Origin of the sequence: Serratia sp. Ag1, from assembly GCF_000743355.1 — a bacterium.
Taxonomy (GTDB): domain Bacteria; phylum Pseudomonadota; class Gammaproteobacteria; order Enterobacterales; family Enterobacteriaceae; genus Chania.
Map to the genome: position 1 here is coordinate 346,029 of NZ_JQEI01000003.1, position 57,671 is coordinate 403,699.

Genomic DNA, 57,671 nt, shown 5'->3' on the forward strand with positions numbered 1-57,671 from the left:
GTTCCCCGGCTACGTCGCCGGATCGTTTACGCACACCGGGTCAAGGTAGCGCATTAAATGATAGTTCAGATTAAGGGCCAGCATAAACCGAGCCCGCATCAACACCAGCCTGCAACCGCTCACGCCACCAGGCTGCCGCCAAACCGGTCGCGCTTTCGCGCCAGCCGAAATACACGGTATCACTATAACGTTCTGTCTCAACGCTTTTCGCGATCAACTGGCCCGTTTTCAGGTAAGGTTGCGCCAGATAATCGGGCAGATAACCACAGCCCAACCCGGCCAATTGTGCCTGCAGTTTGGCTGCAAAGTTAAACACCGTCAGTTGATCCTGCTCATCAAGCACGTGCAGGTTTTGCGGCTTATTAACGCGCGAAGTGTCATGTACCACCACCGCACGATGCTGGCGGATCGTCGTTTTCGAGAGCGGTTCCGGCATCGTCGCCAGTGGATGATGCGGGGCAACGGCAAAAATGTACTCCAGTTGCCCCAGTGTGCCGAAAGAAAAACCTGCGCGGGAAGGCGGTTCACAGATCGCACCAATCACGATGTCAGCGCAGTCGTGAACCAAAGCCTCCCAAGAACCGGCCAGTACCTCGTGGCTAAAACGCAGCCGGGTGTGATGGTTATGGCGATAAAATTCGTCAATCAGCGGCAACAGACATTCAAAAGGAAAAGACGCATCCACGGCCAGCGTGAGATCGCTCTCCCAACCGCTTTCCACATAGCGCGCCTGTTGCTCCAGATCTTGTGCCGCACGCAGCAATATCCGCCCCTTGTCCAACATCAGTTTGCCGGTATCGGTGAATTTTGCCCGGTGCCCAGAGCGATCGAGCAAGGTGATATCCAGGTCACTCTCCAGTTTCTGCACCATGTAACTCAGCGCCGACGGCGTTTTAAACAACGCAGCCGCCGCCGCTGCAAATGAACCGTGGCGCTCTAAAGCGTCCAGGATCAGCAAAGCCTCCAGGTTTATTCTCACTTCGCACCCTCTATATAAAAAAACTTAACAAGAAGACAAAATTTCTGCGCTATCTTTGGAAACGGCATCTACCTACCATGCAATTCACTGATACAGCCTGTCTGTTTTATGAACACGAATTCTAATTGGAAGGTAAATTATGTCTAAACTTCAGCTGCTTGACCCGAAAAACTCCGCTCTGATCTTTATCGATCATCAGCCTCAAATGGCTTTTGGCGTTGCCAATATTGATCGCCAACAACTGAAAAACAACGTAGTCGCGCTGGCCAAAGCGGGCAAGATTTTTAATGTGCCTACAATTTTCACCTCTGTCGAAACCGAAAGTTTCAGCGGCTATATCTGGCCGGAACTCCTGGCGACTCACCCTGAAAGCACGCCGATCGAACGCTCCTCAATGAACTCTTGGGAAGACGCTGCGTTCGTGAAAGCGGTTGAAGCGACTGGCCGTAAAAAACTGGTGCTATCTGCACTGTGGACCGAAGTCTGTCTGACCTTCCCGGCCTTAATGGCGCTGGAAGCCGGTTATGAAGTGTATGTGGTCACCGACACGTCTGGCGGTACTTCCGTCGATGCCCATGAACGTGCGATCGATCGCATGGTGCAGGCGGGTGCGATCCCGGTCACCTGGCAGCAGGTTCTGCTCGAGTATCAACGCGACTGGGCACGCAAAGAAACCTACGACGCCGTGATAGATCTGGTACGCGAACATAGCGGTGCCTACGGCATGGGCGTTGACTATGCCTACACCATGGTGCATCACGCCCCAGCGCGCAATGTGAAATAACATCGTTATCCCGGCCCAAATGGCCGGGATTGTTCAGGAGCCGGTTCCATGTCCCATCAGCAACACGTTACGCTGGTTATTACCCACCATCTGGTGCCTGGTCAGGAGCAGGCTTATGAAGCCTGGTTAAAACGCATCATGCCCGATGCAGCCAGCTTTACCGGCCACCTGGGTGTCAATGTCATCCGCCCTTCCAGCAGTGAGCAGGCTTATACCATCCTGGTGCGTTTCGATAATCTGGATAACTTGTACCAGTGGATCCACTCGCCACAGCGCTTGCAGTACATCGAGCAAGTCACGCCGTTGCTGTTGGGTAGCGATCATCTCGAAATCCGCCCCGGTGCCGAGTTCTGGTTCACACCAGCCAGCGCCCGCGTGCAACCGCCTGCCAAATGGAAACAGTTTCTCATCACCCTGCTGGTGATTTTCCCTTCGACCAATCTGGTGCCCTGGTTTTGGCACCAGCTCTTACCGGGCTTAAGCGGTACCCTGGCCGGTCATGTGCTGAATGATGCCAGCGTGGTTGCCCTGGTCGTATTTTTGTGGATGCCACTCGTCACCCGCCTGTTTCATCAATGGCTCACACGCCATTAAAGGAAAACGTTATGAGCCATACCGCTTCATTGATCATCATCAACGGTAAATTTCATACCGTCGATCGCGAGAACCCCACCGCTCAGGCCGTAGCGATCAAAAACGGTAAATTTATTGCCGTCGGCAGCGAAAACCAAGTGATGCAATATGCCGGGCCAGAAACCCAGGTGATCGACTTGCACGGCCACACGGCGGTGCCTGGCCTGAACGACTCTCACCTGCATCTGATCCGTGGTGGATTGAATTACAATCTGGAGTTGCGCTGGGAAGGGGTGCCCTCTCTGGCCGACGCCCTGCGGATGCTGAAAGAGCAGGCGTTGCGCACGCCAAGCCCGCAGTGGGTGCGGGTAGTCGGTGGCTGGAGTGAGTTCCAGTTCGCCGAACGCCGCATGCCGACGCTGGATGAAATCAACGCCGCCGTCCCAGACACGCCGGTATTTATTCTGCATCTGTACGATCGCGCGCTGCTGAATCGCGCCGCGCTGAAAGTGGTTGGCTACACCAAAGACACGCCAAACCCACCAGGGGGAGAAATTCAGCGTGACAGCCACGGTAACCCAACTGGCATGCTGATCGCCAAACCCAACGCCATGTTGCTCTATGCCACCTTGGCCAAAGGGCCCACCTTGCCGCTGGAGCAACAGGTCAATTCGACTCGCCAGTTTATGCGCGAACTGAACCGGCTGGGCCTGACCAGTGCGATCGACGCAGGCGGAGGCTTCCAGAACTATCCTGAAGATTATCAGGTCATTGCCGAACTGCACGAGAAAAAGCAACTGACCATCCGCATCGCCTATAACCTGTTTACCCAGCGCCCTAAGCAGGAGTTGGCCGATTTCCAGCTCTGGACCGATCTGCTCAAACCCGGCCAAGGCACGGATTTCTACCGCCATAACGGCGCGGGGGAAATGCTGGTGTTTTCAGCCGCTGATTTCGAAGATTTCCTGCAACCACGGCCCGATTTGCCAGCCGGTACAGAAGATGAGTTGGAGCGGGTAGTACGCCATCTGGTGGAACACCGCTGGCCATTCCGCCTGCACGCCACGTACGACGAATCCATCAGCCGTATGTTGAATGTGTTCGAGAAGGTTAACCGCGAGATCCCCTTTGCCGGTTTGCATTGGATTTTTGACCATGCGGAAACCATTTCTGAACCCAATATCGAACGGGTGAAAGCCCTCGGCGGCGGTATTGCAGTTCAGCACCGCATGGCGTTTCAAGGTGAATACTTTGCCGAGCGCTACGGCGTTGAAGCCACCAAGCAAACTCCGCCAGTAGCCAAAATGCTGGCGGCAGAACTGCCGGTGGGATTAGGCACCGATGCCACCCGCGTCGCCAGCTACAATCCGTGGACGGCCCTGTACTGGCTGGTTTCTGGCCGCACGGTTGGCGGTATGGCGATGTACGACGACAGCGCACGCCTGGATCGTGAAACCGCGCTCATGCTGTGGACACAAGGCAGCGCCTGGTTCTCTACCGAGCAGGGTAAAAAAGGCCAGATCAAAGTAGGCCAACTGGCCGATATGGCAGTGCTGTCACAAGATTACTTCAGCGTGCCGGAAGAGCAGATCAAAGGGATTGAATCGGTGATGACGCTAGTCGACGGTAAAATTGTCTATGCTGCGGGCAGTTTTTCCCCCTTCTCCCCACCACCGTTACCGGTGCTGCCGGAGTGGTCACCGGTCGTTAACGTACCGGGGCATTATCGCTCGGCACCACCGGCAGCTACTCACAAAGTGGGGATCTTAAGCCAGGCACATCAATGCTGTGGCCCTTGCGGTGTTCATGCCCATCAGCATGATATTGCCCGCCGCTCCAGCATTCCCATTTCTGATGAGAATGCATTTTGGGGCGCGTTTGGCTGTTCTTGTTTTGCGTTTTGATTGAAGTGGCGGGCTCAGCACCTTGGGCCCGCCCTCATCAACCGTGATTAAGCTCCAGCCAGCGACGCTGTTCGGCAGAAGCGGCGATCGCATCCAGCACGCTGGAAACCCTCCAACCCTCTTCAAAGTCTGGCCACATCCGATCTCCGGCGGCGATGCCGTTGACCAGATCGCGAATTTCGACCGTTTTCTGATCGTTAAAACCGATACCGTGCCCGGCGCTGATGCAGAATGCCGCGTAATCCGGGTGTTGTGGCCCCACCAGAATGGTTTTGAACCCTTGGCGTTCCGCTGGCTCATCGTGCCGATACAGTTGCAGCTCTGCCATCCGTTCCTGGGTAAAACTCAGCGTGCCTTTGGTGCCGGTGACCACATAGCCCAAGCCCATTTTACGCCCGCAGGCAATGCGTGACGTCTCGATCGTCCCCATCGCGCCATTGGCAAAACGCAGCAACGCACTGGCCTGATCTTCGTTCTCCACTTCGCACAGCACAGCCGGATTTTTAGGGTCGGGCCGCTGTTTAATGAAGGTTTGCAGATCGCCTGCAACCGCCACAATATCCCCCACCAGATAATGCGCCATGTTAACGATATGCGCCGCCAGATCGCCCAATGCCCCCAACCCGGCGCTGGCTTTGCGGCAGTGCCAGTCGATCGGCGTGCGCGGATCAGCCAGGTAATCTTCATTATGAGTCCCGTAGAAATGCACTACTTCGCCGATCTCACCGTTAGCGATGATCTGGCGTGCCAACTGGCTGGTCGGGTTTTTCATATAGTTGAACCCCACCAGGGTTTTTACCCCTTGGGCCCGCGCAGCCTGCGCCATTTCAGCGGCGTCCTGCACATTCAGCGCCAGCGGTTTTTCGCAGTACACATGTTTGCCGTGGCGAATGGCCGCCAGCGCCATTTCTTTATGCAGGAAGTTCGGCGCGCAAATATCTACGACATCAATAGCAGGATCGGCCACCAGTTCGCGCCAGTCGGCGGTTGAGCGAGCAAAACCAAACTCCGCCGCCCGCTGTGCTGCCAGTTCCGCTGTAACCTCTGCCAGCATGTCCAGCACCAGTGCTCCTTTCAAGGGAAACACCGTGCCCGCCTGGGCATAGGCAATAGCATGGCATCGGCCAATATAGCCGGTGCCAATCAATCCAACACGCACCTGTTTCATCGCTTGCTCCTTGGCCCATTCTCGCAGATATGATTACCATGAAAATTAATTTCAATAACAAACTTATATGAAATTTAAATTTCAATAACAAGCCCGTGAAAAAATAAACCTCATATCCGTGATTACCTTCATGTAAAGCTGAAAGACTCGATGAAATAGTAGGTTGTGACTTGAGCGGAGCGATATAAAGCCTGACACTAATTGAATTTTTATTTCAAATTTTTAAAATACCCTGGTGTTGGTCACAACGGCATTCATCGCCCCCCTTCACTCCCGCCAAAAAGGCTTGCCTCCTTCGTGCCTTGCCTGCTCCCGGCTTAAGCCGATATCAGCCAATTGCTCATCACTGAGTTGCAGCAATGCACGGCGTGTCTGGTGACGTTGCAGACAAGCGTGTAACCAATAGCGTAACGTCCGGGGTTGAACTGCCTGCTGTTCGACGAATAGCGTCATCTGCATAATCTCCCTGTATTTATGGTCTGGAGTGATCATGCGACACCAACCGAAAAGAATACAGATTCAACAAAGTGGTATTTTTTCCATACAAATACTGTTTTCAGGCCGCTGAATGGTCTAATTTAAAGCCATCTGTACCGGTTTTTTTCTGATCAACCTCATTTTTGGTATCTGTATGACACGCTATGCCACCCTGGCTACCATCCTCAGACAACGCATTGAACAAGGGCTGTATGTGGCAGGCGAACGCTTGCCTTCGGTACGCGCACTCAGCCTGGAGCACGGCGTCAGTATCAGCACCGTGCAGCAGGCTTACCGCCTGCTTGAAGAGAGCCAGTTGGTGGAGCCACGGGCGAAATCAGGCTATTTCGTGCACAGACCACAACCGATCGCAGAACTGCCTGCGGTCAGCCGCCCGGTGCAGCGGCCGGTGGATATTTCGCAATGGGAGCACGTGTTGGAGCTGACCCGCAGCAAACCGCGCAACGATCTGGTGCAACTGGGGCGTGGGATGCCAGACGTTAGCGAACCCACGATCAAACCGCTGCTCAAGGCACTGAGCAACAACGCACGCCATGGCGATTTGCGCAGTTTGTATTACGACAACATTCAAGGCATCGCCAGCCTGCGCGAGCAGATCGCTCGCCTGCTGCTGGATTCCGGCTGCCAGCTTGATGCCGAACAACTGGTGATCACCACCGGTTGCCAAGAAGCGCTCTCCGCCGGGCTGCGTGCAATTTGCCAGGCCGGGGATATCGTCGCGGTCGATTCCCCCTGTTACCACGGCACCATGCAAACGTTGAAAGGCCTGGGCATGAAGGCGCTGGAAATCCCGACCGATCCGCTAAACGGCATCAGCCTTGAAGCCTTGGAGATGGCGTTGGAACAATGGCCAGTGAAAGTGATCCTGCTGACCCCGAACTGCAACAATCCGCTGGGCTATATCATGCCCGATGCCCGTAAAAAACGGCTGCTGATGCTGGCACAGCGTTACGATGTCGCCATTATCGAAGATGATGTCTACGGTGATATTGCCTACAGCTATCCCCGGCCACGCACCATCAAATCTTTCGACGATGACGGGCGGGTGCTGTTGTGCAGTTCATTTTCCAAAACGCTGGCCCCCGGCTTGCGCATCGGTTGGATCGCTCCTGGTCGCTATCTTGAACGCGTGCTGCACATGAAATATATCGGTACTGGCGCAACGGCCACTCAGCCGCAGCTTGCGATTGCAGAATTCATCCGCCACGGCCATTACATGCAGCACTTGCGCCGCATGCGTATTCGTTATCAGCAAAACCGCGATCTGATGACCAGTTGGATCACCCAGTACTTCCCCGCAGGCACCCGCGTCAGCCAACCACGGGGCGGGTTTATGCTGTGGATCGAACTGCATGAAGAGTTTGATACCCTACGCCTGAACCGCCATCTGGAAGATAAGGGGGTACAAATTGCCGTCGGCAGCATTTTTTCCGCCTCGGGCAAATACCGTCACTGCCTGCGTATCAACTACGCACAAAAGCTGACCGCTGACGTTGAACGTGCGGTAAAACAGGTAGGTATGACTATCGCCCAGATTATGCAGAGCCAGTCCGAGCCTGCAAAACAAATGGACTTCAGCGCGCCAGAATGAAAAATTATCACCAGGTTCTTTGCGAGATATCACCATGCTACCCAAGATCTTAATCAGTGCCTGCCTGGCAGGCTTCAAGGTGCGTTATAACGCCTCCAATAAAACGCTGGTTAATTCCACGTTGGAGCGCTGGCAACAGGAAGGGAGATTTGTGGTCTGCTGCCCTGAGCTGGCGGCGGGTTTTTCTACGCCACGCCCACCCGCTGAAATTGCCGCCGCAGCCAATGGAACAGAAGTGATCGCACGTAAGGCCCGAGTCATCGATGCTGACGGCAACGATGTCACCGAGCCTTATCTACTCGGCGCACATCTGGCACTGGATACCGCGCGCCTGCACGGTTGCCGCTTCGCCCTGCTCAGCGATCGCAGCCCTTCTTGCGGTAGCCAGACAATTTATGACGGCTCATTCGGTGGCCAGACCCAGCCCGGCAGCGGTGTTACCGCCGAATTATTGCGCCAGAACGGTATTGACGTTTTTTCCGAGCATCAGATTGAAATGTTGATCGCCTGCGTTGAGGCCGCTGAGTAAGCCTCTTCATCTTGCAGCTGTCGCCTTGCCGCTGGTGTATAGTAAAACCCCAATTCAGAAACAGGCGGATAACAACAATGAACTCTCCATTTTTGGTGACTGCGCAGTGGCTTGAACAACATATTAACGATGAGAATCTGGTAGTGGTCGACGTCCGTATGTCTCCGGTCGGCCTGGTTCCCAAAAAAGACATGCTGGCCGAATTTGAGCGTGGACATATCCCAGGTGCAGTCTATTTCGATATCGATAACGTAGCAGATAAAAATACCTCGCTGCCACATATGCTGCCAACGCCGGAGGAGTTCAGCGCCGTAGCCGGTCAGTTGGGTATCAGCGAACAACATACGATCGTATTCTATGATGAAGGCAACCTGTTCTCTGCACCGCGCGGCTGGTGGACATTCCGCAACTTTGGGGCACGCAACGTTTACGTTCTGGACGAAGGTTTAAATGGTTGGATCGCGCGTGGCAATGCACTGGCAACGGGGGCTGCTCAGCCGAAACCTGCCACCTTCAACGCCCGCTTTAATACCGATGCGGTGGTCAATATGCAGCAGGTTGAACAGGCTATGCATAATAAACAGCAGATCCTTGATGCCCGCGCAGCACCACGCTTTTATGCTCAAGCCCCAGAACCCCGCCCCGGTTTACACCGTGGTCATATTCCTGGCAGCATCAATATCCCGTATGGCAATCTGCTGGAAGCTGGCCGTTTCAAATCATTGGCGGCGCTGAAAAAAACCTTCCTCGATAAAGGGGTGGACCTCACCGCACCCACCATCGTCAGTTGCGGTTCTGGCGTGACCGCCGCCGTGCTGGCATTAGGTTTGCTGTCGCTCGATGCGCATCAAGTGAAGCTGTATGACGGAGCCTGGAGCGAGTGGGGTCTGCTGAGTGGCAACCAGCCGATTGCTCAAGATTAAATGATATGCACATTATTCGCGTAACCGCTCAATAATAATCTGCGCTAACAACCGGATGGCGTCATCCGGTTGTTCCTCTGCCCGATGTAACTTCACACCAATCTGCTGCAGTGTCGGCAATGCTGCCGGATCCTGCCGCACCAGCCCCGGTGGCAACCCACTCTCGGTGCGTACCGTTACACCTAACCCAGCACTGACCGCAGCCCAGATGCCATTAAGGCTACGGCTGGTAAAAGCGATACGCCACGGGATCCCGGCGCGATCCAATGCGGCGGTTGCCGCGCTGCGCATCAGGCAAGGTGCATCGAATACCACCAGCGGCAACGCTTCACCGCTGGCACGCCACTGTGCCAAATCAAAACCCGGCGCGGCGATCCAGTGCATCCAACGCAGCCCTAAATCCTGCTGAAACGGAGTATTCACGCCGCCATCCCAGGCCAACGAAAGATCCAGTTGCCCTTTCAGTACCCAGTCGATCAGCTCAGCATTGCGGGCAATACGCGCTTCAATGCACACCTTCGGGTGCGCCCGGGCAAAACTGCCCAACACCTGCGGTAAAAAAGTTTCGCCAAAATCTTCCTGCAGGCCTAAACGCACTCGGCCCTGTAAATCCAACCCGCGCACCGCAGTTACCGCTTCATCATTCAGTTCCAGCAAACGGCGAGCATAGCCCAGCAATGTTTCACCTGCTTCGGTCATCACCATGCCACGCCCGGATTTGCGCAGAATGGGCACCCCCACCTGCTGTTCGAGTTTTTTCAAATGCGCACTGACCGCCGAAGTCGAACGCCCCAAGCGCTCCGCCGCTTTGGCAAAGCTGCCCAGCTCAATACCGGCCACGTAACTGCGCAAATCGTCGAGATCAAAGGTCACTCGCCCCATGCTGACCATCCTGATTTTTCGAATTGTTTATCTTAATAATACCGATTTTATCGATAAAGATGCCGTGTCACTCTTTGCGGGTCAATTATTTTCAGGAGCACTGCCATGATCGCCATGCAATACGCTTTCTCCCTGCCCGCCGACTACGACATGGGTATTATCCGCCAGCGCATCGCTGACTTTGGCCATTTGCTGGATCACTGTCCACAGTTAATCATTAAAGCTTATCTTTATGCGCTGAAAGGCGAGCATGGTAATGACAATCGCTATGCGCCGTTTTATCTGTGGCACAGCAGCAGCGGGATGAGTGATTTTCTGACCAGCAATGGCTTCAAAGGCGTCAGCCAGGCGTTCGGTTGGCCGCAGGTCAACCATTGGCTGCCTTGGCTGGTAAAGATCGCACCAGAAAATCTCGCCGAGGCCCGTTATGCTACGCTGGAATGCCTGCCGATTGCCGCTTATAGCGATCTCGCACTGTTGCGTTCGCAGCAACAGGCCAACCCATTGGCCTTAGCCAGCATCGTCGCGTTCGATCCGGCACGCTGGCAGTTGGTCAATTTTCACCTGTGGCGCCAACTGCCACAACAGAGCAATGCGCAGACACAGCGCTATGCGGTGGGGCATATTTCTGCGCCATTGGAATTCGGCTGAACAAGGTTTCTCACAACCACTTCGGATCCTGAGTAAAAGAGATCGTCAGCCAGCGGTGCGGGCCTTCTTCACCGATGGCCTCGGCAATTTTGTCGCGGATCTGATCAAACTTGTATATCCCGCTGTGTTCCATGCTTTCGGGGATCACAATCTGGATCTCAATAAACAACCCACGCCCCATGCGCGTGGCATAGTTAGAATAATCCAGAAAACCGTATTCCAGCGTCAATTGCGCCATAATGGCTTCGATCTTGCAATCGAGGCTATCGGGGGTCATTTGTAACACTTCACGGAACGCAGCTCTTACCGTTTGTATCGGTATCGGGATCAATACCAAGGTCAATACCGCCAGGGCAAAGGGATCGGTATACACGTTCAGGTATTCGTAGCGGGTTCCTTCCATCAACCAGGTGAGAATAAATGCCACCAGCAGTGCAGAGCTGATACACGCCGACATCAGCCAGCTTTTGGTATCCAGTGCAATCAGTTCTGACTGCACCCTTTTATTCAACCGACGCTGTTTGAAATAGAGAGTAAAACAGAAAATACTGACGGTGATGGCATACACCATCGCCCACCCCAATTCGAGTTCACGCCCACCATCGGCAATCCCTTTGATTGCATTGACGAAAGCATATAGACACAGCAAAGCCAGCAGGCTGCCGTTAAACGCCAGCACCAACGGTTCAACGTGCCAGAACCCGTACTGAAAACGGCGGCTGTAAGGTTGCCCAAGCAGGCGTGAAACCAGCAGTGATAGCGAACACATCCCGGCATCTAACGCAGAAAACATGCCGTCAAAAACGATCGACATGGAGCCACAGATAATGCCAAACACAATCCCTGAACTGGCAATAAAGAGCGTGCAGTAGATTGAACGTTTGAGGATTTTTTGTTCTATTTCAGTACTGTGTAGTTTTTGTTGAATATCCACTGGCGCAGTAGTCATCTTATTATCTTAATTCCACAGTCATCAGACGAGATACCAAACAGTATGATCCACAAAACCACGGTGTGCAAAAGACAAGGCAGGCAGTAAATATAACAGACAAAAAGCGCCCTTGATTAAGGACGCCGGAGATAACCTGCTTAGAAAATTATGCGCCACGTATGCGCTGAGTCAGCCCTTTCAGGAAGTAACGCAGCATCTGATCGCCGCACGGGCGATAATTTTTAGTGCCCTCTTTGCGGAACAGCGCACTCAGCTCCGGCTTGGAAATACGGAACTCCACCGCAGTGAAAATCTGGTGCAGGTCGATATCTTTCAGCTCAAACGCCACGCGCAGTTTTTTCAGCACCAGATTGTTGGTGATCGGCAGTTCGATGGCAGGCGCAGGGAATTTGTCATCTTTACCGCGTTTGAAGAACACCAGGCCATTCAGGAAATGTGCCATCACTTCGTCCGGGCAGGGGGCAAAACCCGGTTCACCCTCTTTAACAAGGTAGCTTCCCATCGCTGCAACATCGACGTCAAAACCGTCCAGTTTGACGATCTCAACCATCTTTGCGTCGTTAATCTTCAGCATGAAACGCACGCTGCGCAGCACATCATTATTGATCATGGAATTGCCTTTAGCTTATCAACCGGGGAGATGTGAATGTTGCCACACCTTGCATGTGCGGCAGTATAGGGATCCGGCAGAGGATTCTCAATCGGATTTCCGCAAGCAGGAAATGGCGTTAAACGCCACTTCCTGTTGCCAGCAGAATCAATCAAGGTTTATTAAGTTCGTTCAGCGCAGTGCGCATCCCGTCTTCCAGAATCACCCGCAGGTCGGCAGTGACGGCAGCGGTAAGGCCAGGCACCGCGTTGAGGTTTTGCCCCCAGTGGTTTTCATCACCCAGTACGGTTTCCACCAAGGTAACAAGCTCGATATCACGGTGCGTTACCCCCGCCCACAGCGTGGCGTAGCGCTCCAGCCAATGGGCATCATCCTGCAGCGGATAGTTGCCCAGTTGCCGTTCACCACGGTAAAACGCCATCAGCGCTGCCAGAGCAAAGGTCAGGCGCTGCGGTAAAACGCCGTTTTTCTGCTGCCCAGCCAGTAATTGCGGCAGGATGCGCGTCCGGAACTTGGTCATGCCGTTCAGCGCAATTGAGAGTAGTTGGTGCTGAATGAACGGGTTACGGAAACGGTTCTGTACCGCTTCCGCGAACGGCAGCAACTCATCCTGCGGCAGATCGAGCACGGGCATGATCTCTTCAGCAATGGTGCGCGCAACAAACTCACTCACCTGCGCATCACTCATCGCCTCCCCCACGGTATTCAGCCCGGCCAGGAACGCCACCGGCACCAACGCGGTATGTGCGCCGTTGAGAATCGCCACCTTGCGCTCTTTATAAGGTTTGATGTCATCGACGATGTGTACGTTCAGGTCAAGCCGATCCAAATGCAGCTCTTTCGCCAGCCACTGCGGCCCCTGGATCACGAACAGATAAAAATGTTCAGCCGTATCCAGGAAGCGATCCTGATAGCCCAACTGCTGCTGCCACTGTTCCTCTTCACCGCGCGGGTAACCGGTCACGATGCGATCCACCAGGGTGGAACAGAAGGTATTGCACTCATTCAGCCAAGTGCTGAACGCCGCGGGCAGTTCCCACTGTTGGGCATAGCGCAACACATATTCTTTCAGCGTTTCGCCGTTATAGTCGATCAACTCACACGGCAGCAGCACCCAGCCTTTATCGGCGGCTCCGGCGAAATGGCTGAAGCGCTCGTACAGCAGGCGCGTCAGTTTAGCCGGGAAGCTGGCCGCAGGCGCATCTGCAAAGCGATCTTGTGGCAGGTAAGCGATACCCGCTTCCGTGGTGTTAGAGAACACAAAACGGATCGCCGGATCACGCGCCAATGTCAGATAACCGGCATAATCCTGATAAACATTCACTTCGCGGTTGATAGAACGAATCAGGCGCGGCTCGCAAACGGCTTCCCCCTGTTCATTCAGCCCACGAATAATAGTGGTGTACAAACCGTCTTGAGTATTCAGCGAAGGGGGTTGTTCGCTGTCTATCGGGCGCACCACTACCACACCGGCATTCAGACCGGTGTGTTCATTCAATAAATCAATTTGCCAGTCGATAAAAGCACGCAAAAAATTACCTTCCCCAAACTGAATAATACGATCGGGATAATTTGCACCGGGGAATTCTTTGCGATTCAATTGTTTCATTGTAGCTCCTTGCAGCCAGTCAAATAATGTTACGGTCAGCTAAAGCGAATAATGCCTTTAATAAGCTGTTTATTATTAATCACGTCTACTTCGTATTTTTCTGCCAACGTGGCAAAATCAAACTGGTGGGAAAGCATCATTTTTGCCGTTATTTTCCCGGCTGCCATAAGTTGCCCCACTTTAACGAAATCTTCTTTGGTGGCATTACGGCTGCCCATCATGGTGGTTTCTTTTTTATGGAATTCCGGGTCAGAGAATTGCAAGTCCCCTTTAAACAGGCCGACAAAGGTAATACTGCCACCGTGGCGGATCAGGTTAACGCTATGGTTCATCGCCTGCTGATTGCCGGTGGCATCAATGATTTTTGCCGCCAGCATGCCATCAAACTGCGCACGCAATGCTGCTTCAAAGCCGTTGTCTGCCGGGTTCAGCGTGATCAGCCCAAGCACCTGCTCTACATGGGTACGGCGTTGCACGCTGGTATCTGCCACCACCACTTTCGCCCCGTCTGCCTTGGCGATTGCCGCCACACCCAGCCCGATCGGCCCTGCCCCCACCACCACCAGATGATCGCCCTGCACCACCGCAGCACGCCGCAGCGCATGGGCACTGATGGAAAAAGGCTCAATCAGCGCCGCCGCTTCCGGTTCCACGCCATCCACCACCAGCAGATTGCTCACCGGCACGCTGAGATACTCACTGAAACCACCGTCCTGATGAACGCCGATCACTGAAATATTTTCGCAGCAGTTGGGCCTGCCGCTATGGCAAGCACCACAGTGTTGGCAGGAAACATAAGGGATCACCGCCACGCGCTGCCCAACCTGCAACCCGCTGACGTTGCCACCCATGCTGACAATTTCACCGCATATTTCATGGCCCAGCACCCGTGGATAGCTGAAGAAAGGCTGCTGGCCTGACCAAGCGTGGATATCCGTGCCACAAATACCGACCGTGATAACTTTCAGCACTGCTTCATCCGGTGCCGGTTGTGGGATCGGCCATTGCTGATAAACCAGCTTGGTCGGCTCCTGACAAACTAATGTACTCATTGTGACCATAATTTTTTCTCCCGTGATATGGCAGCTGTTATCACTGGAAAACGGACACAATGGTTGCTCGACAACGAATATTTGTGAGTCAGCACAAAATAAACCGATTTAAATTGGTTTTAAATGCGTAAAAAACCTTTCCTTGAGAAAACCATGAGCAGAACCCAAAACCTGAGACAGAACGTGGTAAACCAGATGCTGGATGGCATCATCAGAGGCCATATCCGATCGCCACTGCCTTCCCAGGCCGCGCTGGCAGAAATGTACAACATCAGCCGCACCACAGTACGCCACACGCTGACACATCTCTACCAGCAAGGAGTACTGGAGAAGGTCAACGATAACTATGTGATTCTACGGATGCCCGTGGCAGAGGACGGTTTCGACTGCATAAGCCAATCACTGGAAGAGCAGGTCAAGGAGTTTGAGAAAGCGTTCTTTAAGATGATCAACCAGAAACAGTTGCGTGCCGGTGATTCATTCACCGAACTGCAGCTTTCGCGCACGGTCAACGTCAGCCCGATGGTGGTCAGAGAATTTCTGCTGCGCTTTAGCCGCTACAATCTGATCGATAACGTGCGGCGCGGCCAATGGTGTATGAAAAAGCTCGATCAGAACTACGCCGAGCAGCTTTTTGAGCTGCGCCAGATGCTGGAAACCCACGCCCTCTCGCGCTTTATCAACCTGCCCGCCCAGGATGAACGCTGGCTGCAAGCCAAGGAGTTACTGAGCCGCCACCGTCAGTTGCGTGACACCATCAGCGACAATTACCGGCTGTTCTCCGAGTTGGACCGGGATTTCCATGGGCTGATCCTGTCGGCAGCCAATAACCCTTTCTTCAACCAGTCGCTGGAAATCATTTCGGTGATCTTCCACTTTCACTACCAGTGGGATGAAACCGATCTCAAACAACGCAATATTATTGCGATTGAAGAACATATGGCGATTTTGAGCGCACTCATCTGCCGTAGCGATCAGGATGCGGCTCGCGAGTTGCACCGCCATCTCGATACGGCAAAACAGTCGATGATTCGTTCTATCCAGCAGAATACTCTCTAAGCCTTGCTGTTTTTTATCGATAAAAAACAGCTTAAAACCTTATTTAAAACCGATAAAAAACAGGAAAATTATAACTGCCGCACGGAACCGATGAAAAAAAGCACCGCCGAATATTCTCGCCACTTAGGCTTATTTTCGTAAAGCCAATAAGATTGACATCACCCTACAAATTATCCTGCTTCATACCCAGGAGTAATAATTATTATTAATGTGGAATGCTGGAGAGAAAAAGAATGGAAAAAATAAGCACCATCAAACAGGGAAAAGAACTGGAGGAGAATTATTCCGATTCTATCCATCCGATGCCACCTGGCGGAATAATAGTACGTTCGGCAAGAATTAAAAAAATCCAGACTACCGCGATGATTCTGTTATTTCTTGCCGCCATCATTAATTTTCTCGATCGCAGTTCACTTTCTGTGGCGAACTCGACGATCCGTGAAGAAATGGGCCTGAGCGGCACAGAAATCGGCCTGCTGCTCTCAGCTTTCTCACTGGCTTATGGTATCGCACAACTGCCCTGCGGCCCGCTGCTGGATCGCAAAGGGCCACGCATTATGCTCGGCATCGGGATGTTCGTCTGGTCGCTGTTCCAGACCATTTCCGGGATGATCCACAATTTCACCCAGTTTATCTGGGTGCGTATCGGCCTGGGCATCGGCGAAGCACCAATGAACCCGTGCGGCGTTAAAGTCATTAACGATTGGTTCAACATCAAAGATCGCGGTATGCCGATGGGCATTTTCAACTCAGCGTCCACCATCGGCTTGGCCATCAGCCCGCCAATCCTCACCGCCATGATGTTGCTGCTCGGCTGGCGAGGCATGTTTATCACCATTGGCCTGCTGGGGATTGTCCTGTCCATCGGCTGGTACATGTTGTACCGCAACCGCCAAGACATCGATTTGAGTGAGCAGGAGCAAAATTATCTTAATGCGGGCAGCGTCAGCGCAGGCCGTGAACCAATGAATTTCAAGGAGTGGCGGGCACTGTTCAGAAACCGCACCATGTGGGGAATGATGATCGGTTTTAGCGGCATCAACTACACCGCCTGGCTGTATCTGGCGTGGCTGCCAGGTTATTTGCAAACCACTTACCATCTGGATCTGAAGAGCACCGGTATGCTGGCGGCGATCCCATTCCTGTTTGGTGCCGCAGGCATGCTGTCTAACGGATTCGTCACCGACTTCCTGGTGCGCCGTGGCATGGCCCCGCTCAAAAGCCGCAAAATCTGTATTGTCACCGGTATGCTGTTATCCGCCGCATTTACCTCTATCGTGGCTCAGGCGACCACCACCACCAGCGCCGTCGCGTTGATCAGTATGGCGCTGTTCTGCATCCACTTTGCCGGAACCTCCTGCTGGGGGCTGATCCACGTCGCGGTCACTTCACGCATGACTGCTTCAGTGGGCAGTATTCAGAATTTTGCCAGTTTCGTGTTTGCCTCATTCGCCCCGGTGGTCACTGGCTGGATATTGGACACCACCCACTCGTTCAGCCTGGCTCTGATCATCAGTTCCTGCGTGACCATTATCGGTGCGCTTTCATATGTATTTATTGTCAAACAGCCGATTACCGACCAGAGCGCCTGATAATTTGGTGCAAACCGTCAAAACGGGCCGTTAAGGCCCGTTAGAGCTTGATGACAAAGTGGTCTTTTAGCCCGAGATACCTGGGTCTAGCACACAGAGGGGCGCTCCCCCTAATAACGAGCTTTGTCAGCAGTCTGCGTTATCGCCCCTCAAAAACAGATCTCTTCTGCAGGAACCGCGCGGATCGGGATGCCGAAACTCTGAATATTCGACAACGTAGCATTGTGATGTGCCCGAATCTGCAACCCACTGGCATGCGGTTTGTCGTGGCTGGTGTGTGCATCCGCCGCCAACACCACCGGATACCCCAGACCTGCGGCACGGCGGGTGGTGGTATCCACACAGAACTCCGTGGAATAGCCGCAGATCACCAGTTGCGTAACGCCATTGGCGATCAGCAGTTTGCCCAGGTGGGTACGCAAGAATGAATCTGGCGTGGTTTTTTCGATACGCTGATCGCTGGCCTCTACCTGCAAATCCGGGTGGATCTGCCAGGCATCGCTGCCATGGCGCAGTTCATCGTGCGCGGTCTGGTGCTGAATAAAAATCACCGGCACGCCTGCCTGGCGAGCGCGTTCACTCAGTTGGTTAATGCGCCCAATCACCGCATCGGCTTCTGCCGGCGGCGGCACAAACAATCCTTTTTGCACATCAATAATCAACAACGCTGATTTCATAGCCCTCTCCGTTAATAGCCTACAGCGGTTGCCGTGGGCGGAAAATATGGTCAACGCCCTGCTCACGCAGTTTGCTCACCAGTTCGTGCCCACCGTTTGGCGTTGCCTGCGCCCGTTCACGCTCAGTTGCAAATACCGGGCTGGCCCAGAATATATTCACCGGATCGCCATACTGCTGCGGCAAGGTTAAATGCTCGCTGTACGGGTAGAAGGAGGAAGAAAGCACATAGCCTTCGTAGCCCAGCGGAACCGCTTCAGATACGATCGTGTGCCCTTCGCCAAACCAGGTGACTTTTGCCCAAGGCACATGGGCAAAACCCGCTAACGCGCTCGCCATCTGAACGGCCTGATCTTCGCTCATGTACTGGCCGTCGATGGCGATCCCCATCTCCATACGCCGATACTGCGCAGCATCGTCATTAAACAGGATCTCAACCCACGGCATGGGCCGAATGCTGACACCAAGAGTCAAAAAATAGTAAATACCGTCGCGTTCATGCTGGGTGATAGCCATCGGTGGCCACTTGCCCTGATCGATGGCGTAATACTTCACCGAGGGGCCAAAATGTTGCGCATAGCAGGCCTGATATTCGCTTTGCATTTTCGACCACGGATTGCCCTCTTCGCGCTGCCAACTGCGCCAGAACTGCCGGGTGTTTTCCGCCAGTGCATACTGTGTATTGGTTGAGGCACAGCCCAGCGGATAAACCAGCGAACTTTCTTTGATACAGCTGGCGGAATAGCAGGCTGAGTGCTCGATATACAGGCTCCAACCGGGTATCACCGCCAACAATTGCCCGTGATACCACAACGCCGCACCGTCATCGCTTTCCGCCCAGACCACCACCAACCCTTGCGCATCCAGCGGCTCTTCCCCTGCCGGATTGCGGCAATACTCAGCGGCCAGCATTGGCGGTTGCCCGGCCTCAATAGCCGCCAGATCCTCCTGCAAAGGAGCAATACCAAGGTTACGCAGCCAGCAGGCCCGAACCTGAAAGCGCTCTTCATACTCTTCTGTTGGGTAGATATAAAAATAGGCGGCACGACTGTCTTGCTGAACTACGGCAACCAGTGTCTGGTTCTCATTGCTCACTTCAGCAAGTAAGGTTGACTCGTTCATATCACCTCAATCAGGTTACGGCACAGAATAATGCCACGCACTATACCAAATATAGCGCTATGTATTCCCAACGTTAATCCACCGTTTTCGCCATCCGCCGTACCGCTCGTGGATAAGCCCCATTGCGCACCGCAGCACGTAAAACTCGTGCGACGCCCCTTACCCCAACCCGTACCAAGCGCCGTTTGGCTTTCCCCAGAGTAAACCCCAACTGCTGCTGCGCCCAGTTGGGCAGCAGATCGATACCGGCCTGCATCACCAGAGCACCAAATGGCCGCGCCAATGCACTGGGAACCGGGGCCGCCAACAGAATACGCACCACCGCCAGAGTACGCTCGTCACAGATCAGTTGCGGGCGCATCTGTTGCAGGTAATCGGCCACTGCTGCGCATGAGGTGGGTACATCACGCGCGCCCAACGCTTCAGCAACGCGAGCGGCTTCCTGGTAATAGGCATCCTGCCGGGCCGGAGAGAGATGTGGGTTGCGGTAACGCAGATATGAAGCCAGAAAACGGCTACTTTCTGCCACATGCACCCAGGTTAACAAAGACGGATCGCTGGCAGCATAAGGTTCACCACGGTTCCCCGTGCCGGTAACCTGCAGGTGAATGGCTTTAACTTTAGCGATCAGGCGTTCGGCTTCCGCCGTGGGGCCAAAAGAGGTGACGGAGATAAACTGACTGGTGCGACACAAGCGGCCCAGCATGTCCTCGCGGAAATTGGAGTGATCCCAAACGCCAGCCAATGCCAGCGGATGCAACATCTGGAGCAACAATGCGCTGACGCCGCCACACAGCATGGCAGTAAAATCACTATGCACTTGCCAGGTCACCGATTGCGGGCCAAACAGCCCCGGATCGCCGGGTGGGTTCTCAAAATCGATCCCACCAAGTGCCAGCCCGGTCAGGCTGAGCACCTGTTTTTCAATTGCTGTGCGTAGTGCTTCCATCCTACTGCCCTTCTCTGTTTAACCTATCCAGCCCAATAACCTGAACCACAGGTAATCCAACGGCACCAGTAGCCCGAAGGTCAGGACGGCCAACAGCAGGCACAACTTCAAGCCTTCACGCGGCGGAACTTTGCCCATACCCATGGCCACCACAATCGGCGATGCCTGGTATGGCAGCAGCGGCGTAGAATAACCGATCGCCTGCGTCATCAATACCGTGAGCAACGGCAAGCCACTGCCATCCGCCAACACCTGCGCCAATGGGGTGAACAACGCAGGCACGCCGTTAGCCGTCACAACAAAGTTCAATAGCGTGGTGATGCCAATCAGTGAAGCAAAGGCAACAAATGGCCGCTCCTGATTTTGCGGTATCACATTCAGCAACGCATTCCCTAGCCAGTTCCCCAACCCGGAGTGGCTCACCAACGCCGTTAACCCCAAGATGCCCGCCACATAAATACAGGTGCGGATATTGACCCCGGCAGCAAATTGCTCACCGGTCAGGAAGCCAATGCGCGGTAACAAACAGAAACAGGCGGCGGCTAAACCAACCCAGGCCGGGGCCATACCATGCCAACGATCGGTGAGCCATAACAGCACCGTGATAAACAGCAGGAGAATGAGCCGCCACTCTGCTGCGCTCAGCGCAACCTGTTCCCTTGTTCTCTCCACTTTTTGCGGAGTAGCGCGAAATAACCAGCAGATACAGAACGTGAGCAGCGCTCCTTTGGCGATCCCCAGGATCGGAGCATGTAACACCAGGTAGGTAATGTAGGTGAAATGAATACCAAATGTGCTTTCAGCCGCTCCACTCATTACCAGATTGGGTACATTGGCAGGCAAAATGCTGGCAGAAAGTTGGAAAGTGCCAAAACCCACGGCTAACGCCAAACCAATCCGGCCACGTGAACCCTCAGCCAGCCCTGCACGCCCCGCCAGGGCCATAACGATTGGCATCAACAATGTGATGCGCCCCATATTCGATGGCATGATAAACGCCAATGCGTAGCTGATCGCTACCACGCCCCCCACTAACCGCAACCAGGAGTTTGCCAGATAAGGCAAAATACGGTTGGCAAGCCGATCGGCAAGCCCGGTTGAGCGGATGGCTGCGCCCAAAACAAAACCGCTCAATACCAGCCAAAATGCCGAAGAGGCAAAACCAGAGAACACTACACCGGCTGGTGCCAGTTGCAGTAGCATTACCGCTGCAAAAAATAGCAGAGCAACCAGATACTCAGGCAGACGGGACGTCGCCCACAGCACGATCACCACCAGAGTGACCAACGCAGAAACTGCCATCGGGTGCCACATCATACCCGTTACTCCCTGTTTAGGTTGCTCTTTTGTTATCAATAAGTTGTATCTTCACATAAGGGGAAAAGCGGTTTAGTGAAGGCGTTCACAATTCAACAGGCCATAACCAAAATTATTTGGGGCATACCTGACAATATCGTTTCGAAAATATCATATTGACAAAACTATAACCGTAGTGACAACGTAAGAAATTCTTTTCTGATGAAAGGGACTTGAACTAACCAGATGATATTACTCAGCAATATTATTTGATAGAAAGCACATAAAAATTAAAATAGTAATAGAGTGAAAGAATAACGAGCAGATACGATTGTATTGAAAATATCAACGCTATCTTTTCAAAAAATTGACAAGGATTAATTATTTTTATAATAACCAGAGGATTTGATTATGACTGTCAGGTTTTTTTTAAGTTTCTTTTTACTCTCATCTTTGAGTTACCTTTTTTGCAGCAACGGTGTTGCAAGCAGCACAGGTACGCTTACGGTCAAGTTTGGCCAGACGACAGAGGATAGATTTAAGCAAACCCACCCTAATGCAGTGAATATCGGTTTCAATAACCTATTGAAAGGTAACATTTATCAAGAGAATCCCAACACCCATAAAGACGTGCGTAAAGACATTGTTTTTGAAGAGCTCGAAAATGTTTTGGTATTATTTGACCAGAGTAAAAACCTGCTGGCATTACAGCTGCAATTTAAAGGCAATACCTTTGGCATTCTGGGTTCAGGCTTGGCGAAAAAATACTCCACCATTAAAAGTAAAGAAACTCTGATCGGCAGTAAATATCTGGAAATGTACAATGAGGGGGTTTCTATTTACTTGATCAAACCCTCCATATTTTCAGACACCTTCTTACTTTATATAAGGTCTGAAGATAAAAAGAAAATTTTAAAACATGCCCCCAGTGACCTGCTTGAAGATGGAGGTCGATTTTTGGACTTCATCGCGGAGAAGGTTTTTTCGCCACAATAGCCTGATGCAACGGAGCCAACACAACCAGCCTGGACTCCTGGCAACCTTCGGCTTTCCCGAGCAACAGCGGCAGTGCCGTCTATAGGTATTGGCAGAATCAATGTAAACTATGGCCAGTTTTGCAGCGCTTGATATCATACCGGCAATAAACTAACTTTTGCCTTTTTGGTCTAAATTTAGAGTATCAACGCAAGCAAACCATTCACACCGGGGCCTAAATAGGGTACAAGGCTGCATGAAAATTCCAAAACGACTCCAGCCATTGGTGGATGATGGCCTGATCGATGATGTCATCCGCCGTTTGAAGAGTGGCAAAGAAGCCGACGTATTTATCGTGCGCTGCGGTGAAGAGATCCGCTGCGCCAAAGTGTATAAAGAAGCCGAAAAACGTAACTTCAAGCAGGCCGTGCATTATCAGGAAGGCCGCAAAGTACGCAACAGCCGCGATGCGCGCGCCATGAGCAAAGGCTCCAAATTTGGCCGCCAACAGCAGGAAGAAGCCTGGCAGAATACCGAGGTGGATGCTCTCCACCTGCTTGCCAAAGCCGGTGTGCGGGTGCCACAGCCGGACATCTGTCTGGACGGCGTGCTGCTGATGGAACTGATCACCGACGACGAAGGCCTGGTTGCTCCGCGCCTGAGCGATGTGATGTTAACGCCTGAGCAGGCGCTCCACGATCACGCGCTGATGATGAACTATGCGGTGCGCATGCTGTGCGCTGGTTTGGTGCACGGCGATCTCTCTGAATTTAACGTGCTGATGGATAAAGACGGGCCAGTGATTATCGATCTGCCGCAGGTGGTGGACGCCGCCGCCAACAACCATGCTAAAAGCATGTTCGAACGCGATATCAACAACATGACCCAGTATTACGGCCAATATGCGCCAGAATTGCTGGGCAGCAAGTACGCCAAAGAGATTTGGGCGCTATATCAGGAAGGTAATCTGACGCCAGAAACCGAACTGACCGGTAAGTTTACCGAAAGCAGTAAACGCGCTGACGTCGGATCGGTTCTGGACGAAATCCAGGCCGCCAGCGACGAACATCAACGCCAGCTATTGGCACGTAACGCAGAGTGATCGCTTCCCCGGTGCACCGCCGGGGAGCCCCAACCTGAAACAACGTTACAGCCAGCGCCGCACCCGCTGGCAAAACGCCGCATAGTCAGCCCCGAAACGTGCACTGAGAAACGCCTCCTCGCGTGGAACCTGCACCTTGTGCAGATAGATGAAAAACACCAACCACCAAAACCAAACGCCAGCACTCCCCAATAACACCGCCCAGGCGGCCAACAGCAGTAGCTGCCCCAGGTAGATCGGGTTGCGGCTGAAACGGAAGATACCGCTGACCAGCAACGCATTAACCTGCTGCGGTTTTTCTGGGTGCAGCGTGGTACCTGCCCGGAAAAAATGCAGGCAGGCACTGAGCGTCAGCGCGACAGAAGCCAACAACAGCATCCCCGTGATTAATAGAGTGGGCAGATGCCACTGCCAGTACTCAACCGCAAGGCTACGCGTGCCCAACATGCTCGCGGCGCAGGCGACCAGCACCACAGGCGGCAGAGTCAGCCAATGAGTCCATTTCTTCATGTTGTCGCATTCCCCATATCCAGTGGATTTCAAGAGGGTTACAGAAATACACCCAAAATAATCCGAGTTGCTTGAAGCAAGACGGGTATATACCCAAAATAATTCGAGTTGCTTGTAGGCGGCAACTGAACGAAGCCCCAGGAGCTTACTCAAGTAAGTGACTGGGGTGAGTGAAGGCAGCCAACACCCAAGCAACTTGAAGTATGAAGGGTATACACCGCAAAGGTTAACACAGCCATTCCTTACCCTGTCACTTTACGCTATAACAGTTCACACCTCTCCAGCCGCCAAGGAAAGCCGCATGGCCGATCACTCCCCACAATTCTGGCGCGACGAACGCTTGCCGTTTGTTGAAGCGCGTGCCATCGCCGATGGCCGTAAAATCTGTTACTCACTGCATAGCCACGAGTTTTTCTCGATTGGTGCCATTACCGCAGGCACCAGTAGCTATATCAATGGTGAACAGCAGTTGCAGGTAAAAACCGGTGATGTGGTGATCATCAACCCACAGCAAGCGCATGGCTGCAACCCGATTGGCGATCGGCGCTGGTCCTATATCATGTTTTATATCGACACCGCCTGGCTCGCGCGGTTGCAGCAGGAAAATACGCGCAGCAGACATGAAGGGTTTACCCCATTTACGGCTATTGCTAGCCAAGATCCACGCTTGTTCGCTGGCCTGAACCACCTTTATGCCTTGTTGATCGATCCGCTGCGCAACCATTTGGAAAAACAGATCGCACTGGTGGATTACTTCAGTGAGTTGACGCTGTGCCTGGGAACGGCACCCACTTTAGCGCTGGAGTTCAATCCCAAGCTGGAGACCGCCGCCGTATTTATCCGCAACCATTGCACTCAGTCATTGACCTTAGAGGCGATCTGTCAGGCGTCCGGCTTATCGCCCTCTTACCTGATCCGGGCGTTCAAAAAGCGCTACGGTATGACGCCGCACGCCTATCTGGTTAACCAACGCATCCAGTATGGTCACCGGCTGTTAAAACGCGGCTTCCCTATCGCCGCAGCCGCGAGTGAAAGTGGCTTTGCCGATCAGGCGCACTTTCAGCGCACGTTCAAACAACTGTTAGCGGCCACTCCTGGCCAGTATCAAATCCCTTCAGCCAATAAATAGCAGGCACTGGCCACCAAAAGCAGCGCCATCAAACGGTTGAAGCGCTGTACGTTACGTGCGCTCTGCAACAGGCCGCTGAGCATTGCACCCGCATAAGCCCAACAAGCCACCGAGGCGTAGCAAATCACAAAGTAGATCGCCGCAAACTGCCACAACAGCCGCATCTCGCCGTCCCCCACAAACGCCCCCATACTAGCTATCGACGCCAGCCAGGCTTTCGGATTCAGCCATTGCAACAAAGCGCCATACCAGTAAGAAGGCGCATTTTGCCGCTCACCCCGCCCCAGTTGACCATCGTTGGCTGCAAGCTGATAAGCCATATAAAGCAGAAAACCGACACCAGCCAGAAGGATCAACTGCGTCAGCCCTGGCCACAACGTCAATACCTCGTGCAGGCCAAGGCCGATCAACACCAGCAGTAAGGTAAAACCCAGAGTAGCCCCGCTGACGTGGCGCAAACTGGCATTAAAACCAAATTGCGCCCCGCTGCTGAGTGCCACAATATTCACCGGGCCGGGCGTAATAGAGGACGCCAGAGCAAAGGCGGCCATAGAAAGATAAAGCGTCATAATCAGCACCTGTAAAAATTACACAGGTGCCAGCGTGCCGCTTTGCAGTGAAAGTGTATTGAACGAAATTGCCCTGTCGCCGATTATTTTCTGGTCGTCATTCCCCTGCAAGGCAACCCAAAAGTATTCACCGTCATCCCCACCAACACCAGCAGCGCTCCGCTAACCTGCAACCAAGACAGCGCCTCGTCCATCAACAACCAAGCGCTGACTAATCCCACCAGGGGCACCAATAACGCCAGCGGTGCCACTCGCCAGGTTTCGTAACGCGCCAATAAGTTGCCCCAGATGGAGTAACCCAACAGGGTTGCAGCAAACGACAGATACACGATCACCCCTACACTCCCTATTTGCAGATTCAGCAGACTATCAAGCACCTGCTGACGACCATCAAACAGCCCGCTGCATACAAAAAACGGCACGATAGGAATCAGTGCACTCCATACCACCAGTGGCAAAATCCCCTGCTGTGGAAATGTTGCCATAATCTTTTTGTTGGTGAGATTACCGATGGCCCACGAAAATGCCGCTCCCAGCGTTAGCAACAAGCCAGCCAAGGGCACCGCAGAAGCACCTTTAGTCTGCAGGCTGGCCTGCGCCAGAAACAGCATCCCCATAGTAGCAACCACGATTCCGATTACGTGGTGTATACGCAATCGCTCGGCAAAAACCAACATTCCCAATAACAGCGTGAAGAAAACCTGTGCTTGTAGCACCAATGAAGCCAACCCCGCGGGCATCCCCACCTTGATGGCACAAAAAAGAAAGGCAAACTGCCCAAAGCTCATCGTCAAACCATACAGCACTAACCATTTCCACGGCAGTTTAGGCCGTGGCACAAACAATATGGCGGGAAACACGACCAGTAAGAACCGTAAACCAGCCAACAAAAACGGTGGCATTCCCTGCAGGCCGTATTTGATAATGACAAAATTCATCCCCCAGATAACCACTACCAGTAACGCCAACAGCCGATCGCGCAATGTCATCCCTGCCTCACTGTGTAAAGTTCGTAACGCATTATTATGTTTTTTCTGGTTTATCTAACAGATGCCACCAAACTGCAAGTATTCATCAACCAGAATGCTAGAGGCTTACCTAACAGCCGATACTCGGCAACCCAACCGTTTGTGATAATATTAATCGCAACTTTGTTCTCAATCAGTAGGCACCACATGGCATATATTCCAAAAAACTACGCGAAGCTGGAAGTGGGTTATCGCGAAAAAGCATTGAAGATCTTCCCATGGGTATGTGGGCGTTGCTCGCGGGAATTTGTTTACTCCAACCTGCGTGAACTGACGGTGCATCATATTGATCATGATCACAGCAATAACCCGGAAGATGGCAGCAATTGGGAGATGCTGTGTCTGTATTGCCACGATCACGAACACTCTAAATACACCGAGGCCGATCAATACGGTTCAACGGTTATCGCAGGCGAAGACGCGCAAAAAGACGTCGGTGTGGCGACACATAACCCATTCGCCAATCTGAAAGCGATGATGAAAAAGTAACGGCGTCCTGGCCGGGAAAACGCCTGCTCAGAACAGCGGGCATTGGCTACCAACGGTACTTTTCCACTCTGGCACGGCTTGCCTGCGCTTCAGCCCCTAACCAATCCACCAGTACGGTCAGGGCAGCAGGCACAACCGCACGTTCCGGATAAACCAGATAGTAAGCCGCACCGCTGCACACGCTAAGCGGGAACGGCGTCACAATACGGTTGGCCTGAATGTCTTCTTCCAGCAGGCAGAGATCGCCAATCGCAATGCCAAACCCTTGCAGTGCCGCGCTCGTCGCCAGATCGAGCGTATCAAAATGCTGCGCCTTGGTTGAGGGCAATGTTTCATGCCCGGCCACTTTCAACCACAGCAGCCAATCGCGACGATCGCGCGTCGGGTGCAGCAGAGTTTTATCTACCAGATCGGTCGGGATCGGTGGCCGATTCAACGCAGGCAAATAAGTGGGGGTGCAAACCGGGGTCAGGATTTCATCAAATAAATGCTGTACCACCAGGCGTTTTCTCTGCGGTTCACCGAACACAACGGCAGCGTCGAAATGCTCGGTGCTGAAATCTACGCCGTGCGACACCGAGGCCGTCAGTTCAATATGCATCTCTGGCCGCTCATTCTGTAATCGGATGATACGCGGCAATACCCAGCGCATCGCGCAGGTTGGGCATTTAATCCGCAGCGTACCCGGTTGTGCTCCCGCACGCATCAATGCCTCGTCCAGTTGTTCCAGCGCCTGTTGTACCGGGGCCAACAGCAACGCGCCCTGTGCGGTTAGCACCAGCCCGCGCGCCCGACGGCTGAACAGTGGATAACCCAGTTGCTGTTCCAGGCCGAGGATCTGGCGGCTGACCGCCCCTTGCGTCAAATGCAGCGCCTGCGCCGCATGGGTGAAATTAAGCCGCTGCGCCACCACCACAAAAGTTTTCAGCACGTCGAGCGAAGGTAACGATGTCTGCATGAGTAAACCTCTATTAACGCAAAAAACTCTTTTCTGGCATGATCCAGACGCATGGCTAGCATGACAAATTTTCTCTTGTTCGCCGATCCTAACTCATGCTTAATCGTTCCACACTTGATTCTTTTGCCCGGAGCCCACCATGCAGAGCGCCTGCTCTCAACGTTCGAAACTGCCGGACGTCGGCACAACCATTTTTACCGTGATTGGCCAACTGAGTACCGAGCATCAGGCCCTCAACCTGTCGCAAGGTGCACCGAATTTTGCCTGCGACTTGCAGTTGGTTGAAGGTGTCGCCCAAGCCATGCGTGCAGGTCATAACCAATATGCCCCCATGAGTGGCGTAGCCGCTCTGCGTCACGCTTTGGCAGAAAAAGTTGAACGCCTGTACGGTGCACGTTATGACGCAGATGACGAAATCACGGTCACTGCCAGCGCCAGCGAAGGGCTTTATTCCGCCATCAGCGCGCTGGTACACCCTGGCGATGAAGTGATCTATTTTGAACCGGCCTTCGACAGCTATGCCCCGATCGTCCGCCTGCAGGGCGCAACAGCGGTTGGCATCAAACTTTCACTGCAAGATTTGCAGATCGATTGGGACGAAGTCGCCGCCGCGATCAACAGCAAAACGCGGATGATCATCGTCAACAGCCCGCACAATCCTACCGGCTGTATATTCAACGAGCAGGATATCGAACGCCTGACCGCGCTGACGCGCAATACCGACATCGTCATTCTGTCTGATGAAGTTTACGAGCACGTGGTGTTCGACGGTGGCATTCACCACAGCATGGCGCGGCATCCGGCCTTGGCAGAACGTAGCGTGATCGTTTCTTCGTTCGGCAAAACCTACCACGTTACCGGCTGGCGCGTCGGCTACTGCCTGGCACCGGCGGCGCTGATGGATGAGATCCGCAAAGTGCACCAGTTTATGATGTTCTCTGCGGATACCCCGATGCAGCACGCCTTCGCGGCGGCATTAAATAACCCGCAAAGCTACCTGGGGCTGGCGGATTTTTATCAGCAGAAACGCGATTTATTGGCCAATGCGCTGCAAGCTTCGCGTTTTGAATTACTGCCAAGCCAGGGCAGCTTCTTTATGCTGGCCCGCTTTAGCGGCTTCAGCAGTGAAAGTGACAATGACTTTGCGGTGCGTTTGATCCGTGAAGCCAAAGTGGCCACTATCCCGCTATCGGCTTTTTACAGTGATGGCACCAACACCGGCATTATCCGCTTGAGCTTCTCAAAAGATAACGACACCTTGCTGGAAGGCGCACGCCGCCTGTGCCTGGTGTAACCCCTTGATTCCTGACCATAGGAAAGCATTGATGAAAAAAACTTTAAATATGCTGATCGCGGCTGGCTGCCTGTTGGCTGCTGGTTCTACTTGTGCGGCAGAGAACAAGCTGCGCTTTGGTATTGAAGCGCTGTATCCGCCGTTCGAATCCAAATCCGCCAGCGGCCAGTTGGAAGGGTTTGATATCGATTTGGGGAATGCCGTCTGTGCTGCGGCAAAACTTGAATGCAGTTGGGTAGAAACCTCATTCGACAGCCTGATCCCAGCGCTACAGGCGCGTAAATTCGAAGCGATCAACTCGGCAATGAACGTTACTGACCAGCGCCGTCAGGCAATTGCCTTCACCGATTCGATTTATCAGGTGCCCAACCGCTTGATCGCTAAAGCCGACAGCGGCCTGCTGCCAAACGCCAAGTCGTTGGCCGGTAAACGTGTCGGGGTCCTGCAGGGATCAATTCAGGAAAATTATGCCAATACGCACTGGGCTCCACAGGGCGTCGATGTCGTGTCTTATCAGGATCAAAACCAAGTGTATCTCGATCTGACTTCAGGCCGCCTGGATGCCACGCTGATCATGGCACCTGCCGGGCAGAGCGGTTTTCTGGCGCACCCTGATGGCAAAGGTTTTGCCTTTGTCGGTGAGGCGGTGAAAGACGACAAAATTCTGGGTGAAGGTATCGCTTTCGGCCTGCGCAAAGAGGATGCTGCGCTGCTGAAACAACTGAACGAAGCCATCACTCAAGTAAAACAACAAGGGAAAATTGCCGAACTGTCGAAAAAGTATTTTGGTGATGTGGACGTGACGATGAAATAAATAGTTACTGCCTAGGCAGCCAATACCCACTAAGTATATATGGGTATATACCCGTCATACTTCAAGTTGCTTGGATGTTGGCTGCGTTATTTAAGACATTAGAATAGGCTCTTAGGTATAACCAAGCAGAATACATAACTAGAGTAGCTGTATTTTAATGAATATGATGGATGGGACTAAGTATTTTCTGAGAATAGATTTTGTAACTTCGAATTCAGCAGACCCAATCTGGTTCAGCATGAATGCTTGAAAGAAGGAGGGGGGACATTGATCCCCCATTGAAAAAACCAATGTGTTAGAGAAGTAGCTTAGGTGTTGCTTAGTCAGGATGACAAATTTAAAGATAATTAAGATAACCGCTAGTAATCAGGTCGTTGGCTTTTTTAAGCCTGTAGCGAATGTTCGCCCGCAACCAACTATCTGATGACCATTCATTTCTTACTCTTTCTTCACCAAAAATCTCCGAGGCGATATCTTTGTGCGTAAGACCTTGATTTCTATCATCAATAGCTTTAAGCAAGTCTAAACAATGCTTCTCTTTCTCATCAGTTTCACATCGATTGTTGATAATACTTTTTATAATATCAATATTCCTGCTAATTGTGTTAGTTTTCAAGCTCAAAGGGATATACAAGAATAAATTTGAATTCTCATTTAGCGTAATACCTCCGTCAGCAAAAAACTGAAAGTAGTTGTTATTATTGAATATTTTTATGCAGAGCGTATCATCCATCAATTGGAGAGTACGCTGATGAACTTCTGGCTTACACGTGATACTACCCCAGGTGAAATCACCGTAAGTACTGAGGGCTAATCTAATAGAACGCTTGCTGAGCCTGGGAGACCAAAAGACATCGATAGGGTCCGGGTTATTAGGGTCAACATACTTCATTAAACCCCATTTTTTTTCAGCCTCAAGATCTAAAACATTTTGTGTTTTTACAACACTATCCGATATATCACTAACACGGCGCCCCTCTTTTAGCATAGCGGCTTCCCAGTCACTTATGTACTGAGGGTTCCTTCTCAAACACTCCCAAGCAAAATCAGTATATACCCGCTTTTTCATGGTGACATCCTTTGATCTGCAATATCCACATCACGCAAATCATAGTAACGATATGGCAAGTAATCTTTAGAGGGTGAAAAGTCAGATTTCAAAATTTATCCCTGCATTCTAATCCTAACACGGACTAATAATTATAGTCATTGAATTAGCAAGAAATAAAAATTCATGTAACTCACCGCAAAAATAAGAACATTCTCAAATATGTGTGCTGTTATCGCACAAATTAGTTTGTAGGCTTAAAGGGAGGGTAATAATATGGATGCAACATTTTCTCAAGATCTATTTGGCGTCGAATTCGACCCACTATATAGCGAAATAGAAGCGACTTTAGCACAACAAGACGAATCTTCCGACCCACTTTCTACGTCGCATGAACCACCCAAAATAAATTGGCAGCTCATCGCTGAACAATGTGAAAAACTACTCGAGCAATGCTATGACTTACGGGTAATGCTGTGGCTCATCCGAGCCAATATGCACCTGGAAGGAGTGTCAGCCTTATTTCGCGGTTTAGCAAAACTGACTGACCGTATTGCAGAAAACCCTGATTCAATCTACCCGCTATCTGAAGATATCCCCGTCAATAGCGGGCACGCTACTGCGCTTGGCTGGCTATCAACCGCACAGTGTATTGCTGAATTGAAATCTTCGCGTTTAACAGTAGAACATCTATTCACTGTACAAGAATTGATCAGCTCGGAGTCAAACGCAAATGAGTTACTCCGTTATCCACTGATATCATCCACTCAGCTATTGAGTGTGAATGCCTACTTTCAAAAAAATAATCACCCTGATTTACTGGAGCAATTCAATAGTATTAGTAAGAAAATTAAAATAATTGAAGAATACGCTAATCAATACTCCGACAGTTATCAATTAATTTGTGATCAACTACATATTTTTTTAGCGAAATGCATTACGTTTCTTACACAAACAAATAACCACAAAAATAATAATGATATTAGCCTTGGCGAGGACATATTAACGTCTGCGCCAACAAAAGAAACTTTTCCACCCGTTGAAAACATACACATTCGCTCACGTCAAGAAATAATTATTATGCTCGATCGCATTTTAGAGTATTTCCAACATTTTGAGCCTAGCCATCCTGCACCCATATTCATACGCCGTAGCAAACAGATGATCGGCATGGATTTCGTTTCTATCGTAGAAGACCTGCTTCCAGAGTCTTTGATCGCTTTACAACAATTTACCGGAAAGTAACCCCAGATGGTTTGATGAGGATATAGAGATGACCAAAGATTCAAGCTCTCAGAAGTTCATTGGCAGAAATAATGCCCCAAGGGTGCAAATAGAATATGACGTCGAGATTTACGGTTCTAACAAAAAGGTAGAACTGCCATTTGTGACTGGCGTGATGGCAGATCTTTCTGGTCATCGAGATAAACCACTCGCCGCCGTTGAAGACCGTAAATTCCTGACCTTCGATCAGGACAACTTTGACGCCCGTATGCGTGCCATTAAGCCACGGCTCAAGTTCTACGTGGATAACACATTGAGTGATGACGAAGAACAACTGGATATCGAACTCGAATTCGAATCCATGGATGACTTTTCTCCTGGCGCCATTGCCCGTCGCATACCTCAAATGGACAGGCTACTTCAAGCCCGAACACATCTGGCGGAGTTGATTACCTACATGGACGGTAAGGCCAGTGCGGAGGAAGTGGTTAAACAGCTTCTTGAACAGCCCGACTTCTTACAGCGTTTGGCAACAGATGCACAAAGCACGGTTGATAGCCTCGGTAACAATCTGGATAGCGAAGCCTCTGAGGGAGATGAATAGTGGAGAACCTGCAACAGCCCCCTGTCAATGGTTTACCAGACGTTGAGGTAACCTTTGCGAACAATGAATTAGACGAAATTCTCAAGCGCTCGTTCCGACCGCGCACTGATGAAGCGTCATCTGCCGTCCGCCGGGCAATCGGGACACTCGCGGCCTACGCCAACAAAGGGAAGGTCAAGGTCAGTCGTGATGTCGTACTGACTATCGAATCTTTAGTCGCAGAGATCGATGAAAAGCTTTCAGAGCAAATGAACCATGTTCTGCACCATAAAGAATTTCAGAAACTGGAATCTGCTTGGCGTGGCCTGAACCATCTGGTGGATAACACCGAAGTCAGTGAAACACTGAAAATTCGCGTACTCAATATCAGTAAAGATGAACTGGCGAAAACGCTACGGCGCTATCGTGGTTCCGCCTGGGATCAAAGCCCCATCTTCAAACAGGTTTACGAACATGAGTATGGCCAGTTTGGTGGAGAACCCTTTGGCTGCATGATTGGGGACTTTGAATTCGATCACAGCCCGCAAAATGTCGCCCTATTGACCGAGTTGGCCAAGGTAGCCGCTGCCGCTCACTGTCCTTTTATCGCCTCTGCCTCCCCCAGCATCATGCAAATGAACAGTTGGCAGGAGTTGGGCAACCCGCGTGATATCGGCAAAATTTTCACCACGCCAGAATATGCCCCCTGGAGACGGCTACGTGAAAGCAATGACTCGCGTTATCTGGTACTGACGCTGCCTCGTTTTCTTTCACGCTTACCCTACGGAGCCAAGAGCCTGCCAATCGACGATTTCGCCTTCGAAGAAGTGGTCAGCCCTTATTCCATCGACGATTTTACCTGGGCCAATGCAGCCTATGCCATGGGGGTCAATATCAACCGTGCTTTCAATGAATACGGTTGGTGCTCGCGGATACGCGGCATTGAGTCCGGGGGGTCGGTTGAAGAGCTTCCTGCATACGCTTTCCCGTCTGACGAAGGCGGTTATGAATTGACTTGCCCTACCGAACTGGCCATTTCCGATCGCCGTGAAAACGAATTGTCCAATGCCGGTTTCCTACCGCTGGTCTACAGAAAACATTCCGATTTTGCTGCGTTTATCGGTTCGTGCACGTTGCACTCTCCTGCGGAGTATGAAGATCCCGATGCAACCGCAAACGCCAAACTTTCTGCACGCTTGCCCTACATCTTTGCCACCTGCCGTTTCGCCCACTATCTCAAGTGTATCGTGCGCGACAAGATCGGTTCGTTCCGTTCCCGTGATGATATGCAAGTTTGGCTGAACGATTGGTTGATGAACTACGTTGATGGCGATCCGTCGATTTCCACGGAAGCCACCAAGGCCAAAAGACCGCTGGCTGCCGCAGAAGTTCGGGTTGAAGACGTGGAAGACGATCCGGGTTTTTACCGGGCTCATTTCTACCTGCGCCCTCACTACCAGTTGGAAGGTATGACGGTATCCCTAAGGTTGGTTTCCAAACTCCCTTCCAGCAAGGAAGGCAAAGAGCAATAACAGCGCAACACCAAAACGCTTACCCAGAATAATTCTGCCGCTCAGCGCGCAGAGTCTGGCATCGCTATGGCAACGCACAGGACCCATGACAAGGAGGTGCATTAACGAAGAGAGTTTTTTATTAAAAGAATCAGTCCATTACAGACATCGTTCAACACAAACTTAATGACATTAATTCAGGAGTAAAGAATGGCAGCGTTAGTGGATTATTTTCTCAAAATTGAAGGGGTAGAAGGTGAGTCGCCGGATCAGAACTATGCGGGCTGGATCCAATTGCAAGCCTGGCAATGGTCAGAAGAGAACGCAGGCCGTTGGGGATTCGGCAGCGGTGGCGGCTCCGGTAAAGTCGAAATGAAAGATTTCGAATTCCGTATGGTCAGTAACAAAGCCTCGCCGAAGCTGTTTCTGATGTGTGCTACTGGCGACCATATTCCACAGGCTAAATTGGTCTGCCGTAAATCAGGCAGCGGCCAGCAAGACTTCCTGACCGTCACCTTCAGTAATTGTCTGGTTTCCTCGTTCAAAACCGTCGGCAATATGCCACTCGGCATCGCGGAAAAGCTGGATGTCGACACGGTTCTACCCACTGACGTGATCAGTCTGAACTTTGCCCGTATTGAAATTGAATACAAAGAGCAAAAAAACGATGGTTCGATGGGTGCAGTAATCAAATCAGGTTACGACCTAAAACTGAACTCTCGGGTTTAACAGCGTCAATCAGGCTGCTCCAGAAACCTGGAGCAGCCACTCAGCTCTGCTAGGGAAGGCTAATCATGACCATTTCTGCCCCGATACTGTTCGATAAATTGAGCCTGCGCCATGAACATGTCCGTCTACCACACTGGCGTGAAGTTTTGCTGCGGGATATTGAATGTCTGCTGAATGACTCTGCTCACAGCGCTGCCTTGAAGTTGAGGCATCACCCCCATTGCGAAACTTCCGTGGTTAATTTCGGCCTCCCTTCCCTAAGCCAGCAAGTGCCGATCAATACCGATCTGATGGAGCTCGCTCGCCACATACAACGCATCATCGCGACGTTTGAACCACGCCTGGATCCGCGCTCGATCAAGGTGGTTCCATTGATAGATAAAGACCACACCTGGGTGTTGGCCATCCTGTTTGATATCCATGCCAGATGTAATCTCCCCGGCGAAGAACATCTGATGAACCTGCGCATCGCCCTTGATTACTCCTATGGAATGGTACGCGTTATCTGAACGACGCAGAGATAAAAGGAACAGGCCACTATGCTGAGCGAAAGTTTTCTCGCTTTATACAACGAAGAGTTGCGCTACCTGCGTGAAGATGGGCAACGCTTTGCACAAATGCATCCACAGGTTGCCCAGCATCTGGGATTACATGTTGATGGCGTGCTCGATCCTTTTGTAGAGCGTTTGCTTGAAGGTACCGCATTCCTCAGTTCGCGCATTCAGGAACGCCTCAATAACGAGCACCCGGAATTTGCGCTGCAAATGCTCGGGCGTCTGGCCCCTTTGTGGTACACCCCGTTGCCGTCAATTGCCACCATCGCCATGACGCCCGATCTGACCTCTCCTCAATGGCATTCACACGTTATCTTGCCGAAAGGAAGCCGCGTGACGTTAAACGATGGGTCGTTGAACCATCGGCGGGCCAATTTTTCAACCGGGCGCACGCTGAAAATTCAACCCGTAACCATTGAGCATGCCGATTGTAACAGCACTCCCCCGGCCAACTTGCCACATGCGGTGGCCAGCCAGTTACGCGATGGGCAGGCACACCTGGCACTGCGCCTTAGCACTCAAGGCGTAGCGGCGTTATCCGAACTCGATCTCGCCCCTTTAAACCTGACGTTGGCTGGGGATATCGTGCATGCCAATCAGGTGATGAGCACGTTGCTCAATCACACGCTACGCATTGTCGTCTGGGCAAAAACGGAAGCGCATCCGTTGATTAAGGTGCTTACTAAAGAACAACTGCGCCAAGGAGGGTTGAGCCAGGATGAAGCATTACTCCCTACCAATCTTAGCGAACTGCCCGGTAGCCGTCTGCTACGCGAGTTTTTTGCCGCACCTTCACGCTTTTTCAGCCTTGAACTGCACGGCCTGAATGATTTTTTAAAGCAAGGTGAACGCGTACACAGCTTCGAGATTCTGTTTGTCCTGAATCAACGGCCACTGCATTTGATCGAACGCGTCCACGCACAGGATTTTCGCCTGTTTGCTACGCCGATCATCAATCTTTATAAACGCCGTTGCAGCCCGGTTCTTATCAATAATGAGCATGTCGAATACCCAATCACCGTCGATCAGCTGAATCCGCGCCTGTATGCCATCCACCACGTGTTAAGCGTCAATGGATTACTAACCGATGGGGGCAATATTCCATTCTCCCCCCTGTATGGGCATGGACATTTTGACAACGACGACAATCTCGGGGGATACAGCATCCGGCGGCGACGTGAATTCAAAGAAAAAAACGACCAGAAAACTTCGCCAATGATGCCCCATGACAGCCTGTTTATTTCCCTGTCACCGGGGAATACCGGTTTTGATATCGACCGCGTGAAATCGCTGTCGATAGAGGCCATGGTTTGTGAACGTCATTTACTCCCCAATCAATTACAGCATTCGCAATTCCAATTGGACATCGCACTGCCTATTGGTGCAGTTGAGATGCTGCGTTCACCTTCACGGCCACAAGGCGTACCCGACATCGCCCAAGCTTGGCGTGCCCTGCAGCTGATCGCCAATAACCCGTTACGTTATGCACAACCCGAAGTCAGTGACTGTTCTGGGCTATTAAAAGACTGGTTATCGCTGTTTTGCCAACCAGGTGACGCCAGCCACCATAAACGCATTACCAGCCTCACCCATGCCAGCATCAGCCATAACTTCGAACGCTACACCGCTCCTGGCCCATTAGCCTGGGTACGTGGCGTTGAGGCGACTCTCGACTTAAACAGCCAACACCATAGCGATAAAGGCGCTCTGCTGTTCGCCAGGATCCTGCATCACGCATTATCAGAATACTGCGAGTTGGGTCAGAGCTTACGCATGAGGGTCAAGGTTGACGGCGAAGCCGTTGCACATTGGGGGCCTATCAGCCATGTCTAGTTCACCCGCGCTGATTGTTGGCCTTTCTGCCAGCCAGGACTTCTTTGAGCTGTTACGCCGTATTGAACGCGCCTTACCAAACGAACCCCGTTTAGGCGCTTCAGGGGGACGCAACCAGCGGCGTTTGCGGATCGTTCAACCTGCGGATATGGCCTTTGCTCCGCGCGAAGTCGCCGATGTCAGGCAACGGCTCAGTGACGTTGAGGATGGGCCGCAGGTGACTATCACCTGCCGCCATTTCGGCTTGTTTGCCCCTTATGGGCCGTTGCCCATTCATGTGACAGAACAGGCACGTAATGAGTTATTGGCCAAACGTAATCGGGCTTTTCAGGATTTTGCCAGCATTCTCAGCCAGCGCATGGCTATTTTATATTACCGCGCCTGGTCACAGCTCAACGTTGCGGTGGGACATGATCGGACAACAGCCAATCCTTTTCTACACCACGTCCGTCAAATCGCGGGGGTCACTGCAAAACAACCGTTAAATCCGCACGTCGCGCGGGTTCGCACACTGTTCCCCGGTGCCTATCTGCCAGGCCAAGGTTCTCTATGGAAATTGCAGGAAATCCTGAAGCACTACTTTGCCGTTCCGATCCACCTCACACCCCATAAAGGGTTATGGATCGAGGACGCCCATTACACCGAAAACCAGCGTATGGGGAGGTTGGGAACAACCCGAATGGGGAGGCGTTTTTTTGACGTCCAACATAGCCTGGTGGTCAACATCGGGCCGTTGTCTGCCACTGAATATCTTAACTATCAACGGGGGAGTGAACGCCTGAAAACCCTGGTGCATCTGTGCCATGACTTCGTGCGGCACCGGATGATTCTGGATGTGAATCTGCTCATCCAGACCTCACCCCAAATGGCCTGCCATCTTGGTAAAGGCAATCTTAGCCGTCACTGCTGGTTAAAACCGGGTTCGGCTTTACATATTCAACCGCTTTACAGAACGGTTACTTAACTTGAGGAGCGACAGAGATGTACCAGCGTGAACGCCTTTTTAACCAGCTCGGCACCTTCGCCTATAAAACCTTTGTTGAGGCAACCCGGCTCTGCCGCAGTTACCGACACGAATATGTAGAACTTGAGCATTGGTTAAAAGTATTGGTAGACCAGCAAAAAGGCGATGTACCCGCGCTTTTGGCGCATTATGGGCTGAATCAAGCCGTTATTTCGGCACGCCTGGACCACATTATTCAATGTATGCCTAACAGCCATACCTCAGTACAGGATCTTTCCTCACGACTGGAGTCTGCCGTGGAGTCTGGCCTGCTGATGAGCCAGGTCATGGGGGCACAGCGTTCAATCCGCACCGCGCATATCCTGCTCGGATTATTGCATGATACCCAGCATCAGCGCTGGCTATATCGCCTGTGCGACGAATTCAAAAAGTTACCCATCCCGCAAATTGCACAGGAATATGAAAGCCTACTGCAAAGTTCGATAGAACATGAAGACGCACAACAAGACGAGCGGGTTCAAAACACCCCCTCCGGCCTGAGTAAGCCGTCGGCGGAAGGCCAGGCAGCGCTGGATAAATGGTGTATCGATCTCACGGCCCAAGCCACTGCCGGTGAAATTGACCCGGTTATTGGCCGCGAAGCCGAATTGCGCCAAGTGATCGACATTCTGTCACGTCGCCGTCAGAACAACCCCATTCTGGTCGGGGAGGCGGGCGTGGGTAAAACCGCCGTAGTCGAAGCGCTGGCCAGAAGGCTAGCCAGTGGCGAAGTTCCCCCGCTCCTGCGTGGAGCCCGCCTGCTTTCGCTCGATTTGGGTCGTATGCAGGCCGGAGCCAGTATGCGCGGCGAATTCGAGGCTCGTTTAAAAGCCTTGCTCGACGGTATCAGCCAATGTGATACCCCCGTTGTCTTGTTTTGTGATGAGGCCCATACGCTGGTCGGAGCGGGCGGCCAAGCAGGAACCGGTGATGCAGTTAACCTGCTCAAACCCATGCTGGCCAGAGGAGCACTGCGGATGATTGCCGCCACCACCTGGTCAGAGTACAAACAGTTCATCGAACCCGATTCAGCCCTCACTCGCCGTTTTCAACGCGTGCTGATTGGCGAACCGAATGAGCCGACAGCGGTAGATATGCTGCGGGCCATCGCCCCACACTTTGCAAAACATCACAATGTCACCATTCGCGATGGCGCAATCCTGGCTGCGGTACGCCTGTCATTACGAAATCTGCCTTCACGCCAGTTGCCGGATAAGGCCATCAGCCTGTTGGATACCGCCTGCGCACGTGTTGCGTTAAGCCAACATGCCGCACCGCAGGCCATTGAACAACGGGCCGCACGGCTTGCCGTACTGCACACTGAGCGCCTCTATCTGCAAAGAGAGCATCAGTTAGGAGCCACCGTGAATGAGCGGTTCACGGAAGTGGAAGACGCAATCACCTTGCTGGAAGGCGAGTTGGCGGCGTTGCAACGTCGCCATCAACACGAACAAGAATTGGTAAAAACGTTACTGCCAGCCACAGAGGACAACCAGGCAATAACAGAACATGCTCGCTGGCCGGAACTGGCCGAACTACAACAGGATGCCCCGCTGGTTTATCCGTGGGTGGATGAGCAGACGATCGCCGAAGTCCTGTCTGATTGGACCGGTATCCCCAGCGGTAAAATGTTGCAAGATGACCTGGAGTGCGTACTGAATTTAGAACAGCACCTGAGCAAGAATATTTTCGGGCAAGGCAGTGCCATCAAAGAGATCGCGCAGGCTGTCCGCACGGCCCGTGCTGGCATTCAACCTCAGGATCGCCCTTTAGGCATCTTTCTGCTGGCTGGCCCAACGGGCACCGGTAAAACAGAAACTGCCAATGTGCTGGCCGACCTGTTGTATGGCGGTGCTCACAACCTGATCACTTTTAATATGAGTGAATTCCAGGAAGCACACACTCTATCCACGCTGAAAGGCGCTCCACCTGGCTATGTCGGCTATGGCAAAGGCGGCAAACTGACTGAAGCGGTGCGACGTAAACCTTATTCCGTGATCCTGCTGGATGAATTTGATAAAGCTCACCCCGATATTCACGACGCTTTTTATCAAGTGTTCGACAAAGGTTGGATGGAAGATGCGGAAGGCCGCATTGTCAGCTTCCGTCAGTGTTTCATTCTGCTGACCTGCAACCAAGGGGCAGAAGAGATTGAGCAGGCTTACCAAACCGACGACACCATTAAACTTTCGGCACTCAAACCTATTGTCTATAACGCTCTGCTGCCGCGTTTTGCACCGGCATTATTGGCGCGAGTCAACATCATTCCTTATCTGCCATTACAGCAAAACGCCTTGGAGCAGATTGCTGCCCATTATCTCGCACGCTTGCAACACCGCTTAGCGCATGAGATTGGCGCCACACTGATTGCCGAAGGGGATATTCCTCTGTGGATCGCTGAACGCATCTCAAGCCATCCAAACCGGGGGCGTGCCGTAGAAGAGTTATTGCGCCAAACAATATTACCCGCAATCGGTAACGAAGTGCTGCGGCGAAAACATGAGAGCGCTTCTTTACAGGAAATCAGACTGATGATTGAAGACACCAATCTGAGTCTGGAATTTTCTTAATCGCGGCTCCTGGCCATTAAATATACCCAAAATAATTCAAGTTGCTTGTAGGCGGCAACTGAGCGAAGCCCCAGGAGCTTACTCAAGATCGTTCCTGGGGTGAGTGACAAATCTGCGAAAGCAGATTTGAACGCTGCTCGCAGCGGCCCCGAAGGGGTGAGGCCCAGTATGGGCCGAGTAACGCAGCCAACACCCAAGCAACTTGAAGTATGACGGGTATAAAAACTATTTAAAAACGAGGTCATCATGCCTTTAATCGAAATAGAGAATGAATTGCTATCCGGGTTTGGCGCTTTTCCTCTCAGCTTTACGACCCAGGAACGGCTGTCGAAAAACCCAGGATATAGCCTGGAATTTCAGGCTACTGATTCGGACATCGATCTGGTCAGTCTGTTGGGTGAAATTATCAAAGTCAGAATTGAACTGCCTGACTCTGGGGGACACCGCACTTTCTATACCTATGTGGTGGCCGGCAATGATGAAGGGCAGCGGCAGAATCAGTTTGTTTATCGCCTGGAGTTGAGCACCTGGCTGTGGTTCCTGATGCAGAACCGTAATTGCCGGATATTTCAGGACCTGAATATTATCAGCATTATTGAACAGGTTTTTAGCCGCTATAACTTCGCAGATTACCGCCTTGATCTGATCGGTAACTACCCATTGCGCGAGTATTGCGTCCAGTTTGCCGAAACGGACTTTGCCTTTATCAACCGATTACTGGAAGACGAAGGAGTTTGGTATTACTTCGAACATAGCGATGAAAAACATACGCTGGTGATTACCGATAAGCAGCAGTTTCCAGCGCTGGAAGGCAACTATGCGCAATTGAGCTTTCTGCCAGACAGTGAAGAAATGCGCGCAATTCGTGAAGGGGTGCAACGTCTCCAACGTTCACAACGTATCCACGCCAGTGAGGTTGTGTTACGTGACTTCGATTTCCTTAACCCACGCAGCACGTTGCAGACCCATATCGAACAATCCCGCCAGCATCTGCAAGGCGTTCCCTTGGAATGGTACGACTATGCTGCGGGTTATACCGATACCCAACACGGAGAAAGCATTGCTCGCATGCGTTTGGAAGCAATGCAAAGCAATGGTCAACTGCTTTCAGGTGAAAGTAATGCTACCGGCCTGATGGCGGGGAGATCGTTTTCTCTGGTTCAACACCCGGATAATAATCGTAACCGGGCATTCAAACTGATCGCCTGTGATTACAGCTTCTTGCAGGACGGGCCTGACAGTGGCAGTCAGGGACGTAATGTAACCTGCCGCTTTATGGCCCTCAATGACGATATCGCTTATCGCCCACTGTGCGTCACCCCGCGCCCCCAGGTTCCCGGGGTGCAGAGCGCTACCGTCGTCGGAGCTCGTGAGTCGGAAGTACACACTGATGAATTTGCACGTATTCGCGTCCACTTCCACTGGGATCGCTATAAGACCACAGAAGAGGACAGCTCTTGCTGGATCCGTGTCGTTCAGGCATGGGCAGGCAAAGGCTGGGGGGTTCTCGCTATGCCGCGTGTTGGTCAGGAAGTCTTGATTAACTACGTTGATGGCGATCTGGATCGACCTATGGTGACAGGGATCGTCTATAACGGAGAAAACCCACCGCCTTACCGTTTACCGGAACAGATCAATTACTCAGGCTTTGTCTCCCGATCGCTGCGCTTTGGCAAGCCGCAGCATGCGAGCCAACTGACCTTTGACGATAAGCGTAGTAATGAACGCGTCATGCTGCACGCAGAGCGTGATTTACAGAAAACCATTGAACGTAACTGTTCCACCGCCGTTGGCCAGGATCAATACGAAACGGTAGAACGCACCAAAACTGACTGGTTCAGTAACCATGTCTCCTACAAAGACGTCAACTTCTCCGTAACGGGCTTTGATATGTCTGCCAAGGGAATGGGGATTTCAGCCACTGGCGTTAGTTTCTCTTTAGTCGGGCTGAGTACCAGCCTGACACTAATCAATACCTCCTTTACCGGCATTGGTACTTCCTTTACCGGAGTGAATACGTCATTCACCGGGATGAGCACTTCATTCACCGGGATGAGTACCAGCATGACCGGCATGAGCACTTCCCTGACTGGCAACAGCAACTCCTTTACCGGTTGCAGCAACAGTATTACTGGCAGCAGCCATAGCCAGACCGGTTGCAGCAGCAGCGTCACCGGCAAAAGCACCAGTATGACCGGCTCCAACACCAGCATGACCGGGGAAAGTGCCTCATTTACTGGTGTCACCTTCAGTTGCGTGGGCAGCAGTACCAGCAAAACCGGTATCAGTATGAGTACCACGGGTTCCGCCACCAGCATTGTCGGCAGCAGTGTCGGTATGACTGGCAGCAGCATATCGACCACTGGCAGCAGCATCAGCACGGTCGGTAACAGCGTCAGTACCACTGGCAACAGCATCAGTACCACCGGCAGCACCGTCAGCTCGGTTGGCAACAGCGTCAGTAACACCGGCAATAGCGTCAGCACGACCGGTTGCAGCATCGGTACCAAGGGCTTGGATATCAGCTACGCCGCCATGCAGTACTCAGACAAAGGTGTTGACCTGAAAACTCGCGGCATGCAGATGAAAAACTGAACGAAGGGAATAAAAGATGCGCATCATTTGCCCACAACAGTTGGTCGTACTGAAAAACAGCTATCAGATCGGACGGGAAAGCGCTCTGGGGATCAGCATCGTCGCGGGGTGTTATTTATCCGTGCCCGACCACTTTGTTACCGCGCCCCAGATCTGGCATGCGTTGCAAACGGCCCCCCGTTCATTCCAGATGCTGGATTGTGCGGAACCCAAACCGTTCGCAGAATTCTTATTAGCCGGACACGCAGGCATTGGGGAAGAGGTGCGATCGTTAGACGTTCAGGCCAAGGTCGGCTCATTGGTGCGCCGCTGGCGTATTGAAGGTGAAAGCCATAAAGCCGGTCTTCACGCTGAGTCCTTTAACCGTATACCCATGGACCATACACAAAGCTGGGGAGGAAAAGACTGTAAAGAGAACCCACTCGGGCGCGGCTACAACGACAACCGCAATCCAACGCTGATGTCGATAGGTTTTGACGGAGCGGCGATTACCCGCTCTCCGCTGGCGGCCCCAACCCCGATCCCCCATGATTTCCAACTGCGAAAAAACTATCTCGATAATGTGGCTTCCAGCATGACGGATAAACATTATCTGGAAACGTATTTTCCGGGGTTGCCACCGAATATCGATCACCGTTATTTCCAGATGGCAGCGCCTTCACAGTGGCTAAAAACCGCCGAATGGCCTGATATAACGCCTTATGAGCTCCACGGCTTTCGCCCCGCGGGAGAGGTATTAGCAGGTACTTTTCCTGCCGTACGGGCACGCGCCTTTATCTGGCGGCAACACCAGTCGGTACCACAAGAGCTGCAACTGCAGCGTAAAACCTTATGGCTCTTGCCCGATCAAAGTATCGGTTTACTGGTTTTCACTGGCAGCGTACCCCTGACTCATCTGTTTGATGAACCGGTACACACTCTGCTGGCCGGGTTGGATGGTGTCCAGACATTACGTGAAGCCGAACATTATCAGCAGGTCTATGCCCGCCGCAGCCTGGCGGGAGCCCCCAATTTTACCTTCCTTAACGATGGCGAACTGATGCCCGTCAACATGCCGCTGAATGTGATCCGCGATTTAGCTGACCACCCCTATTCCCAGAAGTACCGGGCAGCCCCGCAACCCGCAGAAGAGAGCCAACGCTTTTATCGCGAAGTACGCGAGGCCATTGAGCAACAACAACAGCAACAGCCAGAATTACCACCCGTTGTCAAAGCGCCCCCCGCCGAAGACGATGAAGCAGGGACCCTGTGGCTGCAGCGCAACGAAAGCAGTGCAGAAAACGTGATGTTCAACGGCACTGATTTCTCAGTATTGACGCTGCAAAACCGGCAGTTCCGCTACTGCACGTTCAATAACTGCAATTTCTCTGGTGCCACACTGGCAGATTGCACCTTTGAGTGCTGTCAGTTTCTTCATTGCCAGATCGAAAATGCCTGTTGGGACAACGTACGGTTGAACGGCTGTTTTATGCGCGAGCTCTCTATCCGTCAAAGCCGCTTTAAAGACTGCCAGTATGAAAAGACCACTCTGGAATCAACCCGGCTCATCCAGTGCCATTTCACCGATTTCCGCTGGCAGCACTGTATTGTTAAACAAGGTGATTTTAGCCTCAGCCAGTTTGAACGTTGTACCGCAGACGGTGGTTTCTACTCCGAAACGCTGTTTAACCAGTCTCAACACGAGCAGTGCTTGTTAACTTCATGCATTTTCGAAAAATGCACAGGCTTGAACGCCAAATTTGTCGATAGCACGTTGGAGAAAAGCTCATTCATCGACAGCCAATGGCAAGGTGTCAGCTTTAAGCAATGCCAGATCGCCAGCTTCACCACCGGCCTTGGGGTCGATCTTTCAGAAAGCCATTTTGAGCAATGTACATTGGACAAGGTAGGGTTCACCAAAGCCAATCTGCAAGCCAGCACGTTTCTTCATTGTTCAGTGACCGAGGGCGTTTACGATGACGCCAACCTGGAACAGGCCACCCTGACGGCCTGTGACATGGCCTTATCGCGCCTTAAAGGTGCTTGCCTGACACACAGCCTCTGGCAATCCACCAGCCTACAACAGGGCATTCTGTATAACGCCGATCTGCGCAATACCTGCTTTCAGCGTTGCAACCTGGCTGGCGCGAACCTGGGCATGACCAGCCAGAATCTGGCCACCCGCTTTGAACAATGCCTGCTTGAGAAAACCCATTGGCTCCCCCGACGCTACAAAGTCCCGGCATAAATTACCTTCTGACAGGAGAATAGGATGAGCGAATTAGAGTACACCACGATCCCCCCGAAAGAACCGCGGCGGATCGTGGGTAAACACTTCAAGGGGCGGACCCTGAATAAGCTGGCGCTTTCCAAGGTCTATTTTATTGATTGCAGCTTTTCAGACCTGGTCATCAATAACGGTAGCATCCGCGATTGCCACTTTGAAAACTGCCGTTTTAGCCAGATTAAAATGCAGGCAGGTAATGTGGAAAACTGCTCTTTCCGCTACAACCGCCTGCACCATATTAATGCCGATCAATTATCAGCCTCACAGCTTAGTTATGTAGAGAGCGAATGGCGGCAATGTACGCTGAGCCGCTGCCAGATTGAAAGTTGGATGTTAGCTAACTGCCAGATGGAACATGTCTATTGGCAGGCGCTACAACTGTCCTATCTCACCGTGGCCAACACCCCGATTGCAGAACTGCAGATGATTGATGGCAGCCTACAGGATGCCAGTTGGTATGGCTGTACTTTATCGCAGGCCGATTGGCAACGAGTAAGGATTAGCCGCCAGGTTATGGGCTGTTGCACACTGGATCAATGCCATTATCAGCAAATCAGCGGGGATACGCTGGTGTGGAGCAGTTGCGAACTGACGCAAACTGATCTGCACAAACTCCCCTTGGAGAACGCCAGTTTCCACAAAACCCGGTTAAAAGCATGCAGGCTGAACAACAGCAATCTTCGTTCAGCACAGTTCGGTGAAGCTACCCTGGATCATTGTGATTTCACCCAAGCAAAATTGCAGGGGGCCTGTTTTAGCGATGCAAAACTGCATGCTTGTAACTTGAATGCCGCCGATCTGCAGCAAGCCTCTCTACTACGAGCTCAGTTGGAACTGTGCGATCTAACCCAGGCTAATTTAAGCCGCGCCGACCTACGCAGTTGTGATCTGCGCACCTCATCGTTACAGGCCAGCAAAATCCATTCCACCCGTCTGCACGGCGCACAGTTGCAAACGCTGGATACCCCTTTGACCCTACCAGACCCTTTGCTCATGCAAATCGACAGTTGGTATGACCGACATCAGCCTGGGCCACAAACCCGAACCGCACTTTCCCCTATGCCTTCAGGAGCTAGTCGTTATGTCTGAACTTATTTCATCTGCGCCACCGCGCAGTACCGAACGCTTCACGCAATTTACGCACACGCAGAAAAAGGTGCCTCAGGTACATCTGATGCCGAACATGATTACCGACTTGGTCATGATCGACAGCCAGGGCCACCTTTGCCTGCAACACTTTGCGGAGTTAGAGGTGATAACAGCGGCCAGTTGCCTGATAGCACCACAGCCTGGCGATAGGGTCAGTGCGGTTTTGTACCAGCATCAGGCTTTCGTCACCGCCATCCTGCAACGCCGACAGCCCGATGCGCCACTGGTGTTGAACAGCGGCAATGTCCCGCTGCACCTGCTGGCACCCGCTTTAGAAATCCACAGTCCTGAACGCGTTGAAATCCATACCGGCCACTTTTCCGTGGTGGCACGCATCAGCCAATGGGTAGCGAAAACCCTGCATCAAGTGGTTGATACGCTGTTTGTGCAGGCCAAGCACGCACGCAGGCAGGTAGAAAACACCGACGAAGTTCAAGCACGCCATATCAGCCAGCACGCTGAGCAAAGTTTATTGATCAACAGCCACATCGGCTCCTTAAACGCTTCCGCCGTACTGAGAATTGACGGCGGCCAGATCCATATGGGGTAAATCAAATGACAGCAGCCAATACCTGTGCAGGTGGAACAAGTTTTGCCGGATGTACTCCGATGATTCCGATCCCGGGATCCAATACTGCGCCAAATACCAACGGCGTAAGAAACGTCAGCAATTATTTCTGCTGCGGTGGTAATGAGCAGAATCTGAACACTACTCGCACTTCCACCATTGATGCCGGCAGCATCCTGGGAGCGGCCTCTGGAACCCATTCCGCCAAGATGGACCCTATGCAAGGCTCAGCAAAATACTTTCTTAAGGGCTGCCCGGCAACACGTTTAGGAGATATGAGCATGACCAATAACCACAATGCGTCATCAACACAAATCGCCCCTAGCCAAACGAAGTTCTTTATCAATGTGTAATCGATTCCATTACCACTCGCTGCCCATTCTGATGGGATGGGCACTGCTCAGCGGCTGCAGCTGGTTTTCCTCCGTACCGGAAATCCCGCCACAGCAGCGGCAGATTGCTCTGCAATTGAATGCGGCGCCGAGCATCAATCCTGGCACCAATGGTCAGGCACAGCCGGTGAAAGTCTGCATCATCGAAACCAATCTTGATGGCTGGTCACCACCAGGGCTGTACCAAGGGACTCCCTGTACTGATATCAACATCGGCGGTGAAGTGCTCAGCGTGAGCCAATACATTCTGGCCCCGATGGAGACTCGCAGTTATCTGCGCGAAGTCCCTTTCGAGCAAGAGCGCTGGCTGGTGATTGCCGCTGAATTTCAAGACGCCAGTAAGGGCAAAAACCTGATGCAACTGAAATCTGTTGCCCGTGCTGATTTTAGCCCTGTGGTGAATGTGGATGGCAGTCGTTTGATACTGCTCGCCAATACACCCCCAGTCGTTTCAAAGGAAAAGTAATATGCTGCCAAAACAACGTGTTGCCTGGGTTGAGGGAATGTTGATGGAACCACAGCATTTCCAACAGCAGGAACGTTATCTGGAACATTTTATCGACATGCGTGCTCGTAGCCTGAGCGCACTCGCCTGGGGATTCCAGACGCTGAGCATCGATCAAGGGCTACTGGACCAAGGCAAGTTTGCCCTGAACAAAGCCAGCGGTGTGTTCCCTGATGGTACCCCTTTCAGCATGGGGAATAGTGAACCACTACCACTGCCTTTTGATCCCGGAGATAACTGCCAGGGCAATGTCATCTGTCTTTCGGTTCTGATGGATATTCCTGGCAATACCTATATCGACCTGACCGGGGGTAAACAAGGTAGCCGCTTCGGCGCGTTAGATGCAGAAGTTCAGGATCGTAACCATGGTATTACAGCGGAAGGCACCCCGCAGATTGCCACGCTACAACTCGGGCAATTACAGACCAGGCTCAATCTGCGTAGCGCTGTCAGTGACGCGGAATCGATGCTACCTATCGCCCGGATCAAAGAGCGCACGCGGGATGGCCGACTGATTCTTGATGACAAATTTTTACCACCGATGCTGGACTTCCGGGCGACAGGTTGGTTGGAAAATGCGACCACTGAGCTTTTAGGCCTGATCGTACAGCGTTTGGAAGCGGTTTATCGTCCGGATGTTCCATTATCCATGGGGGGCTTATCTGAACTGCTGGAATTACTTTTGCTGCAAACGCTCAGCGAATACAACTTAAAGCTTTCACATCTCGTCACCCAGCGCCAGGTCCATCCTGAGTGCCTATTCCAATTGCTGCTGGGGTTGCTTGGCCGTTTGAGCACCATTCCTGGGGGAGAAAAACCCTGGGCACGTCAGGATTTATTCTACGCTCACCACGAACCGCACAGTGGCTATTTCTCGCTGTTTGCCGCGCTGCGCCGCGCACTGTCTCTGGTGATTGAAGCTCCGGCGGTCGCTCTGCCATTTGTTGAACGTGGCGATAATATCTATCTGTGCCAAAACGATGCCCAACTGCGCCTGGAAAAACTGATCTTTACCGTCCAGGCAAAATTACCAACCGACACAATACGCACCTATTTCCCTGCCCAAACCAAGCTTGGGCCGGTCGAAAAAATCGTCCAGCTCATTGATCTGCAACTTCCTGGGGCCAGGATGATGCCCATGGCTTCGCCGCCAAGACACATTCCTTATTACCCCAACAGTGTCTATTTCGAGGTCGATCACTCTGACCCGATTTATCAGGAAATGATGTCAGGCACCGCTATCGCGCTCAGTATTGTTGGGGACTTCCCTGAACTGCGTTTTGAAGCCTGGGGATTACGGCAAGGGAGAGTCGGATGAATGATTTTGAACGCCAGATCCGTGAGGCGATTTCTGCTGCACGCAATGGTGTGCGGCATGCGGAACAATCGTTAACCAACCCTATCTGGCAGGCCAAAAGCAGTATGGCTTCCTTGAGCGGTATTCTGCCCAACGGGACCATCTCTGAGCCACCATCGCAGGCGAAGGAGGATACCGGTCATTATGGCAAACCGGCCAACGAGTCGTTAGACCCCACAGTGGACGATTCACCGCTCGCCCCCCCTCTTACGGCTCCCGGCAATGCTGCTCGCAGAGGAACGGCGCAGGCCAAACCCTATTGGTCAATGACCGATCGCCCCGGTGTGCTATCAGGAACCTGGAGCAACCCCTATATCGCTGCTGCTATGCCGCTGTTGCTGCAGGTAGAACGCCTCAGAGCCAATCCTGCCAGCAGAATGGGCGAAATCAGACCACCGTTGGTGAGAGAGATTCAGTATTTCCAACAAAGTCTACAGAAGCAAAACAGCCCGGCGGAGGATGTTCATCATCTCTCTTACCTGTGTTGTACCTACATCGATGGCGTTTTCCCCAACCTACAAACGTCAGAATCGTTCAACCGAAGCCTGCTGGTGGAATTTCACCGTGATGCCTGGGGTGGGGAAGACTGCTTTGAGCATTTACAGGAATATCTGGAGTCACCAAAGCAAAACCGCCAGGTTCTGGAGTTCTACGATCTGATCCTGTCGCTGGGGTTTGAGGGGAAATTCCAGATGGTTGAACACGGTGGCGTGCTGTTGATGGACTTGCGTAACCGCCTGCACACCCTGCTCTATGGGCAGAATGCCACTGAATCATTGGCCATCGCGCAGGTCGCGACAAGCTCGCCACGGCGTACTTACGTCAAAGCATTGAAAATATTCTGCTATGGCCTCGCTATCTGCCTATGTGCTTACGCTGGCAGCGCCTGGTATCTGCATGAACAGTCACGCCAAATCCGCAGCGATATCCTGGCCTGGGTGCCGCCTGAGCCACGCAAGATCAACATCATGGAGACACTGCCTAATCCTCTATCGAAGATTTTGAACGAAGGCTGGCTGGAAGTACGAAAAGATCCACGCGGCTGGCTGCTGATTTTTACCTCAGACGGTGCGTTCCGCACGGGCCAGGCACAGCTCTCGGAAGAGTTCCTGAACAAACGCAATATCGAACGTTTGGGCGAAGCCTTAGCGCCATGGCCTGGCGATCTGGAGGTCATCGGTCATACGGATAGCCAGCCTTTCCGTAATAGTTCAAGCAACTCCAATCTCAAACTTTCTGAAGCCAGGGCCATCGTGGTAGCAGATAAGTTACGGGAATCTACCGATATCAATCAGATGCATCAACGTGAGATCAGTGCGATCGGGCGCGGCGAAAGCGAACCACTGGCCGACAACACCACGGAAGAGGGGCGCCGCCGTAACCGCCGTGTCGATATCCTCTGGAAAATCGGCAACCGCGATGCCGATCGGGCCATGCAGGAGTTTATTGATAGCAGCACCCCCGCGCTCTTGGGTAACAACAGACAACAATAGGGATCGTTATGATACGCCGACTTCTGATTTTGATGATCGCTCTGGTGCTTTGCTACGCCGTCTGGTGGATAGGGCCCCTGATCGCGATTGGCCCTTATTTCCCATTGGGCGGTATTTGGGTTAGAAAAATCATTATCACACTCATTCTGTGCTGGGCGTTATGGCCTTTTGTCGCAGTTTGTCTGAGTTGGATTTTTCGCCACATTCGAGCGCCATTGCCGCAACGCAAGAAAAAAACGGTGCAGTTGGATCGCGTTTCTGCACGTTTTTATGATGCACTCCGTACGCTGCAACATGTTAGCCTCGCGGGCCAAAAAACGCGCTGGCAACGCTGGCGTGAAAGCAGGAAACGCCAATACATCGATGAGAAGCCCTGGTTTCTGGTTATGGGGCCGCCAGGATGTGGAAAAACCTCACTTATCTATGAAAGCGGTGAACACTTTTTGCTGTCAGAGCAATATGGTTTGGCACAAACGACTGACATCGGCCCGACGCAAGACTGTAACTGGTGGCTGACAGAGCGCGCAGTTTATATCGATACTGCGGGCGAATGGATTCTGTTACACGGACAGAGTGAAGAAGCGGGTATCGCGAAACAGAAACTGTTCTCCATGATCCGCAAACACCGACGCTACCCGGGAATCGATGGGATCATTCTCTGCCTGGATGCCGAAATGCTGCTGCATGCTTCTCTGACCGAACGCAAATCGTTGTCAGATACGTTACGTGTTCGTATTCAAGAGACGGCGGCCAGTTTTCATACCGATATTGCCGTCTATCTTCTGCTGAACAATATCGACAAGTTACCGGGCGGTGAGGTTTTTCTTTCGTTGATCAGCGATGATCTGCTCGCCGAAGGGCTTGGCATCAGCCTCACTTGCAACGCGCAAGGCCACAATAACTTTGCCGCCGATGAGGCTCGCTACCGTGAGTTGCAAGCTAAAGTCAGCCGCTACGTTCTAGAGATCCTGCATAGCGCCCCCGATGCTGAAGTACGCCAGCAACTCCTGCTGTTTACAGAAAGCCTGGGGGCTTTGCACAAGCCACTATTCAGCCTATTTGAACAGGTCTTCCCCGCCACGCCGATTGGTTACTCAGGTTGTCTGCGGCAATTCTGGCTGGGTAGCACCCTAACGCTCTCTGCTTGGGAGGACTCTTTTGAAACTCGCCCTATCGGGCCAATCTACTACCCGGCACTCAGCAACGCTATCACCGAACGTGGGATCCTGCATTCGTCAGGCCCGCTGCCAGTGCGTAACCGCCTGATGCTGATTGGCCGCTACCTTTTGGTCACCTTATTGCTCTGCCTGACGCTACTGATGCTGGGTAACCGCTACTTCTGGGAGTATGACTATATCGCCTATGCCTCGGCACGCTTTGAGGAAACCAAACGTATCGTGCGCGATATCCCCTTAACCAACCAAATCAATGACGATTTAGTGGCCGCTTTTGAACAATTGGGCTACATCAGCACCCAGTTTCTAGAAAGTACACCTCCAGTGCTGACCCCCTATTTTGAGCATCGTCTGCTCAATCAGGTCATGCTGCAAACCTATCACCGCCATCTGAACAAGATATTCTGGCCTGCGGTCGAGAATTACGTCGCCAATGAATTGCGCAAAGACACCCTGTCTGACAATGACGACGGATATGGCACCCTGAAAATCTATCTGATGTTGGGTCACCCGGAACGACGCTCACCGGAAGAGTTGGAGAACTGGTTCATGAGCCGCTGGAACGACTTCGCGCCGCAGGGCTATACCCTCAGCGAACGTAAACTCTTCAGCTATCATCTGCGCGAACTGTTTTCTGATACCTCCGCTAACGCTCCCAAAGCCAAGATGGACGATGAGTTAATCCGTACCGCGCGTATCAAAGCAATGAGGATCCCGATTCACATTCGGGTGGTACAGCGCATTCAGGACAAACCACTGCCGCCGCGTATTGAAAATATTACGCTGGCAGATATGGCTGGCCCTAGCGTAACCCTGATGCTACGGCGTAAAAGCCCAAGTACCGTCACCGATCTCGCGATCCCTGGCTTTTATACCCGAGCCAGTTATCACGATGTATTTCTGGCTCAGCTCCAGGAGGCTTCTGAAGCCATGATCCAGGAACAAAGCTGGGTACTCAGTGACAGTAAAGACTCCTTCAGCCAGGTCAATTTATTAGCCACGGCGCAAAAGCTGTCTGACGAAGCGCGGAAATATTACCTGATGGAGTATGCCAACCAATGGGACGCGCTACTGAATGACATCCGTGTACGCCCCATCAACGATCTGGATGATGCCGCACTGCTGGCACGCCAATTTTCCGATCCTTCTTCTCCACTCGCCAATCTGGTGCGCTTCGCCACGCGGGAAACCACGCTCAATGCCAATAACCAGGATGATGTGACCGGTTGGTTTGACACCCAGCGCACCAAACTGAATCAGGCTCGTCGTAACGTGATCGATCAGATGTCGGGGGAACGCTCACGCTTTCGGCTAACGCCAGAGAAAAGCGTCGAAGATCGTTTTGAGCTGCTACGTCGGCTTGGCTATCAGTTGCAACAATCCTCAACCAGTAACAGCGATCCACTCGCCAACGCTTTTGAGCAGATCTACAACCAATTGATTACGCTGTCAGTCTCACTACGAGCAGGCCAGATCCTGCCCAAAAACAGTGACTTTAACCGTTTGCAAATTGATATGGCACGCCAACCGGAACCGGTGCGCAGCGTGATGATGGATCTCCTGTCAACCGGCCAAAATCAGAGCATGCAACAAAGCAAAGAAAACCTGAGTAAAGGGGTTTCTTCTATTGCGTCGGACTTATGTAATAAAACCGTCAGTGGGCGCTACCCTTTCAACCGCTCAGCGAGAGAAGAAATCGGTATCACCGATTTTAGCCGCATGTTCAGCCAAAGTGGCGCTATGCAGAGCTTCTTTGACCAGAATCTGGCGCCTTATGTTGATACCAGTGGCAACCGTTGGCAGGTAAAACCAGATAGTGCGGGTGTGGTGACGTCAAAAACGCTTGGTGCATTCGAGAATGCCTCTCTGATTCGTGACACCTTCTTCGACGCCTCAGGCAAGATGGCCATGTCTATGATTATTCGCCCTATCTCATTGTCTCCGAGCATTCTGGAGGCCGTACTGGATGTGGATGGTCAGGTTCTTTCCTATAGCCACGGCTACAGCCAACCGATGCGCGTTGACTGGCCCGGCCCAAAAGGTGGGGTCTATATCCGTCTAACGTTTAAAACACAGAGCGGAAAAATTGAAACGGTCAGTTTTGACGGGCCTTGGGCTATTTTCCGTATGTATGACGCCAGTAACCCAGTGAAGCTCAGCAGCAATAGCCGTGAACTCACGATAGCCATGAATGCAATCAGCGGATTTTTCAAAGTAGAACTCAGCTCAACCATGAAGGACTACCCACTCTGGTCACAGGCGCTGAGTCAATTTTCATGCCCCAAAAACCTGTAACCATAAAGAAGGAAAGATAAAATGCTTGATCCAAAAACCGTAAAAGATGTTATGCAGTCAAGCTCAGGTCTGGGCCAGCAAGCCCAGTCTGAATTACAGAAGCCGTTTGTTAAAGGCATGCAGAATATGGAGATGTCGGGAGCCGATGCAGCAAGAAATATCATGCAGTCGGTTAATCAGTCATGCCAGACCATGATGGATGATATGAACAAAATCCTGAACGGCATCCAGGATAATGTTGACGCACATCAGAAAATGCAACGCGAAGAACGGCCAAAAGACTTTGAAACAGCCATGAAAGACTTGCGGAACACCTTATCCAGCGGTTTCCCAGAGGAAATGAAAAACATGTTTGATAAAGTACCGAAAATATAATCGTATCAACAGATAAAGCCACCTTTAACGCAGAGAGGATAACCCTCTCTGCGTTTGAAAGTGTTAAGTGCGATCAAACACCGAGCTGTTCAACCCGCGATCCTGCTGATGGCGCTCCAGCGCCAACTCAATCAATATGGTGATCAACTGGGTATAGCTTACTCCGCTGGCCCCCCACAGCTTCGGATACATACTGATATTGGTAAACCCTGGCAGCGTATTGATCTCGTTGATGATGACCTGATTATCTGGCGTCAGGAACACATCGACACGTGCCATACCCAAACAATCCAACGCCTTGAACGCCTGCAACGCAACGCTGCGGATGTTGTCGCTGGTCGCCTGATCGAGCGCCGCTGGCACCACCACCTGGGCACCCTGCTCGTTAATGTACTTGGTATCGTAAGAGTAAAACTCATCGCTCAGCACGATTTCACCACACAGGCTGGCCTGTGGCCGATCGTTACCCAACACCGCGCATTCGATCTCACGGCCAACGATCGCTGATTCCACCAATACCTTGTGATCAAAGCTGAATGCCAGAGCCAGCGCGGGTTCAAACTCCGCCTGATCGTGCACTTTGCTGACACCAACGGAAGATCCCTGATTGGCCGGTTTGATAAACAGCGGCAACCCCAGCTGTTCCGTCAATTGCGCAAAGCTGTATTGCTGGCGGTTGGTACGCGTCAGCGTCACGAACGGCGCTACCGCCAGCCCGGCATCGCGCAGTAAGCGCTTGGTAACGTCTTTATCCATGCTGACTGCCGAGCCCAACACCCCGGCGCCGACAAAAGGTATATTGGCCATGCGCAACAACCCCTGCAGCGAGCCGTCTTCGCCCAGCGTACCGTGTACGATCGGGAACACCACATCAAGTTGCCCCAATGCGCCAGCGCCGTCGGCTGCAATCAGTTGCTGTTGCTCTTGCCCCGGTATCAGCGCCACGTTTTTATTGGAATGATTCAGCGCAATCAGCGCCGGGTTTTCCGCATTCAGCAAAAAATTAGAGGCATCGTTAATGTGCCATTGCCCTGTTTTATCAATCCCCAACAGCGTGACGTCAAACTTCTCTTTGTCGATGGCATCCAGAATATTTTTTGCCGACTGAAGCGAAACCTCATGTTCCGCCGATTTACCGCCAAAGATCACCCCAACACGTAGTTTAGTCACGCCGAAATCCTTCTGAAAAGTCATCGCAAGAAAGCCAGCCATCACAATAAACGCATTGGCTGGCCCCAGCAATCAGGTGGCGAGGAAAATTCACCCGCCGCTAGAGCTCCATACCATAATTAGATAAAATGCATATAATCTATATATAAACCATTTATGGAGCATCTTATGGGTCTTGTTAAAATTTCGGATGCGTTACATGACGATCTCCGGCTAGCCAGCCTCACCATGACGCGCTCCATCAATGCACAGGCAGAACATTGGATCAGGATCGGTATGCTGGCGGAACTCAACCCGGAATTGACCTATCCGCAGTTGGTAAAAAAGCTGATGAAAGATAACGCGCTAACGCTGAAGGAGATTATCGGGTGAAAGAGATTGTCATTAAAACGCCGGAAGAGATCGCCAAAATGCGCCACTCCGGCGCGCTGTTGGCCAAGGTGTTTGCTATGCTCGATGGAATAATCCGCGAAAATATCAGCACCATGGAGATTAACGATCGCACCGAGGCGTTTATTGTTGACGAATTGAAATCACGCCCAGCAAGTAAAGGTCAGTATGGCTTTCCTTATGTGCTGAATACCTCGATCGATGATGTGATCTGCCACGGTATGCCTTCAGCCAGTAAAATACTGCGTTCCGGCATGATTGTTAACGTGGATATCACGCTAGAAAACAACGGCTTCATTGCCGACTCCAGTAAGATGTACACTATCGGTCAGATTACACCGGTCGCTAAACGGTTAGTGAATAACGTGTATGAAGCCATGTGGCAAGGCATCAGGGCGGTGAAACCGGGGGCCAGACTCGGTGATATCGGCCATGCTATCCAGCGCCACGCCGAACAGGCCGGGTACAGTGTCGTACGTGAATATTGCGGCCACGGTATTGGCCGCGAAATGCATGAAGGCCCGGCAGTGCTGCATTACGGCCAGCCGGGAACCGGGATAATCTTGCAGGAAGGGATGGTGTTTACCATCGAACCCATGATCAATCAGGGCGATCACCGC

General features: G+C 52.1%; 53 protein-coding genes (1 of these 53 only partly in view). 35 read left to right on the forward strand and 18 right to left on the reverse strand.

The genetic code is table 11. The annotated features are described in order from the left end of the window. Window positions 1–70: 70 nt before the first annotated feature. Complete coding sequence (locus IV04_RS02860) at window positions 71–979, reverse strand: LysR substrate-binding domain-containing protein (RefSeq protein WP_037397139.1); 909 nt, start codon at window positions 977–979, stop codon at window positions 71–73. 139 nt (window positions 980–1,118) lie between these two features. Between IV04_RS02860 and IV04_RS02865 the strand changes: the two genes are divergently transcribed. The 3 genes from IV04_RS02865 to IV04_RS02875 are packed head-to-tail and all read left to right on the forward strand — an operon-like array spanning window position 1,119 to window position 4,240. After that, window positions 1,119–1,763: a hydrolase gene (locus IV04_RS02865; protein WP_037397136.1), complete on the forward strand. Its 645-nt coding sequence runs from the start codon at window positions 1,119–1,121 to the stop codon at window positions 1,761–1,763. Window positions 1,764–1,811: 48 nt separating this feature from the next. Further along, window positions 1,812–2,357: an antibiotic biosynthesis monooxygenase gene (locus IV04_RS02870; RefSeq protein WP_037397133.1), complete on the forward strand. Its 546-nt coding sequence runs from the start codon at window positions 1,812–1,814 to the stop codon at window positions 2,355–2,357. A gap of 11 nt (window positions 2,358–2,368) precedes the next feature. After that, on the forward strand, window positions 2,369–4,240 hold the full coding sequence (locus IV04_RS02875; RefSeq protein WP_037397130.1) for an amidohydrolase: 1,872 nt from the start codon (window positions 2,369–2,371) through the stop codon (window positions 4,238–4,240). A gap of 37 nt (window positions 4,241–4,277) precedes the next feature. On the opposite strand, the gene IV04_RS02880 is transcribed toward IV04_RS02875, so the two are convergent. Together IV04_RS02880 and IV04_RS02885 are read right to left on the reverse strand one after the other, a co-directional pair. Next, entirely contained in the window at window positions 4,278–5,408 is a 1,131-nt protein-coding gene (locus IV04_RS02880; RefSeq protein ID WP_037397128.1) for a Gfo/Idh/MocA family protein, read from the reverse strand. Between the two features lie 267 nt (window positions 5,409–5,675). Continuing rightward, window positions 5,676–5,861 carry a DUF1127 domain-containing protein gene (locus IV04_RS02885; protein WP_081893155.1) on the reverse strand — a complete coding sequence of 62 codons (186 nt, stop codon included), beginning with the start codon at window positions 5,859–5,861 and terminating at the stop codon, window positions 5,676–5,678. 178 nt (window positions 5,862–6,039) lie between these two features. Here IV04_RS02885 and IV04_RS02890 point away from each other — a divergent pair, with 178 nt between their 5' ends. From IV04_RS02890 to sseA, 3 genes are all read left to right on the forward strand, one after another. After that, window positions 6,040–7,497 carry a PLP-dependent aminotransferase family protein gene (locus IV04_RS02890; RefSeq protein ID WP_037397123.1) on the forward strand — a complete coding sequence of 486 codons (1,458 nt, stop codon included), beginning with the start codon at window positions 6,040–6,042 and terminating at the stop codon, window positions 7,495–7,497. A 34-nt stretch (window positions 7,498–7,531) separates the two neighbouring features. Then, entirely contained in the window at window positions 7,532–8,026 is a 495-nt protein-coding gene (locus tag IV04_RS02895; protein WP_037397120.1) for a DUF523 domain-containing protein, read from the forward strand. A 77-nt stretch (window positions 8,027–8,103) separates the two neighbouring features. Then, window positions 8,104–8,949, forward strand: a complete 846-nt coding sequence (sseA, locus tag IV04_RS02900) for a 3-mercaptopyruvate sulfurtransferase (protein ID WP_037397117.1) — start codon at window positions 8,104–8,106, stop codon at window positions 8,947–8,949. 12 nt (window positions 8,950–8,961) lie between these two features. Here sseA and IV04_RS02905 read toward each other — a convergent pair whose 3' ends face one another. Continuing rightward, window positions 8,962–9,831: a LysR substrate-binding domain-containing protein gene (locus IV04_RS02905; protein WP_037397114.1), complete on the reverse strand. Its 870-nt coding sequence runs from the start codon at window positions 9,829–9,831 to the stop codon at window positions 8,962–8,964. Between the two features lie 105 nt (window positions 9,832–9,936). Here IV04_RS02905 and IV04_RS02910 point away from each other — a divergent pair, with 105 nt between their 5' ends. Continuing rightward, window positions 9,937–10,482: a DUF4865 family protein gene (locus IV04_RS02910; RefSeq protein ID WP_037397111.1), complete on the forward strand. Its 546-nt coding sequence runs from the start codon at window positions 9,937–9,939 to the stop codon at window positions 10,480–10,482. Between the two features lie 10 nt (window positions 10,483–10,492). Here IV04_RS02910 and IV04_RS02915 read toward each other — a convergent pair whose 3' ends face one another. The 4 genes from IV04_RS02915 to IV04_RS02930 form a co-directional block, all read right to left on the reverse strand. Then, window positions 10,493–11,431, reverse strand: coding sequence for a cation diffusion facilitator family transporter (locus IV04_RS02915; protein WP_037397110.1), 939 nt, complete (start codon window positions 11,429–11,431; stop codon window positions 10,493–10,495). Between the two features lie 148 nt (window positions 11,432–11,579). Continuing rightward, complete coding sequence (locus IV04_RS02920; RefSeq protein WP_037397108.1) at window positions 11,580–12,044, reverse strand: DUF1456 family protein; 465 nt, start codon at window positions 12,042–12,044, stop codon at window positions 11,580–11,582. Between the two features lie 151 nt (window positions 12,045–12,195). Further along, window positions 12,196–13,653, reverse strand: a complete 1,458-nt coding sequence (locus IV04_RS02925) for a tagaturonate reductase (protein ID WP_037397106.1) — start codon at window positions 13,651–13,653, stop codon at window positions 12,196–12,198. Window positions 13,654–13,688: 35 nt separating this feature from the next. Next, window positions 13,689–14,714: a zinc-binding alcohol dehydrogenase family protein gene (locus tag IV04_RS02930; RefSeq protein WP_037397105.1), complete on the reverse strand. Its 1,026-nt coding sequence runs from the start codon at window positions 14,712–14,714 to the stop codon at window positions 13,689–13,691. Between the two features lie 144 nt (window positions 14,715–14,858). On the opposite strand from IV04_RS02930, the gene IV04_RS02935 reads away from it, so the two are divergent. Both IV04_RS02935 and IV04_RS02940 read left to right on the forward strand, forming a co-directional pair. Continuing rightward, window positions 14,859–15,764 carry a GntR family transcriptional regulator gene (locus tag IV04_RS02935; RefSeq protein WP_037397103.1) on the forward strand — a complete coding sequence of 302 codons (906 nt, stop codon included), beginning with the start codon at window positions 14,859–14,861 and terminating at the stop codon, window positions 15,762–15,764. 302 nt (window positions 15,765–16,066) lie between these two features. Continuing rightward, window positions 16,067–17,356 (forward strand): MFS transporter, encoded by a 1,290-nt coding sequence (locus tag IV04_RS02940; protein WP_231566264.1) that lies wholly within the window; start codon window positions 16,067–16,069, stop codon window positions 17,354–17,356. A 149-nt stretch (window positions 17,357–17,505) separates the two neighbouring features. Here IV04_RS02940 and IV04_RS02945 read toward each other — a convergent pair whose 3' ends face one another. The 4 genes from IV04_RS02945 to IV04_RS02960 form a co-directional block, all read right to left on the reverse strand. Next, window positions 17,506–18,033: a cysteine hydrolase family protein gene (locus tag IV04_RS02945; RefSeq protein WP_037397098.1), complete on the reverse strand. Its 528-nt coding sequence runs from the start codon at window positions 18,031–18,033 to the stop codon at window positions 17,506–17,508. Window positions 18,034–18,052: 19 nt separating this feature from the next. Continuing rightward, a complete protein-coding gene (locus tag IV04_RS02950) occupies window positions 18,053–19,153 on the reverse strand; it encodes a suppressor of fused domain protein (protein ID WP_037397096.1) in 1,101 nt (366 codons plus the stop codon). 73 nt (window positions 19,154–19,226) lie between these two features. Then, window positions 19,227–20,102, reverse strand: coding sequence for an oxygenase MpaB family protein (locus IV04_RS02955; protein WP_037397093.1), 876 nt, complete (start codon window positions 20,100–20,102; stop codon window positions 19,227–19,229). 18 nt (window positions 20,103–20,120) lie between these two features. Next, a complete protein-coding gene (locus IV04_RS02960) occupies window positions 20,121–21,419 on the reverse strand; it encodes an SLC13 family permease (protein ID WP_037397091.1) in 1,299 nt (432 codons plus the stop codon). 390 nt (window positions 21,420–21,809) lie between these two features. Between IV04_RS02960 and IV04_RS02965 the strand changes: the two genes are divergently transcribed. Together IV04_RS02965 and IV04_RS02970 are read left to right on the forward strand one after the other, a co-directional pair. Beyond that, on the forward strand, window positions 21,810–22,394 hold the full coding sequence (locus tag IV04_RS02965) for a hypothetical protein (protein WP_152562785.1): 585 nt from the start codon (window positions 21,810–21,812) through the stop codon (window positions 22,392–22,394). A 235-nt stretch (window positions 22,395–22,629) separates the two neighbouring features. Next, window positions 22,630–23,475 carry a PA4780 family RIO1-like protein kinase gene (locus IV04_RS02970; protein ID WP_037397088.1) on the forward strand — a complete coding sequence of 282 codons (846 nt, stop codon included), beginning with the start codon at window positions 22,630–22,632 and terminating at the stop codon, window positions 23,473–23,475. A 45-nt stretch (window positions 23,476–23,520) separates the two neighbouring features. On the opposite strand, the gene IV04_RS02975 is transcribed toward IV04_RS02970, so the two are convergent. Further along, complete coding sequence (locus IV04_RS02975) at window positions 23,521–23,985, reverse strand: isoprenylcysteine carboxylmethyltransferase family protein (protein WP_037397086.1); 465 nt, start codon at window positions 23,983–23,985, stop codon at window positions 23,521–23,523. Window positions 23,986–24,286: 301 nt separating this feature from the next. Between IV04_RS02975 and IV04_RS02980 the strand changes: the two genes are divergently transcribed. Further along, on the forward strand, window positions 24,287–25,114 hold the full coding sequence (locus IV04_RS02980; protein ID WP_037397085.1) for an AraC family transcriptional regulator: 828 nt from the start codon (window positions 24,287–24,289) through the stop codon (window positions 25,112–25,114). Here IV04_RS02980 and IV04_RS02985 read toward each other — a convergent pair. After that, entirely contained in the window at window positions 25,090–25,683 is a 594-nt protein-coding gene (locus IV04_RS02985) for a LysE family translocator (protein WP_037397082.1), read from the reverse strand. The genes IV04_RS02980 and IV04_RS02985 overlap by 25 nt on opposite strands. Window positions 25,684–25,766: 83 nt before the next feature. After that, window positions 25,767–26,672 (reverse strand): EamA family transporter, encoded by a 906-nt coding sequence (locus IV04_RS02990; protein WP_037397079.1) that lies wholly within the window; start codon window positions 26,670–26,672, stop codon window positions 25,767–25,769. Between the two features lie 186 nt (window positions 26,673–26,858). Between IV04_RS02990 and yajD the strand changes: the two genes are divergently transcribed. Further along, window positions 26,859–27,200: an HNH nuclease YajD gene (gene yajD / locus IV04_RS02995; RefSeq protein WP_037397076.1), complete on the forward strand. Its 342-nt coding sequence runs from the start codon at window positions 26,859–26,861 to the stop codon at window positions 27,198–27,200. Window positions 27,201–27,246: 46 nt separating this feature from the next. Here yajD and IV04_RS03000 read toward each other — a convergent pair whose 3' ends face one another. Further along, window positions 27,247–28,158, reverse strand: a complete 912-nt coding sequence (locus IV04_RS03000; RefSeq protein WP_037397073.1) for a LysR substrate-binding domain-containing protein — start codon at window positions 28,156–28,158, stop codon at window positions 27,247–27,249. 139 nt (window positions 28,159–28,297) lie between these two features. On the opposite strand from IV04_RS03000, the gene IV04_RS03005 reads away from it, so the two are divergent. Together IV04_RS03005 and IV04_RS03010 are read left to right on the forward strand one after the other, a co-directional pair. Beyond that, on the forward strand, window positions 28,298–29,452 hold the full coding sequence (locus IV04_RS03005; RefSeq protein WP_037397071.1) for a pyridoxal phosphate-dependent aminotransferase: 1,155 nt from the start codon (window positions 28,298–28,300) through the stop codon (window positions 29,450–29,452). A gap of 31 nt (window positions 29,453–29,483) precedes the next feature. Further along, window positions 29,484–30,266 (forward strand): ABC transporter substrate-binding protein, encoded by a 783-nt coding sequence (locus IV04_RS03010; RefSeq protein WP_037397069.1) that lies wholly within the window; start codon window positions 29,484–29,486, stop codon window positions 30,264–30,266. Between the two features lie 337 nt (window positions 30,267–30,603). Here IV04_RS03010 and IV04_RS03015 read toward each other — a convergent pair whose 3' ends face one another. Further along, window positions 30,604–31,335 carry a DNA -binding domain-containing protein gene (locus IV04_RS03015; RefSeq protein ID WP_037397067.1) on the reverse strand — a complete coding sequence of 244 codons (732 nt, stop codon included), beginning with the start codon at window positions 31,333–31,335 and terminating at the stop codon, window positions 30,604–30,606. 255 nt (window positions 31,336–31,590) lie between these two features. Between IV04_RS03015 and IV04_RS03020 the strand changes: the two genes are divergently transcribed. From IV04_RS03020 to IV04_RS03105, 18 genes are all read left to right on the forward strand, one after another. Then, on the forward strand, window positions 31,591–32,559 hold the full coding sequence (locus IV04_RS03020; RefSeq protein WP_037397065.1) for an ImpA family type VI secretion system protein: 969 nt from the start codon (window positions 31,591–31,593) through the stop codon (window positions 32,557–32,559). 28 nt (window positions 32,560–32,587) lie between these two features. Then, window positions 32,588–33,142 carry a type VI secretion system contractile sheath small subunit gene (tssB, locus tag IV04_RS03025; RefSeq protein ID WP_037397062.1) on the forward strand — a complete coding sequence of 185 codons (555 nt, stop codon included), beginning with the start codon at window positions 32,588–32,590 and terminating at the stop codon, window positions 33,140–33,142. Window positions 33,143–33,150: 8 nt separating this feature from the next. Then, on the forward strand, window positions 33,151–34,653 hold the full coding sequence (gene tssC / locus IV04_RS03030; protein WP_037397330.1) for a type VI secretion system contractile sheath large subunit: 1,503 nt from the start codon (window positions 33,151–33,153) through the stop codon (window positions 34,651–34,653). Window positions 34,654–34,842: 189 nt separating this feature from the next. After that, window positions 34,843–35,361: an Hcp family type VI secretion system effector gene (locus IV04_RS03035; RefSeq protein WP_037397058.1), complete on the forward strand. Its 519-nt coding sequence runs from the start codon at window positions 34,843–34,845 to the stop codon at window positions 35,359–35,361. A 65-nt stretch (window positions 35,362–35,426) separates the two neighbouring features. Further along, window positions 35,427–35,870 carry a type VI secretion system baseplate subunit TssE gene (locus IV04_RS03040; protein WP_037397055.1) on the forward strand — a complete coding sequence of 148 codons (444 nt, stop codon included), beginning with the start codon at window positions 35,427–35,429 and terminating at the stop codon, window positions 35,868–35,870. Between the two features lie 30 nt (window positions 35,871–35,900). Beyond that, a complete protein-coding gene (gene tssF, locus IV04_RS03045) occupies window positions 35,901–37,748 on the forward strand; it encodes a type VI secretion system baseplate subunit TssF (RefSeq protein WP_037397052.1) in 1,848 nt (615 codons plus the stop codon). After that, the gene (tssG, locus tag IV04_RS03050) at window positions 37,741–38,712 is read left to right on the forward strand and encodes a type VI secretion system baseplate subunit TssG (RefSeq protein ID WP_037397049.1); all 972 of its coding nucleotides are present in this window, start codon (window positions 37,741–37,743) and stop codon (window positions 38,710–38,712) included. Before tssF ends, tssG begins: the two co-directional genes overlap by 8 nt. Before the next feature lie 17 nt (window positions 38,713–38,729). Then, window positions 38,730–41,321 (forward strand): type VI secretion system ATPase TssH, encoded by a 2,592-nt coding sequence (gene tssH, locus IV04_RS03055; RefSeq protein WP_037397046.1) that lies wholly within the window; start codon window positions 38,730–38,732, stop codon window positions 41,319–41,321. Window positions 41,322–41,567: 246 nt separating this feature from the next. Further along, complete coding sequence (gene vgrG, locus IV04_RS03060) at window positions 41,568–43,916, forward strand: type VI secretion system tip protein VgrG (RefSeq protein WP_037397043.1); 2,349 nt, start codon at window positions 41,568–41,570, stop codon at window positions 43,914–43,916. Window positions 43,917–43,932: 16 nt separating this feature from the next. Then, complete coding sequence (locus tag IV04_RS03065; protein ID WP_037397040.1) at window positions 43,933–46,143, forward strand: pentapeptide repeat-containing protein; 2,211 nt, start codon at window positions 43,933–43,935, stop codon at window positions 46,141–46,143. Between the two features lie 24 nt (window positions 46,144–46,167). Then, window positions 46,168–47,271 carry a pentapeptide repeat-containing protein gene (locus IV04_RS03070; protein ID WP_037397038.1) on the forward strand — a complete coding sequence of 368 codons (1,104 nt, stop codon included), beginning with the start codon at window positions 46,168–46,170 and terminating at the stop codon, window positions 47,269–47,271. Next, window positions 47,264–47,881: a DUF3540 domain-containing protein gene (locus IV04_RS03075; protein ID WP_037397036.1), complete on the forward strand. Its 618-nt coding sequence runs from the start codon at window positions 47,264–47,266 to the stop codon at window positions 47,879–47,881. The genes IV04_RS03070 and IV04_RS03075 overlap by 8 nt, the downstream gene beginning before the upstream one ends. A 5-nt stretch (window positions 47,882–47,886) precedes the next feature. Next, window positions 47,887–48,252 carry a PAAR-like domain-containing protein gene (locus tag IV04_RS03080; RefSeq protein WP_037397034.1) on the forward strand — a complete coding sequence of 122 codons (366 nt, stop codon included), beginning with the start codon at window positions 47,887–47,889 and terminating at the stop codon, window positions 48,250–48,252. Further along, window positions 48,245–48,757 carry a type VI secretion system lipoprotein TssJ gene (gene tssJ, locus IV04_RS03085; RefSeq protein ID WP_037397030.1) on the forward strand — a complete coding sequence of 171 codons (513 nt, stop codon included), beginning with the start codon at window positions 48,245–48,247 and terminating at the stop codon, window positions 48,755–48,757. Before IV04_RS03080 ends, tssJ begins: the two co-directional genes overlap by 8 nt. A gap of 1 nt (window position 48,758) precedes the next feature. Then, window positions 48,759–50,114: a type VI secretion system baseplate subunit TssK gene (tssK, locus tag IV04_RS03090; protein WP_037397027.1), complete on the forward strand. Its 1,356-nt coding sequence runs from the start codon at window positions 48,759–48,761 to the stop codon at window positions 50,112–50,114. Then, window positions 50,111–51,646 (forward strand): type IVB secretion system protein IcmH/DotU, encoded by a 1,536-nt coding sequence (icmH, locus tag IV04_RS03095; protein ID WP_037397024.1) that lies wholly within the window; start codon window positions 50,111–50,113, stop codon window positions 51,644–51,646. Before tssK ends, icmH begins: the two co-directional genes overlap by 4 nt. An 8-nt stretch (window positions 51,647–51,654) precedes the next feature. Beyond that, complete coding sequence (tssM, locus tag IV04_RS03100; RefSeq protein WP_037397023.1) at window positions 51,655–55,116, forward strand: type VI secretion system membrane subunit TssM; 3,462 nt, start codon at window positions 51,655–51,657, stop codon at window positions 55,114–55,116. A 21-nt stretch (window positions 55,117–55,137) separates the two neighbouring features. Next, the gene (locus IV04_RS03105; protein ID WP_037397020.1) at window positions 55,138–55,491 is read left to right on the forward strand and encodes a DUF6277 family protein; all 354 of its coding nucleotides are present in this window, start codon (window positions 55,138–55,140) and stop codon (window positions 55,489–55,491) included. Window positions 55,492–55,554: 63 nt separating this feature from the next. On the opposite strand, the gene ddlA is transcribed toward IV04_RS03105, so the two are convergent. Next, window positions 55,555–56,661, reverse strand: coding sequence for a D-alanine--D-alanine ligase (gene ddlA / locus IV04_RS03110; protein ID WP_037397328.1), 1,107 nt, complete (start codon window positions 56,659–56,661; stop codon window positions 55,555–55,557). Between the two features lie 168 nt (window positions 56,662–56,829). On the opposite strand from ddlA, the gene IV04_RS03115 reads away from it, so the two are divergent. Both IV04_RS03115 and map read left to right on the forward strand, forming a co-directional pair. Beyond that, a complete protein-coding gene (locus IV04_RS03115; RefSeq protein ID WP_037397016.1) occupies window positions 56,830–57,033 on the forward strand; it encodes a ParD-like family protein in 204 nt (67 codons plus the stop codon). Beyond that, window positions 57,030–57,671, forward strand: the 5' portion of a protein-coding gene (map, locus tag IV04_RS03120) for a type I methionyl aminopeptidase (RefSeq protein ID WP_037397013.1). Its footprint extends 153 nt past the window's final position; 642 of the gene's 795 nt are visible here — the first part of the coding sequence; its start codon is at window positions 57,030–57,032; its stop codon lies beyond the right edge, outside the window. Before IV04_RS03115 ends, map begins: the two co-directional genes overlap by 4 nt.

Bases quoted from the DNA above. Each gene is read 5' to 3' on its own strand.
- tssF (WP_037397052.1), top strand. From the start codon at position 35,901: ATGCTGAGCGAAAGTTTTCTCGCTTTATACAACGAAGAGTTGCGCTAC.
- IV04_RS02880 (WP_037397128.1), bottom strand. From the start codon at position 5,408: ATGAAACAGGTGCGTGTTGGATTGATTGGCACCGGCTATATTGGCCGA.
- IV04_RS02985 (WP_037397082.1), bottom strand. From the start codon at position 25,683: ATGACGCTTTATCTTTCTATGGCCGCCTTTGCTCTGGCGTCCTCTATT.
- IV04_RS03115 (WP_037397016.1), top strand. From the start codon at position 56,830: ATGGGTCTTGTTAAAATTTCGGATGCGTTACATGACGATCTCCGGCTA.
- IV04_RS02920 (WP_037397108.1), bottom strand. From the start codon at position 12,044: ATGATCAATAATGATGTGCTGCGCAGCGTGCGTTTCATGCTGAAGATT.
- IV04_RS03010 (WP_037397069.1), top strand. From the start codon at position 29,484: ATGAAAAAAACTTTAAATATGCTGATCGCGGCTGGCTGCCTGTTGGCT.
- IV04_RS03075 (WP_037397036.1), top strand. From the start codon at position 47,264: ATGTCTGAACTTATTTCATCTGCGCCACCGCGCAGTACCGAACGCTTC.
- IV04_RS02910 (WP_037397111.1), top strand. From the start codon at position 9,937: ATGATCGCCATGCAATACGCTTTCTCCCTGCCCGCCGACTACGACATG.
- IV04_RS02935 (WP_037397103.1), top strand. From the start codon at position 14,859: ATGAGCAGAACCCAAAACCTGAGACAGAACGTGGTAAACCAGATGCTG.
- IV04_RS02865 (WP_037397136.1), top strand. From the start codon at position 1,119: ATGTCTAAACTTCAGCTGCTTGACCCGAAAAACTCCGCTCTGATCTTT.
- IV04_RS02925 (WP_037397106.1), bottom strand. From the start codon at position 13,653: ATGAAACAATTGAATCGCAAAGAATTCCCCGGTGCAAATTATCCCGAT.
- tssK (WP_037397027.1), top strand. From the start codon at position 48,759: ATGCTGCCAAAACAACGTGTTGCCTGGGTTGAGGGAATGTTGATGGAA.
- IV04_RS03035 (WP_037397058.1), top strand. From the start codon at position 34,843: ATGGCAGCGTTAGTGGATTATTTTCTCAAAATTGAAGGGGTAGAAGGT.
- IV04_RS02955 (WP_037397093.1), bottom strand. From the start codon at position 20,102: ATGGAAGCACTACGCACAGCAATTGAAAAACAGGTGCTCAGCCTGACC.
- IV04_RS02975 (WP_037397086.1), bottom strand. From the start codon at position 23,985: ATGAAGAAATGGACTCATTGGCTGACTCTGCCGCCTGTGGTGCTGGTC.
- tssJ (WP_037397030.1), top strand. From the start codon at position 48,245: ATGTGTAATCGATTCCATTACCACTCGCTGCCCATTCTGATGGGATGG.
- IV04_RS02875 (WP_037397130.1), top strand. From the start codon at position 2,369: ATGAGCCATACCGCTTCATTGATCATCATCAACGGTAAATTTCATACC.
- IV04_RS03040 (WP_037397055.1), top strand. From the start codon at position 35,427: ATGACCATTTCTGCCCCGATACTGTTCGATAAATTGAGCCTGCGCCAT.
- IV04_RS02960 (WP_037397091.1), bottom strand. From the start codon at position 21,419: ATGATGTGGCACCCGATGGCAGTTTCTGCGTTGGTCACTCTGGTGGTG.
- IV04_RS02980 (WP_037397085.1), top strand. From the start codon at position 24,287: ATGGCCGATCACTCCCCACAATTCTGGCGCGACGAACGCTTGCCGTTT.
- tssH (WP_037397046.1), top strand. From the start codon at position 38,730: ATGTACCAGCGTGAACGCCTTTTTAACCAGCTCGGCACCTTCGCCTAT.
- IV04_RS02940 (WP_231566264.1), top strand. From the start codon at position 16,067: ATGCCACCTGGCGGAATAATAGTACGTTCGGCAAGAATTAAAAAAATC.
- IV04_RS03015 (WP_037397067.1), bottom strand. From the start codon at position 31,335: ATGAAAAAGCGGGTATATACTGATTTTGCTTGGGAGTGTTTGAGAAGG.
- IV04_RS03065 (WP_037397040.1), top strand. From the start codon at position 43,933: ATGCGCATCATTTGCCCACAACAGTTGGTCGTACTGAAAAACAGCTAT.
- tssB (WP_037397062.1), top strand. From the start codon at position 32,588: ATGACCAAAGATTCAAGCTCTCAGAAGTTCATTGGCAGAAATAATGCC.
- IV04_RS02970 (WP_037397088.1), top strand. From the start codon at position 22,630: ATGAAAATTCCAAAACGACTCCAGCCATTGGTGGATGATGGCCTGATC.
- IV04_RS03020 (WP_037397065.1), top strand. From the start codon at position 31,591: ATGGATGCAACATTTTCTCAAGATCTATTTGGCGTCGAATTCGACCCA.
- IV04_RS03005 (WP_037397071.1), top strand. From the start codon at position 28,298: ATGCAGAGCGCCTGCTCTCAACGTTCGAAACTGCCGGACGTCGGCACA.
- tssM (WP_037397023.1), top strand. From the start codon at position 51,655: ATGATACGCCGACTTCTGATTTTGATGATCGCTCTGGTGCTTTGCTAC.
- IV04_RS02915 (WP_037397110.1), bottom strand. From the start codon at position 11,431: ATGACTACTGCGCCAGTGGATATTCAACAAAAACTACACAGTACTGAA.
- IV04_RS02930 (WP_037397105.1), bottom strand. From the start codon at position 14,714: ATGGTCACAATGAGTACATTAGTTTGTCAGGAGCCGACCAAGCTGGTT.
- yajD (WP_037397076.1), top strand. From the start codon at position 26,859: ATGGCATATATTCCAAAAAACTACGCGAAGCTGGAAGTGGGTTATCGC.
- IV04_RS02965 (WP_152562785.1), top strand. From the start codon at position 21,810: ATGACTGTCAGGTTTTTTTTAAGTTTCTTTTTACTCTCATCTTTGAGT.
- sseA (WP_037397117.1), top strand. From the start codon at position 8,104: ATGAACTCTCCATTTTTGGTGACTGCGCAGTGGCTTGAACAACATATT.
- icmH (WP_037397024.1), top strand. From the start codon at position 50,111: ATGAATGATTTTGAACGCCAGATCCGTGAGGCGATTTCTGCTGCACGC.
- IV04_RS03000 (WP_037397073.1), bottom strand. From the start codon at position 28,158: ATGCAGACATCGTTACCTTCGCTCGACGTGCTGAAAACTTTTGTGGTG.
- IV04_RS02890 (WP_037397123.1), top strand. From the start codon at position 6,040: ATGACACGCTATGCCACCCTGGCTACCATCCTCAGACAACGCATTGAA.
- tssG (WP_037397049.1), top strand. From the start codon at position 37,741: ATGTCTAGTTCACCCGCGCTGATTGTTGGCCTTTCTGCCAGCCAGGAC.
- IV04_RS03080 (WP_037397034.1), top strand. From the start codon at position 47,887: ATGACAGCAGCCAATACCTGTGCAGGTGGAACAAGTTTTGCCGGATGT.
- IV04_RS02950 (WP_037397096.1), bottom strand. From the start codon at position 19,153: ATGAACGAGTCAACCTTACTTGCTGAAGTGAGCAATGAGAACCAGACA.
- IV04_RS03105 (WP_037397020.1), top strand. From the start codon at position 55,138: ATGCTTGATCCAAAAACCGTAAAAGATGTTATGCAGTCAAGCTCAGGT.
- vgrG (WP_037397043.1), top strand. From the start codon at position 41,568: ATGCCTTTAATCGAAATAGAGAATGAATTGCTATCCGGGTTTGGCGCT.
- IV04_RS03070 (WP_037397038.1), top strand. From the start codon at position 46,168: ATGAGCGAATTAGAGTACACCACGATCCCCCCGAAAGAACCGCGGCGG.
- IV04_RS02870 (WP_037397133.1), top strand. From the start codon at position 1,812: ATGTCCCATCAGCAACACGTTACGCTGGTTATTACCCACCATCTGGTG.
- IV04_RS02895 (WP_037397120.1), top strand. From the start codon at position 7,532: ATGCTACCCAAGATCTTAATCAGTGCCTGCCTGGCAGGCTTCAAGGTG.
- IV04_RS02990 (WP_037397079.1), bottom strand. From the start codon at position 26,672: ATGACATTGCGCGATCGGCTGTTGGCGTTACTGGTAGTGGTTATCTGG.
- IV04_RS02945 (WP_037397098.1), bottom strand. From the start codon at position 18,033: ATGAAATCAGCGTTGTTGATTATTGATGTGCAAAAAGGATTGTTTGTG.
- IV04_RS02885 (WP_081893155.1), bottom strand. From the start codon at position 5,861: ATGACGCTATTCGTCGAACAGCAGGCAGTTCAACCCCGGACGTTACGC.
- IV04_RS02905 (WP_037397114.1), bottom strand. From the start codon at position 9,831: ATGGGGCGAGTGACCTTTGATCTCGACGATTTGCGCAGTTACGTGGCC.